This is a genomic window from Endozoicomonas sp. (genome assembly GCF_965196975.1).
Lineage (GTDB): Bacteria > Pseudomonadota > Gammaproteobacteria > Pseudomonadales > Endozoicomonadaceae > Endozoicomonas.
In genome coordinates this window covers 5,895,001-5,952,544 of sequence record NZ_OZ239981.1, presented here as the reverse complement: position 1 = coordinate 5,952,544, position 57,544 = coordinate 5,895,001, and the positions used below count along the sequence as shown (strand labels likewise).

General features: G+C 48.9%; 56 protein-coding genes, 1 tRNA gene and 2 rRNA genes (2 of these 59 running past the window's edge). 20 read left to right on the top strand and 39 right to left on the bottom strand.

What is annotated here, in order from left to right; translation table 11 throughout:
• The 9 genes from ACOCLE_RS26325 to ACOCLE_RS26285 all read right to left on the bottom strand — a co-directional run.
• Positions 1–637, bottom strand: the 5' portion of a protein-coding gene (locus ACOCLE_RS26325; protein ID WP_419532972.1) for an ISKra4 family transposase. 644 nt of this gene lie to the left of the window's left edge; the window shows 637 of its 1,281 coding nt (coding positions 1–637); its start codon is at positions 635–637; the stop codon falls past the left edge of the window.
• A gap of 414 nt (positions 638–1,051) precedes the next feature.
• A complete protein-coding gene (locus ACOCLE_RS26320; RefSeq protein ID WP_419534934.1) occupies positions 1,052–5,650 on the bottom strand; it encodes a hypothetical protein in 4,599 nt (1,532 codons plus the stop codon).
• Between the two features lie 266 nt (positions 5,651–5,916).
• Positions 5,917–7,179, bottom strand: coding sequence for a UDP-N-acetylglucosamine 1-carboxyvinyltransferase (gene murA / locus ACOCLE_RS26315; protein WP_419534933.1), 1,263 nt, complete (start codon positions 7,177–7,179; stop codon positions 5,917–5,919).
• A 157-nt stretch (positions 7,180–7,336) separates the two neighbouring features.
• Complete coding sequence (locus tag ACOCLE_RS26310) at positions 7,337–7,588, bottom strand: BolA family protein (protein WP_066014487.1); 252 nt, start codon at positions 7,586–7,588, stop codon at positions 7,337–7,339.
• A 96-nt stretch (positions 7,589–7,684) separates the two neighbouring features.
• Positions 7,685–8,011, bottom strand: a complete 327-nt coding sequence (locus tag ACOCLE_RS26305; protein WP_419534932.1) for an STAS domain-containing protein — start codon at positions 8,009–8,011, stop codon at positions 7,685–7,687.
• Positions 8,008–8,679 (bottom strand): MlaC/ttg2D family ABC transporter substrate-binding protein, encoded by a 672-nt coding sequence (locus ACOCLE_RS26300; protein ID WP_419534931.1) that lies wholly within the window; start codon positions 8,677–8,679, stop codon positions 8,008–8,010. The genes ACOCLE_RS26305 and ACOCLE_RS26300 overlap by 4 nt, the downstream gene beginning before the upstream one ends.
• 43 nt (positions 8,680–8,722) lie before the next feature.
• Positions 8,723–9,187: an outer membrane lipid asymmetry maintenance protein MlaD gene (mlaD, locus tag ACOCLE_RS26295; RefSeq protein WP_419534930.1), complete on the bottom strand. Its 465-nt coding sequence runs from the start codon at positions 9,185–9,187 to the stop codon at positions 8,723–8,725.
• A 14-nt stretch (positions 9,188–9,201) separates the two neighbouring features.
• The gene (gene mlaE / locus ACOCLE_RS26290) at positions 9,202–9,996 is read right to left on the bottom strand and encodes a lipid asymmetry maintenance ABC transporter permease subunit MlaE (protein WP_419534929.1); all 795 of its coding nucleotides are present in this window, start codon (positions 9,994–9,996) and stop codon (positions 9,202–9,204) included.
• Positions 9,986–10,846 carry an ATP-binding cassette domain-containing protein gene (locus ACOCLE_RS26285; RefSeq protein ID WP_419534928.1) on the bottom strand — a complete coding sequence of 287 codons (861 nt, stop codon included), beginning with the start codon at positions 10,844–10,846 and terminating at the stop codon, positions 9,986–9,988. The genes mlaE and ACOCLE_RS26285 overlap by 11 nt, the downstream gene beginning before the upstream one ends.
• Positions 10,847–11,127: 281 nt before the next feature.
• Between ACOCLE_RS26285 and ACOCLE_RS26280 the strand changes: the two genes are divergently transcribed.
• The 5 genes from ACOCLE_RS26280 (at position 11,128) to lptB (ending at position 15,249) form a co-directional block, all read left to right on the top strand.
• A complete protein-coding gene (locus tag ACOCLE_RS26280) occupies positions 11,128–12,090 on the top strand; it encodes a calcium/sodium antiporter (RefSeq protein ID WP_419534927.1) in 963 nt (320 codons plus the stop codon).
• A gap of 127 nt (positions 12,091–12,217) precedes the next feature.
• A complete protein-coding gene (locus ACOCLE_RS26275; RefSeq protein WP_419534926.1) occupies positions 12,218–13,192 on the top strand; it encodes a KpsF/GutQ family sugar-phosphate isomerase in 975 nt (324 codons plus the stop codon).
• 23 nt (positions 13,193–13,215) lie between these two features.
• A complete protein-coding gene (gene lptC / locus ACOCLE_RS26270) occupies positions 13,216–13,800 on the top strand; it encodes an LPS export ABC transporter periplasmic protein LptC (RefSeq protein WP_419534925.1) in 585 nt (194 codons plus the stop codon).
• On the top strand, positions 13,787–14,404 hold the full coding sequence (gene lptA / locus ACOCLE_RS26265) for a lipopolysaccharide transport periplasmic protein LptA (protein ID WP_419534924.1): 618 nt from the start codon (positions 13,787–13,789) through the stop codon (positions 14,402–14,404). The genes lptC and lptA overlap by 14 nt, the downstream gene beginning before the upstream one ends.
• Before the next feature lie 119 nt (positions 14,405–14,523).
• Positions 14,524–15,249: an LPS export ABC transporter ATP-binding protein gene (lptB, locus tag ACOCLE_RS26260; RefSeq protein WP_419534923.1), complete on the top strand. Its 726-nt coding sequence runs from the start codon at positions 14,524–14,526 to the stop codon at positions 15,247–15,249.
• Positions 15,250–15,300: 51 nt separating this feature from the next.
• Here lptB and ACOCLE_RS26255 read toward each other — a convergent pair whose 3' ends face one another.
• The 17 genes from ACOCLE_RS26255 to dcuC form a co-directional block, all read right to left on the bottom strand.
• Complete coding sequence (locus ACOCLE_RS26255) at positions 15,301–16,254, bottom strand: tetratricopeptide repeat protein (RefSeq protein ID WP_419534922.1); 954 nt, start codon at positions 16,252–16,254, stop codon at positions 15,301–15,303.
• Positions 16,251–17,207, bottom strand: a complete 957-nt coding sequence (locus ACOCLE_RS26250; protein WP_419534921.1) for a type II secretion system F family protein — start codon at positions 17,205–17,207, stop codon at positions 16,251–16,253. The genes ACOCLE_RS26255 and ACOCLE_RS26250 overlap by 4 nt, the downstream gene beginning before the upstream one ends.
• 10 nt (positions 17,208–17,217) lie before the next feature.
• A complete protein-coding gene (locus tag ACOCLE_RS26245) occupies positions 17,218–18,177 on the bottom strand; it encodes a type II secretion system F family protein (RefSeq protein WP_419534920.1) in 960 nt (319 codons plus the stop codon).
• A gap of 40 nt (positions 18,178–18,217) precedes the next feature.
• Positions 18,218–19,567 (bottom strand): CpaF family protein, encoded by a 1,350-nt coding sequence (locus ACOCLE_RS26240; protein ID WP_419534919.1) that lies wholly within the window; start codon positions 19,565–19,567, stop codon positions 18,218–18,220.
• Positions 19,567–20,259 carry an AAA family ATPase gene (locus tag ACOCLE_RS26235; protein WP_419534918.1) on the bottom strand — a complete coding sequence of 231 codons (693 nt, stop codon included), beginning with the start codon at positions 20,257–20,259 and terminating at the stop codon, positions 19,567–19,569. Before ACOCLE_RS26235 ends, ACOCLE_RS26240 begins: the two co-directional genes overlap by 1 nt.
• Positions 20,211–20,804 (bottom strand): hypothetical protein, encoded by a 594-nt coding sequence (locus tag ACOCLE_RS26230; RefSeq protein WP_419534917.1) that lies wholly within the window; start codon positions 20,802–20,804, stop codon positions 20,211–20,213. The genes ACOCLE_RS26235 and ACOCLE_RS26230 overlap by 49 nt, the downstream gene beginning before the upstream one ends.
• A complete protein-coding gene (locus tag ACOCLE_RS26225; RefSeq protein ID WP_419534916.1) occupies positions 20,801–21,283 on the bottom strand; it encodes a TadE family protein in 483 nt (160 codons plus the stop codon). The genes ACOCLE_RS26230 and ACOCLE_RS26225 overlap by 4 nt, the downstream gene beginning before the upstream one ends.
• A complete protein-coding gene (locus ACOCLE_RS26220) occupies positions 21,280–21,762 on the bottom strand; it encodes a TadE/TadG family type IV pilus assembly protein (protein ID WP_419534915.1) in 483 nt (160 codons plus the stop codon). The genes ACOCLE_RS26225 and ACOCLE_RS26220 overlap by 4 nt, the downstream gene beginning before the upstream one ends.
• Before the next feature lie 2 nt (positions 21,763–21,764).
• Positions 21,765–22,958, bottom strand: a complete 1,194-nt coding sequence (locus tag ACOCLE_RS26215; RefSeq protein ID WP_419534914.1) for a pilus assembly protein TadG-related protein — start codon at positions 22,956–22,958, stop codon at positions 21,765–21,767.
• 143 nt (positions 22,959–23,101) lie between these two features.
• Positions 23,102–23,398, bottom strand: a complete 297-nt coding sequence (locus tag ACOCLE_RS26210; RefSeq protein ID WP_419534913.1) for a hypothetical protein — start codon at positions 23,396–23,398, stop codon at positions 23,102–23,104.
• Complete coding sequence (locus ACOCLE_RS26205; protein ID WP_419534912.1) at positions 23,395–24,894, bottom strand: type II and III secretion system protein family protein; 1,500 nt, start codon at positions 24,892–24,894, stop codon at positions 23,395–23,397. The genes ACOCLE_RS26210 and ACOCLE_RS26205 overlap by 4 nt, the downstream gene beginning before the upstream one ends.
• A 56-nt stretch (positions 24,895–24,950) precedes the next feature.
• Positions 24,951–25,697, bottom strand: a complete 747-nt coding sequence (gene cpaB, locus ACOCLE_RS26200; protein ID WP_419534911.1) for a Flp pilus assembly protein CpaB — start codon at positions 25,695–25,697, stop codon at positions 24,951–24,953.
• Between the two features lie 93 nt (positions 25,698–25,790).
• Entirely contained in the window at positions 25,791–26,357 is a 567-nt protein-coding gene (locus ACOCLE_RS26195) for an A24 family peptidase (protein ID WP_419534910.1), read from the bottom strand.
• 212 nt (positions 26,358–26,569) lie between these two features.
• The gene (locus ACOCLE_RS26190; RefSeq protein ID WP_419534909.1) at positions 26,570–26,743 is read right to left on the bottom strand and encodes a Flp family type IVb pilin; all 174 of its coding nucleotides are present in this window, start codon (positions 26,741–26,743) and stop codon (positions 26,570–26,572) included.
• Positions 26,744–27,149: 406 nt separating this feature from the next.
• Positions 27,150–27,956, bottom strand: coding sequence for a response regulator transcription factor (locus ACOCLE_RS26185; RefSeq protein WP_419534908.1), 807 nt, complete (start codon positions 27,954–27,956; stop codon positions 27,150–27,152).
• Between the two features lie 57 nt (positions 27,957–28,013).
• Positions 28,014–28,817, bottom strand: coding sequence for a response regulator transcription factor (locus ACOCLE_RS26180; protein ID WP_419534907.1), 804 nt, complete (start codon positions 28,815–28,817; stop codon positions 28,014–28,016).
• 235 nt (positions 28,818–29,052) lie between these two features.
• On the bottom strand, positions 29,053–30,426 hold the full coding sequence (dcuC, locus tag ACOCLE_RS26175; protein WP_419534906.1) for a C4-dicarboxylate transporter DcuC: 1,374 nt from the start codon (positions 30,424–30,426) through the stop codon (positions 29,053–29,055).
• Positions 30,427–30,800: 374 nt separating this feature from the next.
• Between dcuC and ACOCLE_RS26170 the strand changes: the two genes are divergently transcribed.
• From ACOCLE_RS26170 to ACOCLE_RS26155, 4 genes are all read left to right on the top strand, one after another.
• The gene (locus ACOCLE_RS26170; protein ID WP_419534905.1) at positions 30,801–32,264 is read left to right on the top strand and encodes an RNA polymerase factor sigma-54; all 1,464 of its coding nucleotides are present in this window, start codon (positions 30,801–30,803) and stop codon (positions 32,262–32,264) included.
• A 168-nt stretch (positions 32,265–32,432) separates the two neighbouring features.
• Positions 32,433–32,747, top strand: coding sequence for a ribosome hibernation-promoting factor, HPF/YfiA family (gene hpf, locus ACOCLE_RS26165; protein WP_419534904.1), 315 nt, complete (start codon positions 32,433–32,435; stop codon positions 32,745–32,747).
• 27 nt (positions 32,748–32,774) lie between these two features.
• A complete protein-coding gene (locus ACOCLE_RS26160) occupies positions 32,775–33,221 on the top strand; it encodes a PTS sugar transporter subunit IIA (RefSeq protein ID WP_419534903.1) in 447 nt (148 codons plus the stop codon).
• A 203-nt stretch (positions 33,222–33,424) separates the two neighbouring features.
• Positions 33,425–34,468: a transposase gene (locus tag ACOCLE_RS26155; RefSeq protein WP_419533005.1), complete on the top strand. Its 1,044-nt coding sequence runs from the start codon at positions 33,425–33,427 to the stop codon at positions 34,466–34,468.
• Here ACOCLE_RS26155 and ACOCLE_RS26150 read toward each other — a convergent pair.
• The 3 genes from ACOCLE_RS26150 to ACOCLE_RS26140 all read right to left on the bottom strand — a co-directional run bounded on the left by ACOCLE_RS26150 (position 34,458) and on the right by ACOCLE_RS26140 (position 37,333).
• On the bottom strand, positions 34,458–35,081 hold the full coding sequence (locus tag ACOCLE_RS26150) for a hypothetical protein (protein ID WP_419534902.1): 624 nt from the start codon (positions 35,079–35,081) through the stop codon (positions 34,458–34,460). The genes ACOCLE_RS26155 and ACOCLE_RS26150 overlap by 11 nt on opposite strands.
• 261 nt (positions 35,082–35,342) lie before the next feature.
• Positions 35,343–36,848, bottom strand: coding sequence for an IS66 family transposase (tnpC, locus tag ACOCLE_RS26145; protein WP_419532963.1), 1,506 nt, complete (start codon positions 36,846–36,848; stop codon positions 35,343–35,345).
• Between the two features lie 47 nt (positions 36,849–36,895).
• Entirely contained in the window at positions 36,896–37,333 is a 438-nt protein-coding gene (locus ACOCLE_RS26140; protein ID WP_419534901.1) for a hypothetical protein, read from the bottom strand.
• 554 nt (positions 37,334–37,887) lie between these two features.
• Between ACOCLE_RS26140 and rapZ the strand changes: the two genes are divergently transcribed.
• The 3 genes from rapZ (at position 37,888) to mgtE (ending at position 40,487) form a co-directional block, all read left to right on the top strand.
• A complete protein-coding gene (gene rapZ, locus ACOCLE_RS26135) occupies positions 37,888–38,745 on the top strand; it encodes an RNase adapter RapZ (protein WP_419534900.1) in 858 nt (285 codons plus the stop codon).
• Complete coding sequence (locus ACOCLE_RS26130; protein ID WP_066016746.1) at positions 38,745–39,014, top strand: HPr family phosphocarrier protein; 270 nt, start codon at positions 38,745–38,747, stop codon at positions 39,012–39,014. The genes rapZ and ACOCLE_RS26130 overlap by 1 nt, the downstream gene beginning before the upstream one ends.
• 114 nt (positions 39,015–39,128) lie before the next feature.
• The gene (gene mgtE / locus ACOCLE_RS26125; RefSeq protein WP_419534899.1) at positions 39,129–40,487 is read left to right on the top strand and encodes a magnesium transporter; all 1,359 of its coding nucleotides are present in this window, start codon (positions 39,129–39,131) and stop codon (positions 40,485–40,487) included.
• Between the two features lie 70 nt (positions 40,488–40,557).
• On the opposite strand, the gene pmbA is transcribed toward mgtE, so the two are convergent.
• Entirely contained in the window at positions 40,558–41,919 is a 1,362-nt protein-coding gene (gene pmbA / locus ACOCLE_RS26120; RefSeq protein ID WP_419534898.1) for a metalloprotease PmbA, read from the bottom strand.
• A gap of 228 nt (positions 41,920–42,147) precedes the next feature.
• Between pmbA and yjgA the strand changes: the two genes are divergently transcribed.
• Positions 42,148–42,690: a ribosome biogenesis factor YjgA gene (yjgA, locus tag ACOCLE_RS26115; RefSeq protein ID WP_419534897.1), complete on the top strand. Its 543-nt coding sequence runs from the start codon at positions 42,148–42,150 to the stop codon at positions 42,688–42,690.
• A 38-nt stretch (positions 42,691–42,728) separates the two neighbouring features.
• Here the strand turns inward: yjgA and ACOCLE_RS26110 are convergent, their stop codons facing one another.
• Entirely contained in the window at positions 42,729–43,136 is a 408-nt protein-coding gene (locus tag ACOCLE_RS26110; protein ID WP_419534896.1) for a group III truncated hemoglobin, read from the bottom strand.
• Between the two features lie 160 nt (positions 43,137–43,296).
• Between ACOCLE_RS26110 and ACOCLE_RS26105 the strand changes: the two genes are divergently transcribed.
• The 4 genes from ACOCLE_RS26105 to ACOCLE_RS26090 are packed head-to-tail and all read left to right on the top strand — an operon-like array spanning position 43,297 to position 46,281.
• Positions 43,297–44,286: a hypothetical protein gene (locus ACOCLE_RS26105; protein WP_419534895.1), complete on the top strand. Its 990-nt coding sequence runs from the start codon at positions 43,297–43,299 to the stop codon at positions 44,284–44,286.
• 9 nt (positions 44,287–44,295) lie between these two features.
• Positions 44,296–45,567 carry a cbb3-type cytochrome c oxidase subunit I gene (locus ACOCLE_RS26100; protein WP_419537269.1) on the top strand — a complete coding sequence of 424 codons (1,272 nt, stop codon included), beginning with the start codon at positions 44,296–44,298 and terminating at the stop codon, positions 45,565–45,567.
• Between the two features lie 4 nt (positions 45,568–45,571).
• Positions 45,572–46,012 carry a hypothetical protein gene (locus ACOCLE_RS26095; RefSeq protein WP_419534894.1) on the top strand — a complete coding sequence of 147 codons (441 nt, stop codon included), beginning with the start codon at positions 45,572–45,574 and terminating at the stop codon, positions 46,010–46,012.
• Positions 46,009–46,281 carry a DUF1971 domain-containing protein gene (locus ACOCLE_RS26090; RefSeq protein ID WP_419534893.1) on the top strand — a complete coding sequence of 91 codons (273 nt, stop codon included), beginning with the start codon at positions 46,009–46,011 and terminating at the stop codon, positions 46,279–46,281. Before ACOCLE_RS26095 ends, ACOCLE_RS26090 begins: the two co-directional genes overlap by 4 nt.
• A gap of 17 nt (positions 46,282–46,298) precedes the next feature.
• On the opposite strand, the gene ACOCLE_RS26085 is transcribed toward ACOCLE_RS26090, so the two are convergent.
• The gene (locus ACOCLE_RS26085; RefSeq protein ID WP_419534892.1) at positions 46,299–47,006 is read right to left on the bottom strand and encodes a glycerophosphodiester phosphodiesterase family protein; all 708 of its coding nucleotides are present in this window, start codon (positions 47,004–47,006) and stop codon (positions 46,299–46,301) included.
• 100 nt (positions 47,007–47,106) lie between these two features.
• Here ACOCLE_RS26085 and ACOCLE_RS26080 point away from each other — a divergent pair, with 100 nt between their 5' ends.
• Complete coding sequence (locus ACOCLE_RS26080) at positions 47,107–48,681, top strand: FGGY-family carbohydrate kinase (protein ID WP_419534891.1); 1,575 nt, start codon at positions 47,107–47,109, stop codon at positions 48,679–48,681.
• A gap of 33 nt (positions 48,682–48,714) precedes the next feature.
• Here ACOCLE_RS26080 and ACOCLE_RS26075 read toward each other — a convergent pair.
• Positions 48,715–48,790: transfer RNA gene (locus ACOCLE_RS26075), tRNA-His, on the bottom strand.
• Positions 48,791–49,181: 391 nt separating this feature from the next.
• Here ACOCLE_RS26075 and ACOCLE_RS26070 point away from each other — a divergent pair.
• Complete coding sequence (locus ACOCLE_RS26070; protein ID WP_419534890.1) at positions 49,182–49,985, top strand: caspase family protein; 804 nt, start codon at positions 49,182–49,184, stop codon at positions 49,983–49,985.
• Here ACOCLE_RS26070 and ACOCLE_RS26065 read toward each other — a convergent pair.
• Complete coding sequence (locus tag ACOCLE_RS26065; RefSeq protein WP_419534889.1) at positions 49,971–50,900, bottom strand: DMT family transporter; 930 nt, start codon at positions 50,898–50,900, stop codon at positions 49,971–49,973. The two genes, ACOCLE_RS26070 and ACOCLE_RS26065, sit on opposite strands and share 15 nt — an antisense overlap.
• A gap of 149 nt (positions 50,901–51,049) precedes the next feature.
• Between ACOCLE_RS26065 and ACOCLE_RS26060 the strand changes: the two genes are divergently transcribed.
• Positions 51,050–51,997 (top strand): LysR family transcriptional regulator, encoded by a 948-nt coding sequence (locus ACOCLE_RS26060; RefSeq protein ID WP_419534888.1) that lies wholly within the window; start codon positions 51,050–51,052, stop codon positions 51,995–51,997.
• Between the two features lie 13 nt (positions 51,998–52,010).
• On the opposite strand, the gene ACOCLE_RS26055 is transcribed toward ACOCLE_RS26060, so the two are convergent.
• From ACOCLE_RS26055 to ACOCLE_RS26035, 5 genes are all read right to left on the bottom strand, one after another.
• Positions 52,011–52,751 carry an ABC transporter permease gene (locus ACOCLE_RS26055; protein WP_419534887.1) on the bottom strand — a complete coding sequence of 247 codons (741 nt, stop codon included), beginning with the start codon at positions 52,749–52,751 and terminating at the stop codon, positions 52,011–52,013.
• Between the two features lie 21 nt (positions 52,752–52,772).
• Positions 52,773–53,504 (bottom strand): ABC transporter ATP-binding protein, encoded by a 732-nt coding sequence (locus ACOCLE_RS26050; protein WP_419534886.1) that lies wholly within the window; start codon positions 53,502–53,504, stop codon positions 52,773–52,775.
• Positions 53,505–53,512: 8 nt separating this feature from the next.
• Complete coding sequence (locus tag ACOCLE_RS26045) at positions 53,513–54,481, bottom strand: ABC transporter substrate-binding protein (RefSeq protein ID WP_419534885.1); 969 nt, start codon at positions 54,479–54,481, stop codon at positions 53,513–53,515.
• A 587-nt stretch (positions 54,482–55,068) separates the two neighbouring features.
• A 5S ribosomal RNA gene (rrf, locus tag ACOCLE_RS26040) occupies positions 55,069–55,184 on the bottom strand.
• Positions 55,185–55,304: 120 nt separating this feature from the next.
• Positions 55,305–57,544 (bottom strand): 23S ribosomal RNA (locus ACOCLE_RS26035) (it continues 651 nt past the right edge of the window).

The following is a 57,544-nucleotide window of genomic DNA, read 5'->3' as shown; positions in this document are numbered from 1 at the left end:
CTCCATCTGCAGAATATAGGCTCAATGTCCCACACATGGCTTCCCTCCAGCCTTCTTCACAAAGCAGCATGCAGGTTCCATCCAGACCAATGGCTATTGTTTCAACAGGCTCTTTTAGTGGAGGAAGGTGGTAGTGAGTGTCTTGCTGGTCTTCAATTAATGCACCTACTCTGTCCGATAAATGCTTGATATAAGAATTTGAAAGCGTCCTTTGATGGTTGGTCTCAAAATCTTCTTTTACCGCAGGCGCTGGCATCTGGCTGTATTTCCAGGCGATAGACTTGGCAAATTTGGGGGTAGCTGAACCAATAATACCGGCACGAAGATCAAGTGCTGCCAGAGTACTGCCACCTCTGACACCCTGATATACGGAGCGCTCCAAAGGTATACGACCGTATAAGGTTTCATAGTGCTTAAGAACCTTTCCTTTGTAGTTCCACTTCTGCTGATTAACGACGATAGGTTCTTTATTGGGTGATTCAAATAGCCCCAATAACTCTTTTGTTCCAAGCTGCCCGGCTTCATTGAGTGCACGCTGTAAACTATCTTCAAGATTCAGCATGTTGCCTGAATCTATAGAAACTTCAATTTGCAAAACGATGCTTTTGGTAGAGCTGGAAATAACAGAAGCGGGCATGACAGTTAACTATTATGAGTGGTGTTCCCATAGTAGCTGTGAAAATAGAGCACTATTGTTTCAATCATTCAGAGAGAGCACCCAACAGTATTTCCTCGTATTTAACCTTTTTACTCCCTGTAAGTGAAGATCTTTACAAGGTTAATCGTAAGTAACTATCCACTCACCCAGAAATATTCGATTCCATATGGCCAGCTACTTAGTGGGTGCGAAATATCTATTTCTGAGGAGGGGTAATGGCTGAATCGTTGATTCTGTTGATATAAAGATTCTTTCTCAGCGGTTTTGACCTCGAGTAAGGACGCAGTAATCTGCTAAAAGCAGTAGTGAGTTTAGCCGTTAAAGCTCAAGCAGAAACGGCATAGGAGTGAGTACTCAAACTTGAGGCACCACGAAAATGTTATGTCACTGAGCCTAGGCAGCTGCAGCAGCCTGCTGCTCAAGCCAGCCAACAATTTCTGAAACATCATCCGGAATCTGAACTGATCGACCAGTAGAAGCTTTTTCAAACGAGCCAGACACATCAATTTCCTGGTCATTAATTGCCTCCTGAAGTTCATGACTGGCCTCCAGAGATAAATTCTGGATAGCTTCTTTCTTATCATCACCAGAATAAGGTGTAATCAACCGCAACAGTTGATCCTTGGAGAGACCTTCATCACCAACTGGAAAAGCACTTCGCAGCATGTCAATCATGTCCTGATTGGTCAGGCTCATTTTCAGTGCCTGCTCACTAAATGCCGGGAGCAGTGGAGCCCTATCCAATGGATAATTTTCAAGTTCCTCAGGTATTCCTTTGGTTTCCTGGTAAATCTCTGCAACTGCAGCTTCAAAACTCTCAGGTCCCTGGTCACCAGTGACAAGAGACCATATCCTGTTTTTGCCAGCAGAAAGTACACTGGAAAGCTGGTCAGCCCAGCTGTAACGGCTATCCGACGCATCACGACCAAAGCTTGCAGCATACCCCGCCCCAACAGCTTTCAATAAAAGAGGTCCTCCCAAAGGCAGTGAAGTAATCATGTTTGTGTAGCCAGCCAGAACTCCGACAATCCCTTTCATATAATCTTCAAATGAAACGACTTCACCGGGTTTCATCATTCGGCCGGTCTTATCCAGAATCACGCGACAGAGAAGGTGCGTCTGCAGCAGCTCACGAACCTGCTCATTATCTTTCGCCTGATGCGAAAGATCACAAAGCAGCCTATTCTCATGCTGACGATCCAGCACGCCAGGAACCACTTTCTCAGGAGAGTACTTCGCTACCATTCCATAGGCCTTACAAAGGATATTCTCAAGATCCTCTCTCTGGAAAGGCGCCATGAAATATTTATTGGCGTGTGAATGACTCATGTTATCACCCACGCTCTTGGCTCGTGACAACTGCTCACTCATTCGTTCCAGAGGCAAAATGGAAAGCAGCGCCTGACACTGCTCATCACACCAGGCTGCAATTTCTTTTCTCTCTTCCCCGGTTTTCCCCATTGCAAATGTTTGAGCATCACCCTGAATCTTTTCTACCTGCTTCATGATCTCCCAGCATGTGCGGTTTTCCTGCATCCGGTGACAGGGGCGAATCATATCTCGCAGTAGCCACGAGGTATTATTCTCTACCATTTCACTGATTACCTGCTGTCGCTGTTCTCCCATGGACGCTTTAGCCAGCCGCATGAGATTTCCGTATGCCTCGAATGTTTTAAGATCAGCAAACTGGTGACCGGACTTTTGGGTATAGTAATCCACCATTTCCTGCAGTAATGACTGAGGAGCTTCCATAAAAAAGCTTCGGACCGCTTTATCAAGATCATACCCACCCGCAGTCAGCTCAAGGAGATTGCTGAGGTAAGCCAATCGGCTATGGAATGGCGCGCGCCCCTGCTTCATGACAGCCATTGCGGCTTCATGAGTCGAGCAGTGGCCGGAGTTGCACATTGCTCCAACTACTCGCCAATACCTTGAATCCATCCAGCTATCGCAAGCGCTTCCGGCAATAACTTTTTCCATTTTCATACCAGCCAGAGCCAAATCCTGCTCAAGCATTCTTCGACTGAGCTCATTTTCCAGAGTTCTTGCCTCTAATGGCCTTGGCAGGACAGCTTCGGCAAAGTCAACAGCATACTTCATAGCCTGAGCCGTCCATCCTTTGGCCTCAGCCTGCTCATTTCTACGGCGATCCTGATAAAGCTCTTCAGAATTATTAATACCTTCCGCAAACTTCTCCGAATTTGTTTTTGGTCGCTCAAGCGCCTGAAGCTGCTGAGCGCCAACAGCAGCGATCATGGCTGCAGATATGGGCGCGGGAAGAAGGGGAGCAATAAGTGCCTGCTGGCCTTTAATTTTATCCGCCACGGTTTCAAACAATGCTTTCCCTGCTTCAGGTGTTGTATCCGGTCTGGTCAAATCCTGAGCACTTCCATCACGGCTTTTCTGTGCTGTATTCCAACGATAGAACACATCACGAAGCAACGTTGTCTGACGATGGAACTCTTCAAGCTCTTCGGTTCTTGCATCAACAGGCTCAGGTTTCCTCAATTCAGTCATGATCAAACTGATCAGGAAATACTGCTCTGTCGGTAACGTAAATGCACCATCCTTAAGCTGTTCCAATGACAGGTCGGCAAAAGGAAATTTTTCACTCGCACTGGTGGCTTTAATCAGCTGAAGAGCTTTATTTGGCATCACATCGGTAAGAGTGGCCATCAAGCGAACCAGTCTTTTGCGATTAGCCAGATCTTCTGGTTTTTCTTTGACATGGTTAACATAGGTCATCATGACCGGCAGGGGCATGCGTCGGTACAGGCTTTCTTCGGCGGAAAAGTTATACCTTTTACGCTCATCTTCTGCTTCAGCCATGATCTTTTCTGCTGCAACAAGAACAGGGTCGTCGGTCCCATTCAGTTTCGGAGCCCTCAGAGATTGCTCTGCTTCCGCTAATAAGTCTTCATGCCTCTTACAGTAAAGAGAGCTGGCACACGGCAGTATTCCACGACTCATATCGCCAATCACAACATAGCCGAGCCCCTTCTTACCTTTCTCCATTGGTCTGAGACCACAAAGGGGTATGGGAATTTCAATGGGGTGACTACCAATTAAGCCGTTCACGAACCGGACAAATTTGGGGAAACGACCAAACGTGCCATCTTCATAAAGGAGAGATAGCTGCAGCTTTAATGTATTCTGTCCATCTTTAACCGTTAAACCTGAAAGACGAGACTTTAAGGTATTCTTAAGAACGGTTTTTACCAGAAAGCGCACCAGCCGGTTACCAATCGATACATCAATTTTATTGTGAAAACCATCCAGTGGAGCAACACCATTTTCAATTCTGGATTTAAAACGAACCTTTACTTTGCCAAACGGCTTAAGCAACCAACTGATTTTTGATAAATCAATGGTTGTCTTCGTTTCAACCTCACCTGAACGTTCCTCATCAATACGGATCTTTGCACTAGCTTTAGAAATAAAGCTGTCACTTTTTATACCGCCTTTTATATTCCCCGGCGTAACAGTTACTTCAGGCGTCAGGCCTGGATAAAAATCCTTATTGATATGCAGTTTTAAGGAAGTATTCTCCAGCTGGAATTTAGCTTCATCAGCGGTGCCACCTTCTAACCAGCGTCCACGGGTAGTACCTTCAACCTTACCAATGGAAATGGTTGCCAGTTCAGGGCAGAAAGCTTCACATATGAGACCAGCCGCCGCCTCTGGCTGCATAGTAACCGCCGCAGCCACCGCTTTAGCCTGCTTTTCTCTATCGGAAGGCAGTGGACAAGCGATTTCCACATTTTTCAGTCTCACATCAACACTTTCATAGAGGTCAGGCTCAACAGCAACGCCTTCACCAGTTGACGCTAAAGGCTGATCACCTTTATGTGGAACCAGAAGAAACGACAGATCTGAAATTACAATATGTCCATTTTCAAGGCGTCTGATATGCGCCTGAACGTTCCTGAAAGCAGCATCGCCAACAATGACCTCATCAAGCCTGATGATATCCTCTTCACAGGCCCAGAAGTCTTCCATTGGAAGTGTTCCAGCGCTCATAACATGCCCTAATCTGCCAGCAGCGTCGAGCATGCCTTTCTTTGCAGAAAAGCCAACGGTCAAAACATTCAGTAATCTGGCAGTAGCGTCGAGAGCCTGAGACTTGTTAGGAACTGTAACGATTGGCTGACCTTTGCCCGGATCTGTCCCAGTAATATAAGAAGCCACAACCCGGTAGATGACCTCTCCTGCATGAGTTTTGTTCTCTACCTGCTGGGCCGCTTCTTTGATGGCTTCACGTTTTTCGACAACCTTATTAATAACAGGCTTTACGGCATTATCCTTAACCGCTTCAACCAGTCGCCCAGCCCACTGGGCAACACGTCCCGCACCATGAACAGCCCCAGACCATAGACGACCCAAAAAGCCTGGCTGATCAACTGGCTGCTCTTGGACATCACCGTCCTCAGGCGTACTGGTCTTCGCAGTGACTGGCCCACCAGCTAACGCGTCAGAACGATCACGGGTTTCAACCTCATCGGTCAAGGAAACATCTGACCTAGCGTCAAAAAACTCCAATTCATCCCCATCATCAGAAACATGATCGGGTTGATCTGACACTGGAGAGTAAGAATGCAGATTGTTACTGGCGTATTGCTTTTCAGAATGGTCAGTAATTAACGCATCAGCAGATACCTCATCGGTAAAATCGCGAGGTTTAATATCATCTGCCCAAGGTTGGTATGCTTCAGCATCCAAGAATTCATCTTCATCCTCACCATTAGATACAGAATCCAACTGTTCGGATAAAGAAGGAGTTGCCTGATGAGCTCTATTGAAGCGAGATTCAGCAGAGTCTGGGACAGTAGGAGTTTTTGGCCGAACGTCCTCTGTAACAGCACCCACTGAGAAGCCATTTCTTGTCTTACCGGCCTTCTCGGACTGTTTTGGCTCAGCCAAATTCTCAGGGAGTGGTGTATCGCCTCTTCCCTGGGCTGGAACAACACTGTTATTTACCTTATCCGTGGGCATTTTAGGGCTCCATTCCTACTTTATTTGTTATTTTTAAACTTAGTTACCAGTTTAGTCATTAACAGGCGTGTTAGTATGACTGGCCAATTACAATTAAAACGCAACACATTGAAATCATTAATTTTTAATAAAATAATCAATGCGTGGCGGCAGATTTAAACACACGTTTGTTTAGAATGAAGACAATAAAGAAAGTTCCCCATTTTTTGACTTTCTGATCAAAAAATGGGGAAAAAAAGAAAAAATATAAGGAAATCAGGAAGAAATCAGGCAGGTACGCGACGAATTTTGGCACCGAGTTGCTGAAGCTTTTCTTCGATGCACTCATAGCCACGGTCAATATGGTAGATACGCTCTACAACGGTATCACCCTCAGCAACCAGCCCAGCAATGACTAAGCTGGCCGAAGCCCGGAGATCCGTTGCCATCACAGGAGCAGCCTTCAGCTGGTCAACACCTTTGATGATGACCGTGTTCCCTTCAACATCAACATCGGCCCCCATGCGCTTCATTTCCTGCACATGCATGAAACGGTTTTCAAATACGGTTTCGGTAATCCGCCCTGTACCTTCAGCAATGGTGTTCAGTGCGGTGAACTGCGCCTGAATATCCGTGGGCATCGCTGGATAAGGCGCCGTTTTCAGGTCAATAGCCTTTGGGCGCTTGCCTTTCATATCCAGTTCAATCCAGTCATCACCCCATTCAACAGAAGCACCGGCCTCCCGAAGCTTGAGCAGAATCGCATCCAGAATATCAGGCTGGGTGTCTTTCAAACGAATCCGGCCACCAGTCGCAGCGGCAGCAATCAGGTAGGTGCCGGTTTCAATACGATCTGGCAGTACAGAGTACGTACAGCCATTGAGACGTTCCACACCCTGAACGCGGATCACATCAGTTCCATGACCCTCTATTTTCGCACCCATGGTAATCAGGCACTCAGCGAGATCAACGACTTCGGGCTCACGAGCTGCATTTTCAATGATGGTTTCACCATCAGCCAGTGCAGCAGCCATCAGGATGTTTTCCGTCCCGGTCACCGTTACAGTGTCCATCAGGATATGCGCACCTTTCAGGCGGTCCTTCACGCTGGCTTTGATATAGCCATCTTCAACAACAATATCCGCCCCCATGGCCTGCAAGCCACGGATGTGCAGATCAACTGGACGGCTACCAATAGCACAACCGCCAGGCAGGGAAACTTCAGCATGGCCAAATCTGGCCAGCAGTGGACCAAGCACCAGAATTGAGGCACGCATGGTCTTTACCAGCTCATACGGTGCAATGAGCTGCTTAATTGTGCTGGCATGAACTTCAACGTTCATCTTTTCATCCACCAGCAACTCAACACCCATGCAGCCAAACAGCTCACACATAGTAGTGATGTCATGCAAATGCGGCAGATTGCATACCGTAACCGGAGAGTCAGCCAGCAGAGTCGCAGCCAGGATCGGCAGGGCAGAGTTTTTTGCGCCAGAGACCCGGATCTCTCCATCAAGACGCACACCACCGGTGATAATCAGTTTATCCATGGTTTCTCACTTAATGACCGGAAAGGCAGTCAGACAAGACATTATCATCGGAGGGTACCCGGGGAAGGCGCAATGTACATACAGCAATACAGCTATAAACCAGTATCTACCCCAGGCAGGCATGATCGTTGTCAGATTAAACCTTTCAAGAGTCCTGTTAATCCTGATTATCCAGCTGTCTGGCACGCTCGGCAGTGGTCAGAGCCACCATTGATACAGCGTGAATTGCACCACTGGTAATAAATGGGTTCAGGTGAGAATAGATCATCTGCTGACGCTGAACCGGTCTCTTGGCTTCAAACTGGTCACTGATTACGGTCAGGCGAAAGTCACATCCTTCACCCTCTACAATCACTTGTGAGCCCGCAATCTCTTTCTCCAGCAGCGCCTTGACCTCTTCGGCTTGCATGATCCAACCTCTCAGGGAATAACAATCAGGAATTAAAGGGAACAGTAAAATCGGTCAATCATATCTGAGAGAGGGTTCCATTGATAGTCCCCACGTTTATTCAACAGGGGATTCGCCTGCCAAACAGCTCACACTATCTAACAACCGCTGAATACCGCAAACCTGTGCAAGAGCCTCTAATTCATCAGGCATGCCTGTAAAACAAACAGATTTCTGATGGTCACCTGCAAGCCTTGTCCAGGATAGACAGACGGACAAGGCTGAACTGTCGGCCTGAGTAATACCACTCAAATCAATTTCCCAACGCTCTCCCCCAGTCTCCTGCAACAGAAGGCGTCCCTGTCGTTCAACCACAGGGGAAGTTTCGAAGTTGATCACTCCATTAAGCTTAAACCTTTCCGGCGCGACCACTTCCAGCGTCATGATTTCTTATCCGCTGCAGCACCTTTCATAATCTCTGGCCAGTGATCCACTACGTATTGAATGTCTCCATGTTTATTCATGGCTTCTGCAAACTGGTTGCGAAACTGAATGCCAATATTAATGCCATCAACAATGATATTCCTGAGCTTCCAACGTCCGTCCAGATGCACCATTGAATAAGAAATAGCCACAGTACCTGATGAGGTTCTGACTGTCATACCTACGGGAATCAGCCGTGCTTTACCTGACTGATAGTCTTTAAGAACCGATTCAGGAACGGAGTCAACTTTCTCTATGGTTAACCGGGTATCGTCCAGTTTCAACAACGCCTTGCCATAAAAGCTGATCAGGCTGTCTTTAAACGTCGTTGAAAACTGCTCAACCTGCCCTGGTTTTGCACGGCGGGAGTATTTGCCCATCACCCCCCGGGCAATGGAGTCAAAGGCAACAACGGGTGATAGCTGCCGATCCACTTCCGCAATAAAGGCTGCATCGTTCTTTTTATACTCATCAACATTTTTTTCGAACGTTGCCAGAAGCTCACTGGTAATCCTTTCCACTTCCTTCTGTGGCGACTCAATTGCCTGCTCAGCAGCAAAGATAGTTGAAGACCACTGTAACAAAAGCACTACAAGAGCTGCGACAAACGATTTATTGCGTCTCATCATCCATTCCATCCGCTAACCAGAGAACCTTCCTCTTAACAGAAAGCTACTCACCTTTATTTACCGTACCCAGAAGAAACTTACCAATTAATTCTTCAAGGATCAGGGCTGACTGAGTGTCTTCAAAACGCTCACCATCACGCAGATACGCCTCATCACCACCAATACTGATACTGATGTATTGCTCTCCCAGTAACCCTGCCGTCACAATCGATGCAGTACTGTCGATCGGTATGTTATCGATCCGCTGATCAATATCCATCACCACTTTGGCCATGTAAGTAGTTTTGTCCAGCTCGATTTTTTTGACCTTGCCAACCGTCACACCTGCCATTGATATTTTTGACCGAGGCTTCAGTGCTCCAGTGTTATCAAAATAAGCATGAAGCTCATAAGTTTCACCGCCACTCTTAAGGGAAAGCCCACTGACCTTTACCGCCATAGCGACCAGTGCCAACATTCCCGCCAGCATAAAGGCGCCGACACTGATTTCTACCGTACGCATCCGCATTTTATGCTCTCTCCTTAAAGCTCACCAAACATCACTGCGGTCAAAATGAAATCCAATCCAAGAACAGCAAGGGATGAGTAAACAACCGTTCTTGTTGTCGCACGGCTGATGCCTTCTGATGTCGGAATTGCATCATATCCCTGGAAAACTGCAATCCAGGTGACCACAATACCAAACACCAGACTTTTCACCATGCCATTGCCAACATCGTGCACAAAATCAACCGACTGTTGCATACCTGTCCAGAATGACCCTTCATAAATGCCCAGCCAATCAACACCAACCATGACACCACCAAGAATCCCCACAAGGTTGAAGATGGCTGCCAATAGAGGCATTGAAATAACACCCGCCCAGAAACGTGGAGCAATCACCCGCTTTAAAGGGTCGACACCAATCATTTCCATGCTGGACAACTGTTCTGTAGCCTTCATCAGCCCAATCTCAGCAGTCAGCGCAGAACCAGCGCGGCCGGCAAATAACAGAGCCGTTACCACCGGTCCCAGTTCACGAACCAGGCTTAGCGCTACCAACTGCCCAACAGCACCCTCTGAACCATAGCGAACCAGAATACTATAACCCTGCAAGCCCAGAACCATGCCGATAAAAAGCCCTGAGACCGTTACAATGATTAACGACAGTACACCTACATTATAGAGTTGCTGAATCAGCAGAGAGCCACGCCCGCTGAATCCAGCCCTTGAAAAAATCGACAGAAACAGAAAAATCCCGGAACGCCCGAGCGATTGGATATGACCAAGACCAAACTGACCGAGTTGAGCTAACCGGTCCAGAACATCAAGCTTCATTTAGTTCCCCCGGAGCCAGTAAGTCGTTTTGATAATCATCCGCAGGATAGTGAAAAGGAACCGGTCCATCCGGTAATCCCTGCATAAACTGACGCACTCTGGCATCGCTTGAGTTCAGCATTTCATCAGGTGTTCCTACCCCAATCACTTCACCATCCGCAATGAGATACAGCAAATCGGCAATACTGGCCGTTTCATGAAGGTCATGAGAAACAATGATACTGGTGATTCCCAGAGCCTGATTCAGTTTGCGAATCAACTCCACCAATACCCCCATAGCAATCGGGTCCTGTCCGACAAATGGCTCATCATACATCACCATTTCAGGGTCAAGAGCGATAGCTCTAGCCAGAGCAACCCGACGACTCATACCACCAGACAGTTCACTGGGCATCAGAGATGATGCGCCACGCAGACCCACTGCATGCAGTTTCATCAATACGATGTCACGAATCATCAATTCAGATAGTTGTGTATGAATACGCAGAGGAAAAGCAACATTTTCGAATACGGTCAAATCAGTAAAAAGAGCACCGCTCTGAAAGAGCATGCCCATTTTACGACGCTGGACAAAGAGCTGATCTCTCGACATACCTGCCAGATCCTGACCATCCACCAGAATGGAGCCTTGATCAGGCCGCAGCTGACGACCAATCAGGCGAAGCAGTGTTGTCTTTCCAGTTCCGGAAGGCCCCATGATACCTACCACTTTGCCACGGGGTATATCCATATCGATATTATTGAAGATAACCCGGGAACCTCGGTAGAAGGTCAAACCACGAATCTCTACAAAATTATCTGTGCGGCTTTCGCTACTGTTTTCTTCACCTGAAGATATGGAACTCATCATTGGGCACGCAGATCCCTGCAACAGACAGAATTAAAAAGTCATCCAGACATAGGGACTGTTGAGGTATCGTTGCGAGATTCAGTGATATAGAAAACATCAACAGCCCTACACATTATGACCTGTTTCACACTTTTATTGCACCTTATTGATAGCAACGCTTAAATTCTATCGGACAATTCTTATCTGCATATGGTCAATTCAGACTGCAATGCAGTTGCATTGCCTGCCTGATTTTCCATACACTCCCTTCCTTTGAACCAACCCTTGAGAACCCTCCCTGAATGAGCCCTGCCATTTATGCCATAGCAGCCATTATTGTTGGCTTCATACTCCTCACCTGGAGTGCAGACCGTTTTGTTGGCGGAGCCGCGGCTACTGCGAGAAACTGGGGAATTTCTCCCATGCTTATCGGCTTGACAGTCGTATCTATAGGTACGTCTGCACCAGAAATTCTGGTTTCACTGATGTCGGCTATTCAAGAGCACACGGATATTGCTGTAGGTAATGCCATTGGTTCCAATATTGCCAATATGGGGCTGGTTCTTGGTATAACCGCTCTCATTGCACCGCTGCCGGTAAAAACAGCGCTTGCCAAACGTGAAATACCCTGGCTGTTATTTGTCACGGTAATTGCCGGTGCCTGCCTGGCAAACAACTACCTTGGGCTTACAGAAAGTCTGGTGCTGCTCAGCGGCCTGTTTGTTACGCTCTATCTGATGGTGATCTGGCAGAAAGCTCATCCTGAAGAGCCTCTGGCTGAAGCAGAAGAAATTGAAGACCTGCCTTCAGGCAGAGCATACCTTGAGCTTGTTGGCGGACTGGTGCTGCTACTGATCAGTGCCCAGATTCTGGTTTGGGGTGCCAAAGAGATTGCAACATTGCTGGGCGTTAGCGAGCTGGTTGTTGGCTTGACCGTCGTGGCCATTGGCACCAGCCTTCCTGAACTTGCCGCCTCTGTAGCCAGTGCAATACGAGGCCACCATGATATTGCGCTTGGCAATGTTGTGGGCTCAAACATTTTCAATTTGCTGGCGGTACTTTCCATGCCAGGCCTGGTTGCCCCCGGCCCACTGAACGAATCTGTTTTCTCCAGAGACTATACCGTCATGCTGGCATTCACCGTTCTCGTGGCGGCCATGGCCATGCTCGGTAAAAAACCCAAAACGCTTGGACGTTTTGCAGGTATTATCCTTCTGGCAGGGTATGCCTGTTACGGAACATGGCTGTACTTACAAACTGTATAGGCATTTATACAAACTGAAACGGGAGCTGAATGCTCCCATTCCTATGCACTGAACTATTTTATACCGGAGCCTTAAGCGTTATGCTTCGCCATGACATCCTGACAGCTCCATCAAAGGCTTAACTGAAATGACCTCTGACCAGAATTTTATTGAAATTGGTCGTCGAACCATCCAGATCGAAAAGGATGCTATTGAAGCTCTGCTTCCACGTATTGGTGAAGACTTCAGCAATGCCTGCCGGTTAATGCTGGAATGCCGTGGCCGTATCGTTGTGGTGGGTATGGGTAAGTCAGGACATATTGCCCGTAAAATCAGTGCAACGCTGGCCAGTACAGGTACACCTGCATTTTATGTTCACCCCGGAGAAGCCAGCCATGGCGACATGGGAATGATTACCGCAGACGATGTCGTGCTGGCTATTTCCAACTCAGGTGAAACTGCCGAAGTAGTCACCCTGCTCCCCCTGTTCAAGCGTATGGGCGCTTCGGTTATCAGTATGACCGGCAAGCCAGCCTCTACTCTGGCCCTGGCCGCAGAAGTCAACCTGAATACAGGAGTCGACAAAGAAGCTTGCCCACTGGATCTGGCACCAACATCCAGTACAACCACTCAGCTGGTCATGGGTGATGCACTCGCTATTGCACTGTTGGAAGCTCGCGGGTTTACTGCTGAAGACTTCGCATTCTCACATCCTGGAGGTGCACTGGGTCGCAGGCTGCTGCTCAAAGTGCAAGACATCATGCACGAAGGCAATCGAATCCCGATGGTCAAAAAAGGCACCCGACTGGGAGAAGCGCTGCTGGAAATGACCCGAAAGGGCCTTGGCATGACATCAATTATCGATGAGAACAACGTTGTCGTTGGCATCTTTACTGATGGAGACCTTCGTCGCGCCCTGGATCATGGGGTAGACCCACACAACACGACGATTGATGATGTCATGACCATCAAGTGCACCACAATTACACCTGATATTCTTGCCGCTGAAGCGCTGAGAATAATGGATGATAGAAAGATTAATGCTCTGATCTGCGTTGATCATGACCGGCATGCTGTCGGCGCAATTAACATGCATGACTTGCTGAAAGCGGGTGTGGTTTAAACAGCAACAGTTACGGAACCTGGATGGCCTACCGCAATCATCTGATTATCTCTGCAATTCTCATGCTGATGCTGGTCGCTGGCTATTGGGCCTATGATGGTTCTATAGTAGCGGTCAGCACCAGCCGTTCAGAAATCATTCGCCAGGATGCTGATTACTTTCTGGTCGATGCCCTGATTAAAGAGTACAACGCTTTCGGTGCATTACAGTATCAGTTGAAGTCTGACAGCATTACCCACTATCCCCACAATGACAACACACTGCTCCAACAACCGATATTGACCAACTTCAGTGATAATGGGCAGGTTACGGTATCAAAGTCAGAGAACGGAAAATTACTGCCCGGTGGCAAAGATATCGAACTGTGGGATAATGTCGTGGTTATTCAAAGCAGCTCTCTTTCCAAGCAGCAGGCCAATGTACAAAAGGTCAGAATGGACACCGATTTCATCACAATATCTCCGGATGAGGAAATTGCCGATACCGATCGTCCTGTTCTGATTACCAGCGAAACCGGCGAGACACGAGCAATTGGGATGACAGCCTGGTACCAACAGGGAAAGATTCAATTAAAGTCCAGAGTACGGGGAGTCTATGAGCCTGAATAAGCCGCTTATTTGTAGAATCATTGATCTATCCCTGTCAGGGAAGCGACAACCCATGACAATTCAATTACCACAACCCAAAACACTCCTGAACAGAAAATGGCTTGTCGGACTGTTGTTTGTACCGCTTATGGCCATGGCATTACCTGCAGATCGCCAGCAACCTATCAAAATCAATTCAGACGCTGCTGATATTGATAATAAAACAGGGGTCTCTGTTTATCGTGGTGATGTTGTAATGACCCAGGGAACAACCCGAATTACCGGCGATACCATCACTATCTACACCAAGGGGCGTGAGGTAACCAAAGTCATTGCACAGGGCAACAAGGCCAGGGCTTATTACGAAGAACTTCAACCTGGCGAGCAGGGAACCGTCCAGGCCTGGGGCAATACGATTCGCTACGATGTCAACGGTGACCAGATTGAACTTATTAAAAACGCCCAACTCTCCCAAAAGGGAGATACCTTTAAGGGTGAAAAGATCTACTATAACGTTGCACTGCAGACAGTAAACGCCAAAGGCACCCCCAACCAGGGAGAAAATGGCCGGGTCCAAATGGTTATTCAGCCCCGTCAGGAAAAAGCCACGATCAACACCCCCTGACTCTGGCAGAGACAGCAGGTAGAGCCAATAATCTATCAGGTGTCTTCATTGAATCAACGTCCATGCTATCGACGACATAGGCGTACTTTGTTTTTTTATTCAGGTTAACAGACAACCGGATGACAATCCTCAAGGCAGAACATCTTAGTAAAAGCTATAAAGGCAGAGAGGTGGTTAAAGATGTCTCTCTGCAGGTTAACAGTGGCCAGATCGTTGGCCTTCTGGGTCCCAATGGTGCAGGAAAGACCACCTGTTTTTATATGATTGTCGGACTAGTGAAAGCGGATGGCGGTAAAGTCAGCATTGACCAGCAGGACCTGACCTTTCAGGCGATGCATCACAGGGCTCGTGCCGGTATCGGTTATCTTCCCCAGGAAGCCTCAATCTTTCGCCGTCTCACCGTAAGGGAAAATATCCTGGCCATTCTGGAAACCAGGAAAGATCTCAATAAAAAGCAGCGCGTCGAGAAAATGGAATCGCTGCTGGATGAGTTCAATATTGGCCACATTCGTGACAGTGCCGGCATGGCTCTGTCCGGTGGTGAAAGAAGGCGAGCAGAAATTGCCAGGGCACTGGCCACCGATCCAACCTTTATCCTTCTGGACGAACCCTTTGCCGGTGTTGACCCAATCTCCGTTGGTGATATCAAGTCCATCATCCGTCATCTTCAGAACCGGGGTATCGGGGTCTTGATTACCGACCATAACGTTCGGGAAACGCTGGATATCTGTGAGAAGGCTTATATCGTCAGCGAAGGGCATATCATTGCTGAGGGCGACAGCCATACCGTACTGTCCAACCAGAAGGTCCGTGACGTTTATCTTGGGCACCAGTTCAGCCTGTAAAATCCATTAAATTGCACCTCGTTCCTGTCAGGGAACGAGGTCAGCGGTCCGTCAACCACGCAACTCTTTCAACTGCCCCAGATTCTTCCACGCCTCATCGTAGTAAGAAGGTGACAGCTCGATAGCCTGCCGAAATAATTTTTCAGCCATATCTGGCTGATCATTCAACATCATCATATACCCCACATCATTGCGGGCCGCAGCCTCGCCCATTACCGGCGTCAACACCCTGACGGCATGCTCAGACTGGTTTCGACGGGTTAATACCAGAGCGAGGTTCCGCCGCGCCAGACCATAGTCGCCTTTTATCCGCAGCGCCTTGCGCAAATGCGCTTCTGCATGATCCAGTTTGCCGGCCATCATGCTGGAGTATCCCAGGTTATTTAACAGCATGGACTGGTTTGGAGCCATCTCCAGTGCACGATGATAGTGAGCAACCGCCGACGTATATTTACGATTCAGGTCTTCAATCACTCCAAGCCCATTGGCGGCCAGCCATGGAGTATAAATGGGTTGATCCTTTTCAGAAGATAAAGTCTGAACTTTCCACAAATCCAGAGCCTTCTGTAAATAACCATTGGCCTGTATATAGTCCCTCTGCTCAAGCTTTAGTAATCCCATGGCCTCCAATGCCATCACATGCTCATCATCAATAGCCAGCACGGTTCTCCATGCCTGCTCAGCCAAGATGGCATTACCTCGATGCTGATGCACACCCGCAATTTTTGCTGCGGCATTAAATGATTTTTTATTCAGATCAAGGGCACGAATGTAATAAAGCAGTGCCCGGTCACCATCGCCCCTTGCCCAGTAATTGTCACCTTTGGCTAATGCCTCTTTCTCGGTAGCCGCATCCACCACACCCAGCAGGTCTGCAGTCAGATCCCCTTCATATAATGCTCCCTGATCCGTCTCGGGTTGACCTGACGGCATACCAGAACAAGCGCTCATCAACAGTGCCAGAACAACCACACCAAACCACTTGAGAGTAAAACCACCATTCATCCTGCAAACGCCTCCAACATGCGCAACATTGCCGGACCAACCACCACCACAAAAAATCCCGGCCAGATACAACAGACCATGGGAAACACCAGTCGTGTACTCATTTTTGCGGCCTGCAGATCAGCCCGGTGCAGCCGGATGGCCCGGAAGTCCTGGGTATAGTCCCGCAGAGTGTCAGACAGGTTGGCACCATAACGGTTAGCTTCCACCAGAGTCCCCACCAGGCCACGCACTTCCTGCAATCCGGTGCGCTCGGCAAAATCATGCAATGCCAACTCCAGGGCAACCCCTGCATTCAGTTCGGCACTGACCCGCCCCATCTCCTCGGCCACCAGCGGATGCGCCAGACGCAGCTCTTCCTGTAACCGGCTAATGGACATGGTCAGGTTCAACCCGGCAGAGAGACAGATCAACAGCATATCCAGCATCTGCGGCAGACCGGCAATAAACTGTTGCTGCCTTCTCTGACGCAGGGAGTCCAGTACTTTGGAGGGGAAAATCAGACCAATGGCTGCGCCCATCATCATGACCATGCCGGGATATTCCGGCAAAGCACCTGGCATCCAGGGGTGCAATAGAAAAAACAGTAACCCCAGCACCACCGCCAGTAATGCTTTCAGCCCATGGTAAACCAGTACCGCATTCTCATGACCATAACCCGCCTGAAGCAAACGACGGCTTACGCTTATCTGCTCTTTTTTATCCGCTGGCAGCAGATATTTCTGTGCCGGTGACAACCAGTGAGGGGCAAATGCACCGGACCCCAGCGCTGAGCCTCTGACCTCCAACCCCTCCTGATTCATCTGGCGAAAGACCCTCAAACGGGACATCAACACATAAGACAGTAGGCCAATGGCCAGGGCCACCAGCAGCAACCCGATACCCCGTACCAGCAACAGTTGATCCAGCATCTGATCAAACAGTCCCGGCAGCGCTACATCCTTCACAGCCATGACAGCCTCCTTAGACCTGAATCCGGATCAGGCGAACTACCCAGAAAATACCCAGTACCATCATCACCCCGGCCACCATCAGAATGGTCAGGCCAGTATCAGACTCCAGCAGTGGATTCAGGTAACCCGGCGACACCATGTTGATCACCACCGCCAGAATAAACGGCAGTAAAACCAGTATCCATGCAGACATCCGCCCTTCAGCAGAAAGGGTTTGCAGACGACGGTCGAAGCCAATACGCTCCCGGATCTGGCCCCGGAGACCAGAAAGCAACTCCAGCAGGCTGCCGCCGGTCTCATGTTGCAGCAGGATGGCAGAGACCACCATCAGCAGCGGTTCGCTGGGCACCCGTTCCACCATGGCCAGAAATGCGTGCTTCATATCCTTGGAGAACTCAATATCCTGCACTGTTTCACTTAACTCCGCCGCCATTGGGTCGCCCAGTTCCCGGGCGCTGAGATTCATGGCTTCCACCAGCGGCAGACCGGCCTTCAAGCCTTTCACCATCATATCCAGCCAGTCAGGCATCTGCTGGTCAAACTCGGTAATCCGCCGCTCTTTCACCCGTTGCAGGTAGCCAACAGGCAACAATGCCAGCAACACCGAAGACACCAGGGCCAATACCCAGTAAACATCCAGACTGATCAACACCACACCGGAAATCAGCAACATTGCCAGACAACTGACCAGCAGTTCCAGTGCCCGGTTACCCTTGCCAGCCTGCAGAGTCAGCAGATCCAGCTCCGCCACAAAATGAAAATGCTCAATTCTCTGCAGCCAGGGATGCAGCTGATCCACATAGCGCTTGCGCAGTGCCTGATGCACCGGCTGGTCTCCCCCGACCATTTCCAGGTAGTGGTGCAGGCGCCTCTGGATTCTGTGCCGGGGCCCCAGCAGCAGTATCCCGATACTGACCATAAAGACGGCCATAAAGGTCATGGCCAGCAATAGACTTAATGAGTCAGACATAGCCTGCCCCTCCTTTTTTCATGACCTTTCATGACAGCTCTCATGATAAGCACCCTTCAGAAAATACCCCATCGTCACAGTCCAGCCCCCTGGCTTCCAGTTTATTCATAAAGAGGGGCCGGTAGCCGGTACTGACAAAATCACCGGCAACACCTTTTCGCCCTGCCTCAACAACAAGATCCTTCCCCGATCGTGAACGCTCAAACCGGCTAATTTCCCGCAGGGCAATATCGCCATGCTCAATGCCCACCAGCTCCTGAATACTGACAACACGACGAACACCGTCTTCCATGCGCTCCAGCTGGATAATGGCATCCACCGCTGAAGCGATCAGCTCGACAACCACATCACCATCCAAACCCATACCACTCATGGCCGCCATACTCTTCAGGCGTCGAACAGCATCTCTGGGTGAGTTCGCGTGCAGTGTGGTCATGGAACCGTCATGACCGGTATTCATGGCGGTCAGCATGTCGATAAACTCAGCCCCCCGCACCTCACCCACCACAATACGGTCCGGTCGCATCCGCAGGCTGTTGCGTACCAGATCCCGCAGGGTCACTTCCCCCTCCCCTTCAATATTGGGTGGACGACTTTCCAGCCGAACCACATGGGGCTGTTGCAACTGCAGCTCGGCGGCGTCTTCCACAGTAATAATCCGTTCACTGTGCTCAATGGCCGCCGAAAGTGCATTGAGCATGGTGGTCTTACCACTGCCGGTACCGCCAGAGATCAGGATATTCAGGCGGCTCCGCACCATATTCTGCAGCAGCTTTTGCAGGCACTTCGGAAACGCCCCCAACCGCGCCAGTGCGGATAACGTCAGATGCTCTTCAGGAAAACGACGGATACTCAATATCGGGCCGTCCAGTGCCAGGGGCGAGATCACCGCATTCACCCGGGAACCATCCGCAAGACGGGTATCCACCATGGGACTGGATTCATCCAGGCGACGCCCGGCCCTGCTCACCAGACGATCGATGGTCTGCTGCAGGTGAGCTTCATCACGAAAGCGGATTGCCACCGGCTCCAGATGACCGCGCCGTTCTACATAGATATGAACAGGGCCATTGACCAGGATATCCGACACCATCGAGTCCGCCAGCAGTGCTTCCAGTGGGCCAAGACCCAACATATCATCACTGATGGCGGTCAATAGCTCTTCCCGTTCAGTATCCGAGAGGGGGGCTTTCAACTGATCAAGCTGATAACGCCCTTCCCGCATCACCTCGGCCCGGGCCTGCTCCGTCGGCAGTGTGCTCAGCACCTGCAAATTCATCCGCGAGACCACCTGCCGGTGAATCTCCCGCTCCCAGTAATTGCGGATTTCCTGCTGACTGTCATGGGGCTGAAAACCGGGCATCAGCCGTGAATTAATGGTTAGTGCCATCAGTGCACACTCCGGAAAACATGAGACCACTCTCTGAGCCTGAACAGCGAACCGGGCTCAACGGCAGGCGCAGGCTGCAGCCTGGCCATCAGTGGTTTCAAAGAACGGCTGAAAGGCGACCGTGGATCACTGTCCATCGGTAACCGACCTTCCTCAAGGGCAGGAATCACGGCCCTCTGGTCTTCCGGTATCATTACCGGTTCCAGACCCAGCGACTGCTTGATAACAGCCTGGCTAATCGTGGTGTAGCGGCTGGAACCATTCACAACCACCGTAACCTGCTCTAGCCCCAGCACGGTCATAGCCTCGTCCAGCAGCAGTCTCGCACGTCGAATACCATCTATTTCCGGCTTCAATACCAGCACCAGGTGATCGGCATCGGCAATCATCGATGTCAGGTAGTCGTCATTACGTGACGGAATATCCGCCAGGGTAATACCTGGCTTTTGCCGGATATGTCTCAGTAACTGCACCAGTATTCGGTCGGTGGACTTACCGGAGCTGGAAGTCCCCAGGTGTTCTGGTGACATTCCCAATAAAGCCAGATAAGGCCCCACTTCCGTGCGATAGCTGCTCAATGCGGTTTGATCCATATCCAGCCGGGCCAGCAGGTTGCGCAGATCGTGTTCCGGCCGACAGTCATTCAGGGTGGCCTGGGAGCCATAACGCCAGTCACCGTCCAGCAGCAGCACCGGCCGGGTTTCAGCGTTTTTTCCCGGGAGAGCAGCCGGGCGATACAGGCAGTAATCAGGGAGGCCCCGGCACCGCTGCCAGCCCCGGTAAATACCACCAGCCTGCTGTCCGGGTGACGCTCTGCGCTCGCCTTGACCGGCGCGCTTTTTAAAAGAATATCGTCGTGTAGCTGGTCGAGAATGTTGAGCAATTCGTGCTCATTAAACGGTGGATCAACCACAAAGCTGTTGCCCCGTTTCCGGATCTGCGCCAACTGCTGCCCGGTTAATGGCTGGGTACCGGTGGTAATCAATACCAGTGGCCGTTCCGGAATCTGCAGTAGCGCATCCAGCTCTTCCATCGGCAGCGATGACAGAACATGCACCATCAGGTCATCGTCGTTATTGCCAATGGCAGACAGCTGTTTCGGATCATCGATCAGAACATCACGATGCACCACTTCATTGATGGCATCGAGAAACTTGCCTACCCGCTCCAAAAAAACTTCATCTGTGCCTGTCAGTACTATTTTCAGCCCAATATTGCTGTTTATGCTGCTGTTCATGAAGAGCCCCCGGCATTGGGTTCCCAGGGTTTGATGCCAAGGCTCTCAGCAACCTGTGTTGTGGTAAATGCAGGTGCTTCAATGCCCTCTGTAAAACCGGGTATGGATAGTTGAATTTTTAAACCTTTAATGCTGACCGTAACATAGCGAACTTCATTATATTCGGTGGTTGATATTCCATATTTATCCCTGTAAACGCAGGTCATATCCGTTTTTTTCAAATCCGACAAAAGAGACGTATCTACGGCACTGAAAATAGTATCAGTGCACTGGCCATTTATACTGGATGGCAAATCACTGACAACAGCAACCCGTGCAGCGCTGCGGGTTGCCTCCTGCAACAGGTTAAAGGTATACACCACCCGGCCAAATTCCATCAGACCAAACAGAACCATGAAGAAAACGGAAGCGACGATGCTGAACTCAACAATGGTTGTTCCCTTTTGCCCATGCTTTAAGAACGCTGAATCAGAGATCATGAGTTTCTCCCCGTACCTTCTTTCATAATCATTGAACGCTGAATGGCATGAACGTTTATCGTTAATTTCTCTTGCAACGTTTCTGGAAGCAGCTCCTTCAATATAAAATCGGCCTGGTACCTGGCAGAGACTTTCCAGTGATCTTCACCCTCGCTAACCATCGAGGATGTTTCCACTTGAAAACGCGGGTGAGCCGCTTCATCGTCAAGAGCATTTAACACAAGGTTTCTGGCGGTCTCACAGTGCTCAACGACGTCACCGTCACTGGTGTTAAAATTGCAATTACCGGCTGGCGCATTGATTGTCAGATAGCGAACCGCAGCATTCACCCGCCCCTGCAGCAAAGAGGTTTCATAAAATATACGACCAAAATCTACAGTTAACGCCAGCATCAATAACAGGAATGGCAGGATAATGGTCATTTCGATGATGGCAATGCCCCGTTGTCTGGGTGCACTAAAAGCTGTATGACATCCCATGGCTATTTTTGCTCCATCAAGACCAGTTTGATCGGGCCACTTGTTTCACCATAGTTGCAATAGTCATCGGCATATTGCGAACCTTTAGGAATATACTGGAGGCGGATTTCGTCAATGCGATTATTTATTCCATACCAATCATTCTCGTCATCGAAAATGGCAAAGCAGCCTGTTGTATAAACTCTGGCCTTAGGTTTAAAAAGATACTTACTGCCAATACCAGCCATAAACACACGACGGTATGGCTGGGGATGTTTATCTGCAGGTGGTTTTTGTTCAGATCCCCAACACCCCTCATCATGATTTACATTACAACTCGCAGTCTTTTCGAAATAATCGACATATGCCCACCATGAATAGAGAGGTTTCGAATAACTATCCATGGGGTAAGTATCAAATGGGTAGCGGTATGTGTTGCTTTTGCTATTACATTCCCCTGTCTTGACATCGAAGTTTTGGCATTCAAAACGGGTATTCAACCCTTTTCTAATAGGTTCCCTATAGCTATTTCTTTGATCCCATAATAAATAGAAGTAAGGGTCGTAAACGTCATACATTTGATAAAATTCAACTTCCCAACTGTCCTCTGAGCCACCTGACTTGTTCACATCACGAGCCAGCCATTCAAATAACTGGCGTTTTTCGGGAAGGTTTTCTCCAGCAGGGTTCAAGAGCACTTTCGCCCGTACCGATGTAGGAATGTAATCCGTGGGATACTGACCGAACCAGCCAAACCACCAGCCCCAGAACTGGGAGGTGAACAGATCCCAGGTATCGACAACCAGCGGCAACATCTTGTTGGGAGAGCCGGTCACACCTGCACAAGCTGAAACGGTTACAGAGAACATATCCAGATGCTCACCCAGTACACCTGCAAAAAAGGTATTCATATCTGCTGATGTGACAGTGACATCCAGATAATCACGCTCAATATTTTTCAGGTCATAGGAGCGCTCTGCACTTTCATCCAGCCCCATGGCTTTCAGGTTGTAACGGAGGGTGTCATTACCACAGGCGCTGATACGTTTATTCTGCTCCTGTTCCGAGTCTTCCTCCTGCCCCTGGTCCGGATCCATAAAGGCACAATAAGCCGCACTTAACGCCGCAGCATCCACCGCCGTCTGAAACTGCGACTTCCGCCACATCATCAGCCCCACATCCAGGGCCAGAGCCAGAAAGCCAAACAGGACGACCATGGCTATGGCCACCAGTGGCAGTATGGCGCCGGTCATGCGCTGTTGGTTATTCATTGCCGGCCTCTCAGCATTTTCTTTTTCATTCAGGTGACCCGGACACCCTGTTCCCGGTTCTGCGAAAGAACAAGGTGTCAACCCACAGGTTACTCGCCAGACTCAATCTCAAACTCGATGTCCTCATTCAGGGCATCTTCATCCGGCTCCCGCTCACGCCAGGTTTCCAGGATCAGGCGACCGCGCTCGCCATCCATCCCGGTGACAGCCTTACCGCTGTTCTCTTCAGAGGCTCCGGGGTTGTAGCGCTGGGCGACAAAAAGATCCCGCACACTGTCCTGGCTGTATTGCACCCTCTCCGGTTCGTGATGAGGCTGCTGGTAAAAGCTGGCACAGCCGGAAAGCATCAGCAGGCTCACCACGGTAGTGATATAGCGAGTCATCATATTCCCTCCTGCTGTTCAGGGCGCAGGTCATGGCCATAGATACCAGTGGTGGTGGCCTGCTCTTCTGCCAGGGGCAGACGGCGGCCGGTGTTGCCGCTGAGGTAGAAATCCACATCCGATGGCGGAACAAAGGTATCTGTAGGCAACTGTCGTTTTTCTGCACTCAACGGTGCAGCCAGTCGTGGTGTTACCAGAATCACCAGCTCGGTCTGACCACTCTGGTACTCCTGGCTGCGGAACAGATGCCCCAGCACCGGCACATCACCCAGACCGGGAAACTTCTGTACAGCGTCACGCATGTTCTCACTGATCAGCCCGGCCACCCCGATGGTCTGACCATCCATCAATTCCACGGTGGAACGGGCGCTGCGTTTGCTCAGGTAAGGAATCACAAAGGTGCTTTGCCCCTCCTCACCGCCACCGATAACCACACTCTGGGCACTGTTCATCTCGCTGACATTGAGGTTCAGCCGCAGGTTGATACGACCGGAGTCCATAACCACGGGCAGGAAGTTCAGGCCGATGCCGTACTCCTTGAACTCTACGGTCACCGAGTTACCTTCCTGTGGCACGGGCACCGGGAACTCTCCACCGGAGATAAAGCTGGCATCCTCACCGCTAAGCGTGGTCAACGTTGGTTCGGCAAGAATCCGCGCTGTTCCGGTGTCTTTGCTCGCATCGATGTAGAGATTGAACAGGCTGTCACCACTGATAAAGTTGGCGAACAGGCCACTGGATGAAAAGTTGGCAGGGTTGGGGGTGAAGTCGCCACCGGGCCACCCTCCCACCGGGGGGACAGCCGGCAGGGTTCCGGGCACATGGGTGCCGCCGCCAGGCCCAACACCGCCAAAACTCCACTTGCCACCGTTGGTAATGCCATTGAAGTTCATATCCAGCCGTTTCATCAGGCTGCGCTGCATTTCCGCCACCTTCACTTCCAGCATCACCTGCTGGGCACCGCCCACGGTGAGCATATTGACCACCTGTTCCGGGTCGGCCACAACCCCTTCGGCAATCTTCAGGGCGGTATGCAGCCGGGCCAGGTTATCCACCTCGCCGGAGAGGATCAGTTTCTGGCCACTCATACGAACGGCAATGGATTCTTTGGGCATCACTTCGTAGAGCCTCTTTTTCAACAGGTTCAAGTCCGGTGTCACTTCAATATGCAGACGGGCCAGCAGCCGTTCCTGCTTGTCCAGTGCCATCACCGCGGTAGAACCGGTCCGTTTGCCCAGCAGAAATATACGACCACTACCCAGTACTGAAACATCCACCACCTCTGGATTGGCCACGGTGATTCTGCCCGGCGCTGACGCCAGGGAGACAATGCCAGAACCATTGACCATCAGGGTCAAATCCCGACTCCCGCCCCTGGAGACACTGCTTTCACCGGTCTGCTCAAGGGCAGACACCGTCGTGCCGGTCAGTAACAGACAGACACTGAGTAACCACTGCCAGGCAGAACGCCCGGCCACACATTTCAGGCTGCTTTTCATTGCGCCCCCCGGATAGCCACGGTCTTAAACAGACGTTAATAAACAGTTAACCGATATTACTGATTCACCCGAATCCACTGACCTTCGACACCCCGCTGAAGAATCAGCCCGGCAGGTACCGGTTTGGGTTCGGGTTTCGGGTCCACCTCGTCCGGGTTGCGCAGAGCCAGAAACAGTGCCGCACCATTAATGGCACCCGCCAGCTGCGTGGCCTCTGAGGGGGTCACGGAGAGGGTGGCGGTACTGGCCACCACCGGCTTATCGTCTTCAATGGTGGTGGCCTGATCGATGGCCAGTACTTCCCGGTTGGCCAGCAACAGGCGACTGCTGTTGCGCTCATTGGCGATTACATCCACCCGACTGCCGGGCTGCACAAAACCCGCAACCCCGCTGACATCGTTGATTCGCACGGTCATGGCGCGCATACCGGTTTGCAGGCGGTTGGCCAGCAGTGCGGAAGGCACCTGGGCACTGACCCGATCGGTGAGCAGAATCTCACCGGCAAACAGATCCACCTGGGCATACTGTCCCGCCAGGGGAGCCACTTCGATGGCGGCTTTTTGGGGCAGCAGGCTGGCCGGCACGGGCACCTGCTTCAGCAGGGTTGCGGTGATCGCTTCCCAGGCCTCAATATCTTCAGTCACGACAATGGCCATCACTTCGGTCTCTTCGGCCTCCCGTTCAACGGGTTGGGCGCTGCCCAGCCACTGCCCCAGCAGCCAGGCGCCGCCAAGGCCCATGACGGCCGACAGGGCAATCATCATCGGGGTTCGTTGCAGCATGGTTATGCTCCTGCCAGCCATGAACGACTGGTGACTTTTAAAACACCGTTTTTAAAACCAATGCCGGGATCGTCAGGCGTTGGCAGTTATTCAGTAATTCGCTATTCCGGGTGGTCAGCCCATGGGCACATTCAATGAAAACAGTGCCGGAATAAATGCCAGGTCGCCGGCGCCATAGAGCGTTATCAGCAGGCCGGAGGCGATGGCCAGACCGTAAGGGAAGTGCAGGCTGGCGGCTTCGTTTTCTGCCGGCAGCAACCAGGTGCGAGCCATCAGACAGAGCCAGTAACGGCGCAGGGAAACCACCAGCCCCCCTTTGTAGATGAGATACAGCAGCCCCAGCACGGCACCGGCGATCAGGATCGCGGCCGTGCACAGCGCGCCATCCCTGACACCCAGTACCGCACCGATGGCGGCCACCATTTTTACATCGCCAGCGCCCATGCCTTTTTTCATCAGGTAAAAAGGCAGCAGCATGGCCAGACAAAGGAACCCGCCACCCAGGGCATCCAGCAGTCCGCTGAAACCACTCAGCCAGCTATTGATCATCAGGCCGATGATAAACAGACTGAAGGTCAGCCAGTTGGGCAGTCTGCGGTAACGCAGGTCATACCAGAGGGCGGGAATAAGCGCCGCCAGAAGCAACAGGATGGGGAGCTGGTCGCTGTTGGGGGTATTCATGGCGGAGGGCTCTTGTTGTTTTGTTGTTATCGATTCGGTTGGTTTCACATCAGCTGAAGTGTTAACAGCAGAACTGTCAGGTAAGTTCGGATTCCCAGGTTTGCAGGCATAGGGGGCCTGTCTGGGAAGAGAACCCATCTCGTTATGCTGCAACACTTCAGCCTATGCATTCCCATGCAGAGCGTGGGAACGAGGTCTGGTTAGGATCCTGACTAGGGTGCAATACTTGCTTTAATAGTCTCAAGAACAGTTTTCACTTGCCCGCCTAAATCAGTGAAAGCGGTTACGACAGCTGCCGCCACCACCCCACCAGCCACTGCATACTCAACCGTGGTCAAACCATCTTCTTCCTTCAGGAAGTCGTTAACCCATTGCTTAACATTCATGAGTCTTTCTCCGTTGTTACATAACGCGAACTGCGCTCTGTGAGGCCATAGTAGAAGAGCCGCCTTGGAAAATTAACTGGCAAAAATGCCAGACAGGGTGGGGGTAATATTGACCTGGGTCAGTTTTATGGTCTGCATCGTTGCGATGGTGCTGGAAGTCTTCCGGCGGGAATAAAAACTAAGCAGGGCCGTATCAAGAAGCTGCGGCTAAAGGCAAGTCTAGCGTTTTTTGGTAACCACAAAGGACACGAAAAGCACGAAGGCTTTGAAAGATTACTTTGTGATCTTTGTGTACTTCGCGGTTCCAATGCTTGTAGGACTTTTGCAACAGCCTCTCAGTTCAATTAAAAGCAGGAAAGTTCAATTAAAAGCAGGAAGCCAGGCTGAATACCTCAGATAAAAAGCATCAGATAATGCGCAATTCCTTGGCCATGGCCACCAGATGCACCCGGTTCTCCGCCCCCAGCAGCTCCCGCAAATGGTTCAGGTGGTAGTTCACCCCTTTTTCACTGAGGTTAATCTTGCCGGCAATCTCCTTACTGCCCAGTCCGTTTGCTGTGAGCTTCAGCACATCCAGCGCCCGGTCACTGATCACCTGATGATGCAGCCAGGGATTAAACAGATAGTGAAAGTCACGCATCAGCAGGGTATGAAAATAAAAACAGGTCATCAGCAGTGCCTGCTTATGATCCTGAAGCCATAGAGCCAGTGCCTGCGGCGACAGAGGGCTGTTCAATAAGAACTGACAGTGCCAGCCGTTGCCGGTATAACCGTACACAGGCACAAATAGTTGAGAGCGTATCTGCCGGGCCATCATAAAATCCAGCACACGCCGTTCCTGAGGACTACCGCTGTCCGCCAAACTGCGCTGAAACGGCTGCCGTTCATAACAGATGCTGTGCCACATACGTGCATCGCCGTCTGTCTCCCTGAAGAACCGCTGCACAACATCAATGCCCTCTGAACTGAGGCATTGGGGGGTTCGACGAAACAGTTCCAGATTGAAATGATCGGTAGCCTGGCATTCAGTACCCGGTACCGCGTCAAATAACCCATAGTAGTGAAAATCACTGAACCCCAGCTGTTGCATACTCAGCAGAATCCGCCGGGTCAAAACCGCCAGTGTTTCTGCATCAAGAGGACTGTGCTCTGAAAGGTCAGACCATTCAGTGGGTGCACGATGGCGGTGAGAAGAATGAATAGCGCTGTCCATAAACGGCTTTTTATTGATTCACGTAAAGTATGGATGACACAAACCGCCGGATCACGCTCAAATGATCCTCATATCTTTGGCAACAGCCACCAGATGCACCCGATTCTCCGCCCCCAGCAGCTCCCGCAAATGGTTCAGGTGGTAGTTCACCCCTTTTTCACTGAGGTTAATCTTGCCGGCAATCTCCTTACTGCCCAGTCCATTTGCCGTCAGTGTCAGCACATCCAGCGCCCGGTCACTGATCATCTCGTTTATCAGCCAGGGATTGAACAGGTAGCTGTAGTCACGCATTAATAAGGAATGAAAATAGAAGCAGGCGTTAAGCAGTGATACCTGGTGATCCTTCAGCCAGCTGGCCAACTCCAGATCGGAGAGCCCGCTGTTCAGCATAAACTGACAGTGCCAACCTCTGCCCGTTAGGCCATGAACCGGCACAAACAATTGAGAATGAACATCCAGTGCGGTAAAAAAATCCTGTACCTTCCGTTGCTGCGGGATGCGGTGGTCTAGAGGTTCCCGCTGAAACAGCTGTTGAGCAGAAAAAATGCGCTCCCGAATACGGCGGTCACCACCGGTTTCCCGATGATACTGGATCAGAGTATTCACCCCCATGGTACCAATAAAACGATGCTCATGTTTCCACTGAGGCTGGTATAGGGTCTCCTGGGCTGACTCTGGCATTTCATCCAAAACCCCGTAATACAGGAATCCATTAAATCCCATCTGCTCGAAAGTCAGCCGCATCTGCCGGGTTAATATCGCTATAGGTATGGACTCAAGAGGGTTAATTTCTGACGTATCAAAGCCGGTTACTGAATTGACCAGCCAGGGGAATGAACTGTGAACCATCTGTGCGTCCATAGCGCCCCCAGAACGTTATTCTTAAAATAATGTGAGGTAGATCACAACAAAGGTGAATTACGGGGACGATATACCAGACAAACGACGATGACTCAATATTATTTATAACTGGGAGGATTACATCGTCTACGATACGCTTCCAGTGGTTCGAAAAAGCACCAATGGATACATTTTTACGGGCAACGGGAGGTATTTAGTAAAGCAGAATCCCCCGCAATGCGGGGGAGGATAACAATCAGACGAACAGAATCAGGTGCAGAGCCATACCGACAATAAACGCCCCAATCATCGGTACCGATGTTCTTTTCACCACTTCAAACGGTGAGATTTTAGCAATACCGGCACAGGCAATGACTACCGCTGCGATGGGAGACATGGAACGTCCCATGGAAGCCGCAAAGTTCATCGGCAGAAGCATGGCCACGGCAGGAACGCCGAAGCTCTTGGCTACGTCTGGAGCCAGAGTCGCAAATGACAGGAATGCCGCATTTCCAGACCCCATCATAATGGCAGCAATGGCAATCAGCGTGGCCATAAACAGCGTCATGGCGGAAGCCCCGATACCCAGTCCCTGGGCAGAACCCAACAGGGAGTCGATGGCACCGATATGCTTCAGACCCGTGGCAAAAATTTCAGCACCGATAATCAGACCAACCACCGGACCAAATACCGCCCCCATACCATTCAGGAAGTGATCAAAGCCCTCAAGAGACTCTTTCATTTTCCGTGAACGGATCACTTCACAGAGCATGCCGGCAAATACGCTGATCAACATGGCCATGACGAGATTCATTTTGATGGACGACACCATCATTTTAGAAAAGATCAACAGCAGGAAGAAAGGAATCATGGGCAGCAGTGCATAGAATGCAGGGGCTGGTTCTTTCTTCTCATCGTCAGAACGTTCGATGCCTTCACCGACATGCTCTGCAGCAATATAGCCCTCTTTCAGGTCACAGCGACGCTGCCATACGAAATGAAGGGCTGCAGCCACCAGGGCCATAGGCACAGTAATCCAGGCCTGATAGCCCAGGAAGTATTCGGTAATCTCCAGTCCGGACTGGCTGGCAGCAAAGTTGGCATTAACCTGAGTCACACCGATTTCAAACGCCGCAGGAGAAGCAATAACGGCAACCGCCGAGGCCGGGCTCAAACCGATATTTCTCAGCACTGGATACAGTGTCACCATCAGCAGCAGACCAAGTCCAGTTGCAGAGGTTACAAACATCTGAAGTACTACACTCAGCAGATAGCACAGCGCAAGAACCATATAGGGAGAACGGAAACGGCTGATCGGCTTAACGGCCAGTCGAACCAGGGCTTCTGAAGCACCGATGTGTGACATGTAGCTGGCAAAACCACCACAGGCCATAATGGTCAGACCCAGGCTGGCCATACGGTAGCTGAACACCGAGTTCATCAGTTCAAACAGGTCAAAAGGCATAAAGCCAGTGGCCTTGGCCGCAGGCAGGATATCTTTTACCCCCATCAACGCTGCGGCACTCAGCAAGACAATGCCGGCAATGGCCAGCGAGGCCGACGCGCTGTAGTTCTTCACGATGGCGTATATAACCAGTGCAACCACTGGTATGACGATGAGTATATCCACACGAAACCCTGAAAATGCTTAAATTTCGTGCAGATTATTTCTTGTACTAATGTTTGTAATTGACCAGTGTCAAACAATGATCTAGTACTTTTTTTAAACAATTCCGACAGTCGTTATGACCGAACTCTCAAAGCGGAAAGCACTGATAGCCAACAAAAAAACACAGGTAAACTCATTATTTTCAAACTCTGCACATTTTTTGCTAAAGCTATGGTTTCAGAAACGACTATGGGTTTATAATCAGCCGCACATGGAGAGTAGTCGTAACAACATCCGTGCCAACACTGAGCCGCCTGCGGTTGATCCTTCTGTAGAAACTCATAAGTTTCACCTGCAGCCTCCACGGACAACGAAGTAAAGGTATACGGTTGCCTATGAAGCCTTCCTTACAGCTCAAGATGGGCCAGCAGTTGACCATGACGCCTCAACTGCAACAGGCCATCCGACTGCTACAGCTATCGACACTGGATCTTCAGCAGGAGATTCAGGAAGCTCTGGAATCCAACCCCATGCTGGAGTCCGAAGATAGCCAGACAGAGGACACATCCACCAGCAGTGAAGGAAAGGAAGAACTCGTTGATCTGAGTGAAGCAGCCTCAGAACCTGAGCCGCAGGAGATGGCGGAATGGTCAGAAAGCATTCCAAACGAGCTGCCCGTCGACTCAGCATGGGACGACGTATACTCCAGCCTGCCCGCCAGCAGTGGCGACGATGATTATGACCCCCTGGCGAAATCATCTTCTGTAGAGTCTCTTCAGGATCATCTGGAGTGGCAACTGGATATGGTACCCATGAGTGACCGGGACCGGCTGATTGGCCTTGCCATCATTGAAGCCATTAATCCGGATGGCTATTTAACCTGCTCACTGGATGACCTGTTTGTGTCACTTCAATCCCAGCTGGAAGAGCTGGAGATCGAAGAGGTAAACGTGCTGCAACATCGGGTTCAACAATTCGATCCTGTGGGTTGTGGCAGTTCAGACCTTAAAGAATGCCTGCTGGTCCAGCTCCGTCAGCTTCCCCCATCAACACCTCATTTCAAAAATGCCGAAAAACTGATCACACTTCACCTTGAGTCGCTTGGCACCCGTGACTATGCACGAATCATGCGCAGGGCCAAACTGAAGGAAGACCAGCTGCGTGAAGCCCTCAGCCTGATTCAAAGCTTCAACCCAAAACCTGGCAGCACGATTGATCAGACAGAAGCAGAGTACGTGGTTCCGGATATATCCGTCCGTAAAATCAAGGAACGATGGACTGTCGAACTGAATTCGGATGCACTCCCCAAACTGCGCATTAATAATAATTACGCTTCCATGGTTCAAAGAGCCAATAACAGCCGCGACAATGTGTTCATGAAGAACCACCTGCAGGAAGCCCGCTGGTTTTTGAAAAACCTGCAAAGCCGCAATGAAACGCTGATGAAAGTCGCCAGTCAGATTATCGCCTATCAGCAGGAGTTTCTTGAAAAGGGTGATGAAGCCATGAAGCCCCTGGTGCTGGCGGATATCGCCGAGGCAGTCGGTATGCATGAATCCACCATTTCCCGGGTCACCACCCAGAAGTACATGCATACCCCTCGGGGCGTCTACGAACTCAAGTACTTTTTCTCCAGCCATGTCAGCACAACGGAAGGTGGTGAATGTTCGTCCACAGCGATTCGAGCCCATATCCGCAAGCTCATTGCTGAGGAAACACCACGCAAACCGCTCAGTGATAATAAAATTGCGGCCATACTGGGAGAACAGGGAATCAAGGTAGCCAGGCGAACCATTGCCAAATACCGTGAGTCCATGAATATCCCTCCATCCAATGAGCGAAAGCAGTTAGTCCCCTGAGAATCATAAAGGTCTTGTAAAAGATAAGGTGATGTACAGGACAAAAAGCAGTTTTTTTTGTCTCAGGGCATTCCAAGCTGCATTGACAGTGTTAGAATCGAAGTTAACCAGTTTGAAAAATCCCGCGGACTGGTGATTATCTGGATAATGGGATCAGGAGAGCGTTACATGCAAGTCAACATCAGTGGACATCATGTCGAGGTAACAGAAGCTCTGCACGACTATGTGATCAAGAAACTGGAACGTCTTGCTTCGCATTTTGACCATATCACCAATGTACAGGTGACCCTGAGTGTAGAAAAGCTGGCGCAGAAAGCAGAAGCCATTCTGCATACCCGCGGAGCCGAGATTAATGCGACCGCCGAGCACGAAGACATGTACGCAGCCATTGACCTGCTCTCGGACAAATTGGATCGGCAGCTGGTTAAACAGAAAGAGAAAGCCTTAAACAGGCAACAGGGCGCCAGTGGCCATGCCCTTTGATTTTTCAGGTTGCCATTCTTATTTAGCATGATGATTCATCGCATCCTAACCCCCGAGCGCACCCTTGACGGTGTGCACGGGGCCAGCAAAAAGAAAATTCTGGAATATATCGCTGACCGCATCAGCAGTGAAGTCCCCGAAATCAATGCCAAAGAACTGTTTGAAGCCCTGGTTTCACGGGAGCGTCTTGGCACCACGGGACTGGGATCAGGTGTGGCTATCCCGCACTGCCGCTGTAAAGCCTGTCCGGAGCCGGTTGGCCTATTTATACGACTTGCGGAACCCGTTGACTTTGACTCAGTGGATCGTAAGCCAGTTGATCTGGTTTTCGCATTGATCGTACCAGAGGGGGAAAATCAGGAACATCTGGAGATTTTGAAAGCACTGGCAGAAAAGTTTCATTCCGAAGCTCTTCTTCACACCATTCGTCAAGCAGCTGATGCACAGACATTATACAAAAATTTGTGCTCCTGACCCCTGTTCTTCTTAACTATGAATACATCCCCCTAGAAGCCAGCATTTTCAGTCAGGATTAATCGAGCTACAGACTCCATAAAAAAGCCGCTTACTGGAAGCGGCTTTTTTTTATGATGCTCTCCTATTAACTTCTGTAGGACTTTCGCATTGACAGGCAGCTGTAAAAATTGCTAGATCAGCAAAAAATAGCGGATGTCGTCGTGCGTAGAAAGATAACAAGACCTACAACAGCTGGGTGTGATTTGCCGAAATATACAGGGTTTCTATTGTGTGAGCCGAAATCAGCAACCTGTACTCGCCTTAGTGAGATCGGAGATATGTCACACCACAGCGTTAACCGTTTTCTACAACGTGAAGACTTTGCTCCCAATGACCTTTTCATGGAAGTAGCCGCAAGGCTGATTCTTGATGGGGGCACGCTATCGGTTGATGATACGGTGCTGGATAAGCCGTACAGTAACTACACGGCATTCATCGGCTATCATTACTCGGGCAAGCATCATAAAGCCGTCAAGGGCATTAATCTCATAACGCTCTATTACACCGATATCAAAGGCTATAGCCTTCCTGTCAATTTCCGCATCTATGACTCTGCGGACGGAAAGTCCAAAAATGATTATTTTCTCGAGATGCTGAAAGAAGTACTTGTATGGGGCTTACGACCTGCATTTGTTACGGGGGATTCCTGGTATAGCAGTGCCGCAAACCTGAAGACTGTGAAAAACAACGGTCTGGGTTTTATGTTTGCCGTTAAAAGCAACCGTACTGTTTCTATCCAAAAGGGTGACTACCAACAAGTGCAGAGCCTGGAGATTCCTGAAGAGGGAATAACCGTTTGGCTACGTAATTTTGGTTCTGTGCGTTTGTACCGGACGCGGCTAAAAAACGAGCTGCGCCATTACGTCGTCTACACACCCCATGCTGGATCAGAGGTATCACCACAGGTAGGCTTTAATGAACTTCACCTGCACCATTGGGCGATCGAAGAGTATCACCGGGCGCTGAAACAACTCTGCAGTATTGAGCGCTTTCAGGTGAGAGGAAAGCAGCAGGTCAGGAACCATATTTTTGCCTCTATCTTTGGGTATGCCTGCCTTCAGGCCAAGAAAGTATCTGAATCTCTCAGTAGCATCTATCGCGTTAAGAATGATGCGCTCAAGGATGCTATTTGGGACTTCATTAAGAGCTTCTCTGATGGTAAAGACTGGCTGAGACCATCTTTTATCAGAGCTGTCAATGCGTAAGTTCTATTCTGGTCTCAATTGGACGCAGGTGAGGGAATTGAGTCAGTATATCTTCACTCAGGCTTAACTTTTCAGAATGCCTTCGCATAGTTGGTAAAGTATAAGAGTAACTGTTCATACTCGTCTGGCTAATTACATCATCATCATCCAATGAATGCGGGACTTCATCACCAACATAGAACGTGGAAGGTTGATAGCGCTTTAGGACAGCCTCATGCTTTGCAACTTGCTTTTCAGCAATATCAGCGAATTTCATTTTTTCAGTGACTTCCGCTTCTAATTGCCCCTTTTGAGTTAAAGCCTCTGCCAGTTCATTGGCAAAACGAGTTCGAGTGCCTGATTTACTGGTTACTTCTGCTTCTGCTCTAACTATCTCTGCTTCCAGACCATCTCCCTTACTAACCTCGTCTTGAAGCATCTTTGTAACTTTAGTCTTAGTATCGGTTTTAGCCTGTACTCGAAGCTCCTCATTAAAAAGCTTGAGAGCTTCAGACGTAGGCTTGCCTGCCATGTTTGTACCAAAGTCTGGATTGTTGATCTCCACAATCATGCCTTGATACTTTTCCAACTTTGCCTTGTGCTCACTAAAATCAGCCTCTGCTTTATGCAGCATCTGAATGGCTGCACTTTCCTTAGCTTTCGCGTCTTCGAGTGATTCAGCAATTTGACTAATCCTTGTTGATAGAAGCTCTATCTCTTCTTGTTTATGCTCAGCAACTCGTTTGCATTCAGCCTCCTCAAGTTGATAAGTTCGAATTTCAGTCTGGATCGCTTCTACTAGTTCACTTTCAGTAGTTTCTGCAGCAACCTTCAGTGTTTGTTTACTTGCTCCAGTAGAATTTTTACTTGACTCACGATCAGCTTTTATTCGTAACTATTCAGCACCCAGCAAAGGCGTATTGTTGTAATTTCGAACCGCTTTAAGAAGCGCCTGAAATATGTTCAACCCCTGCTTTTTAGCAGATGATAAATAGCTTCGGATTCGGGTAAACATGGTACCTCCGTCTTCACTTCTGAAGCAGCCTGAGATCTTCTGCTTAAGTTTGGCCATCCTGGCATCACGTTCACTGCCATTGTTATCGAAGGGAATTGAAAAGTCCGACATGAAGCGCAACGTTTCAACCTTAAACTCAATAAGCCTTTTGAACAGGTTGTAGGCCTTGGTATTCCTGACCTTCTTACGTCCAAGCACCTGTCGTTGTTTTTCCATATAAGCGGTTTCCTTCGTGAGAGCCCTTTGAAGGATTTGGTCGTATATCGTCTCAATGCGAAGCTGTATTGCACCAGGCATTTGAGTCAGACCGGCTGCTTTGTATTTCTTGCAGAAGTGCCAGGAGAGCGTAAGCAATTTCATCAGCCGCAGAGCCAGCTTATTCGCATCCCTATCGACAACTCCCTGAAGCTCTCTCAGATGATGGGCATTACAAAGCACATGCACTGCCGCATAGGCAAAGTAGGACTTCCAATGATCGTGAACCAGAATGCCTGCAAAAGTCAGCAGGATGCCCATTGCATCCATTGCTTCACAACCTCGCCTTTCTGAGAGGTAGTAAAGCGTCCATTGGTCATCTCGCATAATGTGTAACCACCACAGTGAACCGTCAACCCGCATGCCAGTTTCATCCGCTCCTGCAACCGGACTTTCTTGTAAAGCATCGCGGATACTCTGCTCAGTAGAGGCCAGGTTCTCATGGGTATAGGCAACAAAATTGGCAACAGAGCCTGCGCTGACACTCATGCAATAAATAGTATTGAAATACTCAGACACCCGGTGATATGGGATGAAGTGATACTGGTTTAAATGAACAGCCATTGCCTGAGTCACTTCTCCGTATTGAGCAGCGGCTTTCACTCCTTGGGGAAACTCAGCGGTGTTCCGTTTACCACAAGGACATACTTTAACGTCTGCCCAGTACGCGGTAACTTCAAATTCTCCGGGTCTACCTGGATCAAAAACCTGTCGCTCAATGTATTTGGTGGGTTTAATATCGATAAGCGAAGACTGGCAACAGCAACATTTTTCAACCTTCAGATGCCTGACATAATCGGGTAAGGCGACACGTCTCAAACAAGAGCCTTGATGACCTTTCTGGCCACCTGGTTTATTGCCTGAAGATGGTCTAAGGCTTTTGGGGTTCGGTGTTTCCTGTGAGGAGCAGGGGGCTTCTTTGGAAGATGTATCACCTTTATCACTCCCTTTTTTACTGGGCTTTTGATAACCATCTGACGATGGTGGCTTACTACTGTTTTGACTGTTTTTATTAACCCTTTCTTCCAGTTCGCTGCAACGTTCCCGTAAAAGCGCATTCTCGGTCCGAAGCTCTTCATTCTCTTTAAGGAGAGCTTCGGTAAACGGAGTAGCTGGGAAGTCTGGTTCCATACTGGAGATTTGTTAGAAAAATTGAGTATAAGATGATGGTCGAAAAATCAGAAAATTCCAGATTTATATGAAGGGTGCTGAATAGTTACTTTTATTCTTTTCTCTTTCTCAAGTTTAGCTTCTAGCATCTCAACTTTTTGCTTTTGACGCTCATAAGCTGCAACAGCTTTCTTTTCTTTGGCCTCAGCCTTAGAAAGATCTTTCATTTTTGCAGTGTGGTCAGTCATTAAAGTCTGAACCGATTCAGAAACCTCAATTTTTCTCGAAAACAGGCTCTTAAAGTTTTTGAATGCAGATGGAATAGTCTCCGTAAAAAATGGTTTTACACGATCAGAAAAGAATTTTCTAATCGTCCATCTCCACCCTTTTCCAGACTCACTGCTCATGACCTCCTGATCCTGTGCATCAGATAATTCAGGCATAGATTGAGTTGATTGAAGGGGTGTGTAAAAAGTTGAGTTTGAGACATCATTTCCTGTAGACATATCACTACTCCTTGTTGACATGTTAAGTCGTTCAATATACTGAATACTCTTCAATAGTTTTGAACTTATAAAGTTATCATTATTTTTTTATCACCCAGAATAATCAGACTTAAACAACCGTTTAATCCCCCCTGAATAAACCGAGCAGGAGTACAATAACGCCATCAACAGGAAAAGTTCAAAACAACGCTGTTAGAATTACTAACAAATAAATCTCACTTATTAAATAGAATTAAACATTTCTTCAAACTTCAAATAGACGCACCTCAACAGTTCTACACTAGCGATCTATCATTTTCTTTCTCACATAACTATTGGTGATGGTGATCTTCCCTACCTGAATAGACTCCATTTTCTGGAGGACTGAGAACTTTCTTAGCTACAAGCTAAGAATTCGGAATATACTCTGGACCTTCAAAACACACTAAATAAACCTTACCTACCCTCCCAAGATGGATGCTATCTTTTGCTTATAAAGCTAACATCATAAAATGCAGATAACCTATTACAACCAGCACAGATAACAGAGACACGTAAAATAGAAGGGAACCACCATGAAACTCGTCATCATCAGTGGTCGATCCGGCTCAGGAAAAAGCTCAGTCCTCCACACATTGGAGGATGAAGGCTTCTATTGTGTCGACAATCTTCCAGCCAGCATGTTGAGTCAACTGCCAGATACCCTGAAAGGCCATCATTCAGAGCCACCCAAAATGGCGGTTAGCATTGATGTCAGGAACTTACCCGGAGCCCTTGATAATTTTTCAGAGTTACTTGCCACTCTGAGAACCAAAGGTATCGACTGTCAGGTGCTGTATCTTGATACCGGCAGCGAAAAGCTGGTTAGCCGTTATAGCTCCACTCGACGGAAACACCCTCTCAGCAACGACCAGATCTCTCTCAGAGAAGCCATTGAGATCGAGAAAAAACTGCTAAAGCCCGTTCTTATCGAAGCAGACCTCAAAATTGACACCACTCCGCTATCAGTTCACCAAATTCGTGATCTGATCAAACAGGAGTATTGTGGTGATGAAAAGAGTGGCATGACCGTTCTCTTTCAATCCTTTGGATTTAAGAATGGCATACCTTCCGATGCAGACTTTATCTTTGATGTTCGTTGCCTCCCCAACCCGTTTTGGGATGAATCCCTAAGAGATTACACGGGCCTTGAGGAACCGGTGATCGACTTTCTTAAGGATGAGTCCATTGTCATTGAGATGGTTGATGATATCAGTGTCTTTGTCGAAAAATGGCTCCCCCGCTTTGAGTCTGCCCAACGCAGTTATATGACCATTGCCATTGGTTGCACTGGAGGCCAGCATCGCTCGGTCTATATTTGTAAAACATTGGGTGAACTGTTCGCCAGTAAACTGGAACGGGTTCAGGTCAGACACAGAGAGCTTCACGAATAATGATTACATATCGAAAAAAAATTATTAACAAATTGGGGCTGCATGCACGAGCAGCATCCAAGTTTGTCTCAACATCGTCCGCTTTTGCCAGTCAGATCGAAATTGGATTTAATGGCCGTAAAGTCGATGGTAAGAGTATTATGGCGGTCATGATGCTGGCAGCAGGGCAAGGTTCGGAGCTCGAGCTTCATTGCGACGGTCATGATGAAGAGGCGGCGTGCCTTGCACTGTGTGAGCTCATTGATGACCGCTTTGGTGAAGAAGAGTAACTGGCGCCCCTTATCAAGTGGTAGCCGCTGTACATACAATAAGAGACCACTCTCCATTTTCTCTGGCCATCCGCTTTTGCACCGGATAACCAGAATCCAGTCAGGCAGATTATAATGGCCCAGCAGCTGCAATTGAGCATCGGTGAAGCCGAGCTGAAAAAACTGAATGATGCTCTTGAGCACGGTGTTTCTGCAGATTTGCGCACCATGCTTAATACATTGCCCCCTGCTGACACAGCACATCTACTGGAATCATCTCCGCCAAAACTGCGCAGTCTGTTATGGCGACTGGTTGATCGTGACCAGGAAGGTGACGTACTTCAGGAACTGAGTGAAGAAGTACGTCAGTTCTTTCTTGATCAGATGAACATTGCCGAACTGAAGGCAATCACCGAAGGTCAGGATGTTGATGACATAGCAGACCTTCTGCAGCAGCTGCCTGACACCATCACCCGACAGGTTCTGGACTCCATGAACAGCCAGGACCGGCAGCGAGTTGAAGTGGTTCTGGCCTATCCGGAAGACTCCGCCGGCGGGTTGATGAACACCGACACCATCACGGTGCGCCCCAATAACACCGTTGATGTTGTACTTCGCTACCTCCGTCGCCACGAGGGCATTCCCGATACCACTGACAGCCTGCTGGTCGTTAACCGCCGTGATGAATACATTGGCCGCCTGCCCCTTACCTTGCTGCTGACAACTGAACCAAGTGCTACTGTCAGGGAGGTGATGTTAACCGACCTGGACCCTATTCCTGCAGACATGGAGGATACTCAGGTAGCCCAGCTGTTTGAGCGACAGGATCTGATTTCCGCACCTGTGGTTAACGAAAACGGCAAACTGCTTGGGCGGATCACCATTGATGATGTCGTTGATGTTATCCGGGAAGAGGCTGAACACTCCATGATGAGTATGGCCGGTCTGGATGACGATGAAGATACGTTCGCTCCGGCACTGAGAACAGCAAGGCGCCGGGCTGTCTGGCTGGGTTTCAACCTGATTACCGCATTTATTGCCGCATCGGTTATAGGTCTTTTTCAGGAAACCATTGATAAAGTGGTGGCTCTGGCGGTACTGATGCCAATTGTTGCAGGGATGGGGGGAAATGCTGGCAGCCAAGCTCTGACTCTGGTGATACGAGGGATGGCACTGGGACAAATCAGTAAGACAAACCTGAAGTGGCTGCTAAGCCGGGAGCTGGTTGCCGGTTTTTTAAATGGATTGTTGTGGGCAACACTGGTCGCCACCATCGCCTGGTTCTGGTTTGATGATCCGATTATCTCGCTGGTGATCGCCTGCGCCATGGTGATTAATTTAAGTGTTGCCGTTATCACCGGTGCTATGCTGCCGGTCCTACTGAAATCGTTGAATATTGATCCGGCCCTGGCTGGCAGTATTATCCTCACTACTATTTCCGATGTGGTGGGATTTTTCTCATTCCTTGGACTGGCAACCGTTTTCTATGGGTAGACTTGAACCAATCCCACCTTCTAAACATGAACTGCTCGATATCATATTTAGAAGGCGACATTGGTATTAATTACTCACCTGCCAGTTTCATACTGCTGATCAGAATTGAACCGGTTTGGATATTCCCACGCCTATCCACATCATTGCCCACGGCAACAATGTTCCGGTAAATATCCTTCAGGTTACCTGCAATGGTTACTTCTGAAACTGGGAACTGAATTTCACCATTCTCTACCCAGAAACCGCCAGCGCCACGGGAGTAATCACCGGTTACTGTATTGACGCCCTGCCCCATCAGCTCGGTGACCAGAAGCCCGGTTCCCATCTGTTTCAGCAGCGCATCTAGGTCACCTGCATTGCTTTCAACAAACAGGTTATTCACGCCACCTGCATTGGCAGTGCTGTCCATTCCCAGTTTCCGGGCTGAGTAGGTGCTCAAAATATAATGTTGCAGAACGCCGTCAGTAATGAAGTCCTTGGCATAAGTCGCCAGGCCATCATTATCAAAACTGGCGGAGCCCAGCATGCTTTTCAGTAATGGCTGCTCATGAATACGCATCCATTCGGGGAACACCTGTTTGCCGAGGTGATCCAGCAGGAAGGAAGCCTGACGATACAGACTACCGCCACTGATCGCCCCCAGAAAATGAGAGATAAGGCCTGACGCCACCTCCGGTGCAAACAGCACGGGTACTTCAGCAGTGCCGACTTTTCGGGCTCCCAGTCTGCGAACCGTGCGCTCTGCGGCTTTTTTGCCCACCGCGATCGCCTTCTCCAATTCGTTGGCATTTCGGTTTACTGTGTACCAGTAGTCCCGCTGCATCTCGTCACCCTGCATACCAATCAACACGGCGCTCAGACTGTGACGACTGGAAACATAGCTCCCAATAAATCCATTGCTGTTGCCATAGACACGACAACCCTGATGGCTGGACACACTGGCACCATCAGAATTCACAATTTTATTACTGAAAGAGCGGCCGGCATCTTCACATTGCATGGCCAGCTCAATCGCCTGCTGGGCATCAATTCCCCATGGATGGCACAGATCAAGATCAGGCAGCAAATCACCGTCGGCCATTAACGCTTTATCGGCAAGCCCCGCATAAGGGTCTTCGGAAGCGTAACGGGCAATATCACAGGCAGCTTTTACCGTGTCACGGATCGCCTCTGGGCTGCTGTCAGAGGTACTGGCAGAGCCTTTTCGTTTGCCAAGATAAACAGTGATACCCAACCCCTGGTCTCGGTTAAACTCAACCGTTTCAACGTCCCCCATACGAACGCTGGCCGACAGGCCTGCATCCATACTGATGCCAACCTCACAGGCATCCGCACCCTGTCTGGTGGCTTCAGCCAGAATATCGCTGGCCAGTGTTTTCAGCCTGGTCTCTTCACTTCGTGGATCCAGTACTGCATTGGAAGATTCGCCCATGATTCCACCTGATCTGTTTTGTTTATCTCTATTGTGCCGCTGTGAAGTTAAGAATGCATCAGTTAGATACTCAATTAAATGCACTCTAATTTGAAGGGGAAAAACATCCCAATTGAGAAGCATTCTGAAGTAAAATAGTAAGAATTGTATCTATTTTTCCATCCATGGAACTGCTTTCTCATACACAACGTTATGTAATCTGCAGATTCCCATCAATGGCAATTCTCTATGAGTAAAAAGAGCCGTCGCATCCAGGAAGCCTGGGACGATGAAGAAACAGAAGAAATCATCTATGTCAGCAAATCTGAACTGAAGCGGGACATGGAGGAACTGAAGAGCATTGGTGCCCGGCTGATGGAACTTAAACCGGCATTGCTTGATAAGTTGCCTCTGAATGATCGCCTTCGTGAAGCATTGGATGAAAGCAAGCGCATCAAAAGCAACAATGCAAGAAAGCGCCATCTGGGTTTTATTGGCAAGCTGATGGCAGATCAGGACATTGAGCCCATCATGGAGCTTCTGAACCAGCTGGACTCCTCCAGTGACGAGTACAATCGTCGATTTCACCAGTTGGAGCGGTGGCGCGACCAGCTTGTCCATGATGATGACAGTCATAAGGCATTGACTGAATATCTGGAACATTACCCGGAAGCTGACCACCAGCATATCCGTCAACTGGTTCGCAATGCCCAGAAAGAAGCGTCTCAGGACAAGCCCCCTGCAGCGGCAAGAAAGCTGTTCAAATACCTGAGGGAAGTGGACGAACTTTAGGCAGAACCATGAGCAGGCTGAAACTAGCCTGTTCTCCCCTACTCCCTCTCCTGAATTTGCAGCCCAACAATATTTCCCTGCATCACAATATGCTTTTGCAAATTGTGAGCAATGCCTCTTGCCCAGCCTTTTGCCTTTTCAGCATTACTACCCTCAAAGCAGTCATCCAGTGTCTGATCAAACAGTTTCAGCCATCGCGCCATCTGCTCAGGATGAAAATCGACCTTCTGAAACACCTCAAGATGAGGCTGCAGCGCATTTCTCCGATAACCGCGGGACTTCAACAGTAATGATTCCCAGAATGTAATCATGATTGGCAGATGGTGTTCCCAATCAACCTGAGCAATATCGTTAAAAATAGGCCCTAGCACTTCATCCTTATGGACTCTGCCATAGAAGGTCTCCACCAGCAGCCTGATATCGTCTGAAGTAGTGATATCCTTCATAAGCACCTCTTGATTTCTCTATATCGCACCATCAGTACGCCTTGTAGCCAAGCCTGAAACAACAGCCACTCTGACATTATTTTCATACTCAAACTATAACATGCATTTTAAATACTACAATTAAATCGAAATAATAGCTGTAACAGCGCAGAGGTCAGGTATGTCGCAGGTTGATCGAAGAGCTTGGCAAGTACTGGGGATCGTCTTTATTGTCTCATTTGCAATTCTGTTATGGCAGGGCCAGGCGATCTACCGTCATGCTCCCCCTATTCCGGATAAAGTGGTCAGCAGCAATGGTAATACCCTATTTACCAAAGAAGATATTTTGCAGGGACAGCTGGTCTGGCGTTCCATTGGAGGCCATGAAACCGGTTCTATCTGGGGGCATGGAAGTTATGTCGCCCCTGACTGGAATGCAGACTGGCTACACCGTGAAGCATCACAGTTGCTGGATGTTTTCGCCTTCAAGGATTTTAACCAGACTTATCAGTCGCTGCCTGAGCATCTTCAAGCCTCTGTAAAAGCAAGAACCCGGGAGTCCATCATAACCAATACACTGAACCCGGAAAACGGGGTGGTCACATTATCCGCTGAACGTACTGAAACCACCGAAGCTCTGTCTCACTATTACCAACAGCTCTTTGGAAACAACCCCGAGTTTCAGACACTCAGGGAACAGTATGCCATTCGTGAAAACCCCATAGAAAATGCCAGTTACAGAAGACAACTGACAGCGTTTCTATTCTGGACAACCTGGGCCACATCCACCAATCGACCCGGCAGTGACATCACCTATACCAGCAACTGGCCTCATGAACCCCTGATTGATAACACTCCAGCTGGAGCCCTGCTTGGCTGGTCCATTTTCAGTATTGTATTGCTGATAGCCGGTATTGGCGCCATGGCGTGGCATCATGCCGCTACGGTCAGAAACGAAAGCTTACCAGCCCCCCCTGCCAGTGACCCTCTGGCTCAGTCCACGGTGACACCTTCAATGATGGCTACACGGAAGTTTTTCGGTACCGCCATTGCCCTGTTTGTACTTCAGATCATCCTTGGTGGAGTCACCGCCCATTATGCCGTAGAAGGTCAGGAGTTTTACGGCATCAATCTCAGTGAGATTCTTCCTTACGCCATTACCCGAACCTAGCACACCCAGCTGGGACTTTTCTGGATTGCAACAACGTGGCTGGGTACCGGGCTCTATTTTGCGCCTTTACTGTCAGGCGCTGAAGCACGGTTTCAAAAGTTTGGGGTTAATCTGCTGTATGGTGCACTGCTTCTCGTGGTCACTGGCTCCATGGCCGGAGAGTGGCTGGGGGTACAGCAATACTTCAATCTGGATATGAATTTCTGGTTTGGCCATCAAGGGTATGAATACGTTGACCTTGGCCGGTTCTGGCAGATAGCGCTGTTTACCGGGCTTCTACTGTGGCTGGCACTGGTTACCCGGGCAATAATCCCTGCGCTTCATCGCAACGCCGGTGACAAACAGGTACTCTGGGTATTTTTTCTCTCATCCATTGCCATTGGCCTGTTTTATGGAGCCGGTCTGTTTATGGGAAAACACACCCATCTGGCTCTGGCAGAGTATTGGCGCTGGTGGGTAGTTCACCTCTGGGTGGAGGCCTTTTTTGAAGTCTTTGCCACTGCCGTTATTGCCATTCTTTTTGTCCGGCTTGGGTTAATACGAACACAATCAGCCAACAGCGCTGTTGTTTTTGCCACTACCATATTTCTGGTGGGCGGTATTATTGGCACTCTTCATCACCTCTATTTCGCGGGTGTGCCTACCTCTGTCATTGCCTGGGGTGCCAGCTTCTCAGCTTTGGAAGTCGTTCCTTTGTGTCTGATTGGACTGGAGGCTTATGAAAACTACCGGCTCCGAAAAGCCGCTACGTGGGTAAAAGCCTACCAATGGCCCATTCTTTTCTTTGTTGCCACCGCTTTCTGGAACCTGGTCGGTGCCGGTGTATTCGGTTTCCTGATCAACCCCCCCATTTCGCTTTATTACATCCAGGGCTTGAACACCACACCACTTCACGGCCATACCGCACTGTTTGGTGTCTATGGCATGCTCGGCATTGGTCTTCTATTAACCTGTATGAAAAGACTTGCCAACCCTGCCTGCTGGGATGATCGACTATTAAAATGGGCATTCTGCAGCCTTAATGGCGGGTTGGCGGCAATGGCATTAACCACCCTCTTGCCCATTGGGGTTTTACAGGGTATCGCCAGTGCAAGTGAAGGTTACTGGTATGCACGCTCACCAGAGTTTATTCATCAACCCATTATCCATACGCTTGTCTGGTTAAGGATGGTGGGAGATATCATTTTTGGTATGGGAGCACTGGCTCTGGCCGGGTTTATGGCCAAACTCGCCCTTGGACAGAGAAAGTTCAATGCTAACAATATGGCAATGGATGAGTAACTCGATGAAGAGCAATTCTACACAGATGGCAATGCTGTTACTGCTGATATGGGCAGGCATGATACTGGGTATCTCTTTTCTGGCTACCCCGGTGAAATTTACAGCGCCCAGTCTGACCCTGTCTGCCGGTGTTGATGTTGGACGTCATGTCTTTGCCATTTTTGACAACGTTCAATGGCTCATTATTGCGCTGCTGGTCCTGGTGTCGCTCAGATATTCATCCAGCGGTATGATTCGGTGGCTACCACTCATCGTCTTTATGCAGATCATTCAGTCTGCGTGGCTGCTTCCCATACTGAATCAGCAGGCACTTGACATTATTGCCGGACAAAAACCGCAAGTGGGTCATTTTCACGCCATTTATGGCGTCATTGAATTGTGCAAGCTGTTAACAGTACTAGCGCTTGCCTGGTTTCTGCTATCTCTTGAGGAGGGTAACTCGTGAACACATTACCTGAGCACGTATCCGCTTATAAAAAAACCAAACTCTTCACTTCAGAGTGCTGCCCTGCAGCATTTCTCAAAGAACACTCGACAGCAGAAGGGGTTTGGGGCGTTTTGCATATTACCAAAGGTGGCCTGGTATTTTGTGATGATGTAACCGGTGAAGACACACCACTTACCGAAGGGAAGCAGACTGTGATTGCTCCAGCCATGCGACATCATTTGAAACTGGAAGGCTATGCCGAATTCTTTGTTGAGTTTTATCGGTAAAAGTTGTCTCAAAGCCTTCAGTTATCCTGCAACGGGAAATCCGAGAAAATACCATCAACACCTTGAGCAATAAGTTGTCTGGCAACCGCCTGAGAGTTAACCGTGTAGCAGTAAAGCTCATGGCCTTCGGACTTCACTTGTGAAACCAGTCTCTTTGATATTCGCTTAGCGTTCAGATGAATCGACACTGCATTGACACGCAATGCTTTCTTGCGCCAGTTCACTGGTAGCCGTTCAAACAAACAGCCAACCTGAATATCGGAACGATCTGAAAAACTGACCAGTGCCTGATAATTAAAGCTGGAAACCAGAAGCCGGTCTTTTGGAAATTCAACCTCACTAATGATCTTTAAAACAGTGTCTACTAACCTGGATTCTGAACAACCATTGGTTTTCAACTCAAGGTTCAGACCGAGCCCTAGCGCTTTAATCAGTTTAAGCGCCTCTCGAAGTTGAGGAATCTTCTCACCTGAAAATTGATCAGAGAACCAGCTGCCCGCATCGACGGTTTCCAGTTCGGAGCAGTTGAGCGAAAACAGTCGTCCTTTTTTATTGGTTGTACGGTTCAGTCGACGGTCATGAAAAAGTACAGGTGTACCATCAACAAGCAGAGTAACGTCCACCTCTACCCATTTCATCCCTTGCTCAGCAGCCAATCTAATACCTACCAGCGTATTTTCCGGAGCCTCTCCCGCCAGACCACGATGCCCGATTATTCTGCTCATGCGCATGAATTATCTCACCTTACAAATGAACCAGAACCTAACCAAATGCAGGAACAGGGCTATTCTTATCCGAGACCCTGTTGTAAGGACATTAACACAGATGCGGCCAGTTTTACTCAGCATTGATGTCGGCACCCACAGTTTGCGCAGCGCTTTTGTTTCATTGGAAGGGCATATCCTTGCCTGTGATGAAGAACCGCTTCTGATCTGGAAAACGGCGAGTACCATGGAGTTCTGTTCAGATAATATCTGGGAAGCCCTGGTAACCAGCGTAAATCGATTAACCGCTGAACACCCACTGAATCAAGAGGATATTAAAGGGATAGGTATTGATACAACCTACTCTCTGGTTCTGCTGGATGAACAGATGCAACCTGTCCACCTGCCCGGGAGCCATCGCGCTAATACTTTTGGCTGGATGGACAGTCGGGCCAGCCAACAGGCAGCCATTATTGCCAGCGAGTACCCGGGACTATTTGCTCATGCTGGCTCAAGAATCAGCGCCAAGAGTAACTCAAGTAAATTACTCTGGCTCTTCCAAAGTGCCCCGGAAACCTGGCAAGCCGCAACCTGCATTCTCGATCTCTATGATTACGTCACCTGGAAACTAACGGGTTGTGTGACCAGAACGCCCACGTCAACCAGTCATATCTTTACCAGAGATGCGGCAGCCAAACTGAATATTGATATTGAGGAGCGATTTAATGGTGAATCACTTGAGATTGGGGCTGCGGTTGGGGGGGGGCTGTGCAAAAGTGCGGCTGACCAGCTAAATCTCAAACAGGGAACCCCTGTTGCCACAGGCATTATTGATGCTTACGGAGGAACCCTCGCCACCATACTTGCCGATAATCATCAGAAAAGCCTGCAACCACTGGATTGTATTACCAGAAGAGTCAGTTTTATCGGTGGAACCTCATCCAACTACGTCACCTTCAGCAAGGATACGTTAACCTGCAATGGTGCAGATGGCCCCTACCCTTCAGTCCTGGAAGGCTACTCGTTGATATATGCCAGACAAACCGCGGCTGGAGCCTTCATTGATCACATCATCACATCACACCCGGCTTACAGCTCGATCTATGATATTGCTGTCAGCCTGGGTATTGGGGTTCATGAGTACCTTAACCAGATTCTCTATGAGCTGGCTGGTAACAATAGATCGGAATACGCTAAAGATGTAAGCAAACTGACAGCGAACCTTCATATGCTCCCTTACTTTGACTCACCTGAAGTTGATCAACCACAGCGGGGCATGATTACCGGCCTCTCTCTGGATAAAAGTCATCAGTCGCTTTCTGTCTTATACCTCGCCAGTATTCAGGCCCTGGCTCTGGATGCTCGCTATCAGTTAGAGAAGTTAAAGAAATCCGGGTATGACTTTGAACTCTTAATACCCACCGGGGGATTGGCAAAAAACCAACTACTGCTGACTGAACATATCAATATACTCAATATGCCAGCAGCCATTCCAGAAGAGAGAGAAAGTATGCTGCTTTCCGGAGCCATCACTGGGTCCGTGGCCGCGGGTATATACAGCAGTATTGAGGGTGCCATGAGAGCCATGAGTCGCTACCACGACATAATAAAACCTAACCAGCAATTGTTTGATTTTTACGAAGCAAAATACGACACATTTATGAAAATGCAGAAGTGTCAACAATCGTGGGAGTGAAATTTTAATGATTTGAAAAAAAGGAAGGGAAGATGGGGTGGGCGAAGGGGCTCGAACCCTCGACCGCCGGAATCACAATCCGGAGCTCTGCCAACTGAGCTACGCCCACCATCTAGATCTGAATCAGGAAGAAGAACTTCATCCCTCACCAGACGCGGCTGATTATAAGGAAAGCTGTTCAGCTTGCAAGCATGAACCGATGTTTTTTTCTGCGATTTACCACTATATTTCAATGCGCGTCTGCTAACCTGAGTACCTTTCCCCATCACTAATCACCTCTAAAGCTGTTAAGCATGAGGCATACCATGCTCACTCCCTGTATAGCTCGAATTCATCAATCTGCATTCAGCACAATCACCCTGCTCACCTGTCTGCTAATAACACTGTTACCCCCGCTACAAGCCTACAGTTCTTATAATTCAAGCACTGTTGTTAATACGACGGTTTGTTATGACAACCAGTGTCCGCTGGATACCGACTTCTATTTTGAATTTGAAAACATGCACCTGATTAAGGGACTGTTTACCGGGCAAAACTATGATCAGATCCCTGAGGTATCAACACTGAATGGTTGCCGTAATGATGCGTGGAACTTTTTTAACTGGGCTGCAGTCAGCAAGGGCATTCCAGCCACATCCCTGAAGGTGAGAACCGACCGACTTGGCCCTCTCAGCAAATCCATCGTCCTCGCAGAAATTGAACGTCTGGCAGAGCAAACCCATAATGAAGCCGGACCTCATCGAATTATGATCAGCTTCAGTGGGCATGGAACCCGTAGAGCTGATGCCAGCGGTGATGAGTTAGATCATATGGATGAACTTATGGTTTGCGGTCGTGATATCGTTTCAGATGATGAACTTCACCATGCTTTCAAACGCTTCCATAAAAGCACCAGACTTTTGGTATTTGTTGACACCTGCCACTCTGGCACTATGTTTGACCTGCCCTATCGGTATGTATATAACACGCTGCATCCAGATATTGTCGAAGAGATTAATATGGGAAGGGACAGGGATATTCCTGCCTATATGATCGTGATATCCGCCAGCCGCGACAGAGAAACTGCAGCTGATGCTTTTTTGCCAAGCCCAGACACTATCTCCTGGAGCAGTCAGGGTGACTTTAGCAACCGGATGATCAAGACATTGAAAGAGGTGTATTACCATAACCTCTATGTAAGAAATATTCCGGCCCTGCTTCGTGACCAGAAACTGCATGCCGAGATCAAATATAACCTGAATCAGCATGCAGTGCTTTCAACCAATTTTCGCCTGGACAAAGACCTGAAATTATTTGGCTGGTAGAAGCCCCTCAGCAGAGGCTTCTTCTGGTTCACCTGGCTCACTGACTTTGGAAGACTTGCCGGTAAATATCTGGTTAAAGGCCACTGCCATCATAATGGTGGCAAGGGCTGCCCAGGTATGAACTGACAGGGCTTCACCATTGATGGTCGCTCCCAGTAAAACACCAATCATGGGTACCAGATAGTTATTCAGTGAGGCAAATACCGGCCCTGCATCACGAATCAGCATCATATACAGGAAGTACACGAGGCCAGCACACAGAGTGCCCAGGTATGTCACTGCCATCAGGCTGGACGCTGTTGGTGTAATTTCTGTTACCGGAGCCACAATCATTGCAAAGAGAATGATTTGGACTGAAGCGCTGCCAAGAACATTTCTGGCAATGATCAGTGGATGCTCATTCTCCACCCCCTTCAGTAATAAAAGGGCAACGGCAAAGCAGGCGGAAGCAACGATAATAGCGCCCGCAGCCATCAGGTTAGTGCTGCTACCTGACATCAGCTCCGGGTAAAACAGCATCACCAGACCTGAGAAGCCTAATATTACGCTGCCAATACCTGCAAAGGTGATACGTGCGCCTTTGATAACCAGAGGAGCCAGAATCACCGTAAAGAAAGGGATGGTTCCCATCAAAATGGCAGCAATTGCTGTATCAAGGAATTGCTGCCCCCAGGCTACCAAAATAAAAGGTATCGTCGCTTCCAGCAACCCAATCAGGCTGAACTTAAACCACTGACCACCGTTACTTTTAATCCTCATCACCTGGCAGATGATCACCAGAGTCAGAAAACCAATCAGTGAACGGCCAGCTCCCACCCACACAGGAGAAATATCAGCAACTGCCATTTGCTGAAAAATGAACTGGGATCCCCAGATAACCCCAATACCGAAGAGAAAGAGATAATTTCTTAACATGTAAATATCTCGCACAAATGCCTGAAGCCAAAATTGCGCGAATTTTATGCAACAGAGATCTATTGATACAATGAAACCTCATCATCCAGCCATGTATCGTATCGATACTTCACATTAAATGAGATAACTGCAGTAAGTTTGTCCATACCATGAGCGACCTGAACCGTATTGATCTGAATTTATTGCGAGTTTTCGACCTGTTGATGCTAGAAGGTAGCGTCAGCCGGGTTGCGCAGAAACTGCACCTCTCACAGTCGACAATAAGTCATGCACTTTCCCGACTTAGACGACAGTTTAATGATGATCTTTTCATACCGGTATATGGTGGCATGGCTCCAACCGAGCAAGCCAAACTGATCTCGCCACTGGTTCGACAGGCAATGCTCCTGCTGGAACAGAGTATTAACAGCACTCCGATTTTCGAACCTGCCCAGAGCAAAGCCAAATTTCGCCTTGCCGGTGGAGACTATGTCGAGCTCGTCTTATTGCCAGTTCTCATGGAACAAATAGCTCAGCTGGCCCCTGATATAAAGATTGAGATAGAAGGACTTAAAGCAACGGATTACTCAAGAGAGCTGGAATCTGGAGCGATTGATCTCGTGATTGGTTTTGAAGCACTCGGGCGACTGGCCAAATCATTAAAAACCGCCAGTATTATTACCGAGCAGTTAGTGGTGATTGCGCCTAACCCAATAGATAGTACTCAGGGAGTAATCACTGTTGACTCAATGCGATCCTTAAAATTTATCTATCCATCCAATTGGGGGCATTCGCAGGCACTTATGGATGAGTGGTGTCAGCAGCACGGAGTTGAACGACATATTGCCATTAAAACATCCGGCTTTGTCGCTGTTCCTGTACTTATGGAAAAGCTTGGGCTGGTAACCGCCTTGCCTTCTGCCATTGCCCGATATTATGAACAGCAGTTTGGCTTTATTTACTACCCGATCGCCAGCAGTGAACTGACTTATCGCCACCTGTTGGCCTGGCATCCACTGAGAGATAAAGACCCCAGCCTGTTATGGTTAAGGCAGCAGATCATTAAAGCAGCTGAGACTATTGAGTCTCATGATGCAGCCCTACCGAGAAGGTCATAAGATCTGTTGACGTTTACTCCTGCCAATAGAGCACTTTCTTTTCAAGAGCAGTCCATAGACCAAACAGCATTAAACCAAACAACGATAGAACCAGGACACCTGCCAGCATTTGATCCATCAATGCCATTGCCCCTGCCCCGAGAATAAAGGCACCAATACCATAATTGGCACCAATCATTTCCGCAGAAACCAGTAATATCAATGCAATGGCCGTTGTCAATCGGCAAGCAAGAAACAGAGAGGGCACAGTGCTGGGTATCACTATTTTGTATAATTGTTGTACTCTTGTAAGCCCAAACACCGTTCCCATCTCAATCAGTTTGGGCGATACAGATCGTACCCCTTGGAGTATACAAAACGCCGCAGGAAAAAATACACCAGAAGCAATGGTAGCTATACGTGCACCTTCTCCAACCCCCAGCAAAATAATAAATACAGGTAACAGCGCAATTTTGGGTATGGGAAACAGTAGTGCAATCCATGGCACCCCCAATCGATAGGCGTACTCAAAAAAGCCCAGAAATATTCCTGTGATTACTCCACAAAAAATACCAATAAACCAGCCAGAAAAGAAAATAATAAGTGAACAGCAAACATGTCGGGAAAAGTCTGCAGAAACCAAAAGCTCAACAAGCGCTTTTATAACAGCACATGGGCCAGGTAAGAGGTTGCCGCTTGATATATAAATCGCCAGTTCCCATACCACACAGCCAGCCATGATACTTAATAATGAAAAAAGCGCATTTTTAACCATGAAAATCAAACTCTGAATCAACTACGTTGTGACATGCTTAAATGTCGAGTCAACATGACTCTTCAGGGTTTTCCACATCTCATCGCAAAGGGCCCTCTCTCCTGAGTGTTCTATATATGACTGAACATTGATGACTTTAAGGCAGGTTGATGGGCTAGAGCTCAAAAGCACAACCTGATCCGCCAGATCAATCACATCCTGAAATTGATGAGTGGCTATCAGAGTGGTCATCGATAGCTCATCTTTTAACTGTTTGAACTCTTCAACCAGTAGCTGGCGAGTTTGCCCGTCGACAGCAGAAAATGGCTCATCCATCAACAGCAACTCAGGCTTTGAAACCAGCGCCCTTGCCAGGCCTACTCTTTGCTGCATTCCACCGGATAGCTGAAAGGGATACATTGCGGAGCAAGAGCTCATATTGACTAGACAAAGGGCAGAATTAATAAGCCCATCTTTATCTGAACGACTACCTCCAGATCTGGCTAACCCTACTGCTATATTTTCATAAACATTGAACCATGGGAGAAGTCGGTAATCCTGGAAAACATAGCTGATAGCATCTCTATAAAAATCAGTCTTGATACCCCCTGAGGATGGTTTAATCAATCCTGAGATCAGTTTAAAAATCGTACTTTTCCCACAACCAGAAGGACCGACGATGGCCGTTACTCTATTATTCACAAAGTTCAGGCTCAGTTTTTTTATAATATCAGCATCAGAATAGCTGAAGGTAACATCACGAAATTCCAACACAACAACGACTAGCCTTTCTGAAGGGGCTTTATTAATTCATCATCGACTACGTTCATAAGATTAATCCCTTTTTTAACCATATTATTATCCTGATACCATTTTATCTGCTTTCTTATACTCTCTGTATCCAACTCACCATTTGCATCAATATACACAGGGTATCGTATCACTTCTTCTGCATTTAAAGCCGGCTTGATAAACTTGCCAATTGTAATAGCACTCTTAACTTTCTCATTTTCAAAATCACTAGAACCATCGTGATTCTCATCAATAAAATACTTTCGATAAAGCTTTGCAGAGTCCAATGATGCAGCCAGAAACTTTTTCACAATTACTCTTTGGCTTTTCAATATTCTACTGGAAGCAAATATACCAGCTATCTGCCAAGGAGTTTCATCGCCAACATAACCAATGATATGCCCCTGACCTGAGCCTTCTAATTGATGAGCAATATATTCCGGTAGAACAACACTGTCGATTCTGCCACTGGCAAGAGCCGATTTCATAGCAACAATTGAACCAAGGGGTACCAGCCTTTTCTCTTTTAATAAGCCCAGATTATATTTCTCAGAAAGCATAGCCATCATGTAATGGGGAGTCGAGCCAACATCCGTAACTCCAAAACTGACGTTTTTCAACTCTGAGGGATGGCGAACACCACTATGCCAAAGCTTATTGGAAATCAAATATGCGTTAGCAGGCCAGCCTTCTCTCTCACGAATACTCCCAGCAATGACCTTCAATTTATTCTGCCCGGCAAGATTGTATAGCCCGGCAGTTATACCTGCCACACCAATATCCACCTGACCGGAGGCTACAGCAATCGCAACTTGCTGAGCTGTTTCAAAAGTGATCACCTCAAGGCTTATCCCATGTCCCTGAAAAATACCATGATCATGACCAAGATGGAGGACAGAAGCTGACCCTAAATTAAGAACACCTAAACGCACAACCGGTTCTTCTGTAGCCGCTGTCATTGGCAAGAATCTAATGACTAAATTGGTCGTTGCCAATAGCATCAGCGGAAACAGAATCAGAGCAATAAAACTAACAGAGTTTACCGTCCTAAAGAACATCATTCATAGTGACTGCGTAATAGGTTAAGAAATAGGGCTAATTGATTTCCAAGTAACTTTCTTTAAGCACTTTAATCCCAATCAGAAATAATTATAAGGTTTGAATACAGACAACTATGATAGTTTAACCGATAAGTTCAGGCTATTTATCCACCAATATATTCAAACAAGATCTATTAATTTTTTTATGAATCCCATAAAAATATTTCCGATTTCCCATCCGTTTTTCTCCTGAAAGAAAAAACTTCATTTAGATCCACAACATACCCTGCACGCACTCATCCAGGATAACTAAAATGCGCTGCCTCTACCCCCTTCCTGTAATTTTGTTGCCAACTTTGAGATCAAGAATTCCAATTGAGTAATATTTGTTAACCTGGCTATGGATATCTTCAAAATGTTTGCCGTGATCTCATTTCCCTTCCTGTAATTTTTTACCACACAGCAAAAACCCCGACAAATTGCTCTGTCGGGGTTCTCTAATTGGTGCCTGGCGATGACCTACTCTCACATGGGGATGCCCCACACTACCATCGGCGATCGGTCATTTCACTGCTGAGTTCGGGATGGGATCAGGTGGTTCTAACCTTCTATGGTCGCCAGGCTTAACTGGTTTGAGTCAATGGTTTGCTAACCACTCACTCTGGAATCCGGTAATTAAGCTGTTTCTTGCTAAACACTCTTGCGTATGGCTCTGCATATCTGCAGATCGCTTTGGCGTTATATGGTCAAGCCGCACGAGTCATTAGTATTGGTTAGCTCAACGCCTCACAGCGCTTACACACCCAACCTATCAACGTCATAGTCTTTAACGGCTCTTCAGGGGTATCTAGTACCCAGGGAAGTCTCATCTTGAAGGGGGCTTCCCGCTTAGATGCTTTCAGCGGTTATCCCGTCCGAACATAGCTACCGGGCAATGCGTCTGGCGACACAACCCGAACACCAGTGGTCCGTCTACTCCGGTCCTCTCGTACTAGGAGCAGCTCTTCTCAAACTTCCAACGTCCACGGCAGATAGGGACCGAACTGTCTCACGACGTTCTAAACCCAGCTCGCGTACCACTTTAAATGGCGAACAGCCATACCCTTGGGACCGGCTTCAGCCCCAGGATGTGATGAGCCGACATCGAGGTGCCAAACACCGCCGTCGATGTGAACTCTTGGGCGGTATCAGCCTGTTATCCCCGGAGTACCTTTTATCCGTTGAGCGATGGCCCTTCCATTCAGAACCACCGGATCACTATGACCTACTTTCGTACCTGCTCGAGATGTACCTCTCGCAGTCAAGCTGGCTTGTGCCATTACACTAACCGTACGATGTCCGACCGTACTTAGCCAACCTTCGTGCTCCTCCGTTACTCTTTGGGAGGAGACCGCCCCAGTCAAACTACCCACCACACAATGTCCCCGATCCCGTTTCAGGACCTGGGTTAGAACCTCAATATTGCCAGGGTGGTATTTCAAGGATGGCTCCACGCAAACTGGCGTTCACGCTTCAAAGCCTCCCACCTATCCTACACAAGCAACATCAAGATCCACTGTGAAGCTGTAGTAAAGGTTCACGGGGTCTTTCCGTCTAGCCGCGGATACGCTGCATCTTAACAGCGATTTCAATTTCACTGAGTCTCGGGTGGAGACAGCGTGGCCATCGTTACGCCATTCGTGCAGGTCGGAACTTACCCGACAAGGAATTTCGCTACCTTAGGACCGTTATAGTTACGGCCGCCGTTTACCGGGGCTTCGATCAAGAGCTTCTCCGAAGATAACCCCATCAATTAACCTTCCGGCACCGGGCAGGCGTCACACCGTATACGTCCACTTTCGTGTTTGCACAGTGCTGTGTTTTTAATAAACAGTCGCAGCCACCTGGTATCTTCGACCAGCCTCAGCTTACGGAGCAAGTCCGATCACCAAAGCCGGCGCACCTTCTCCCGAAGTTACGGTGCCATTTTGCCTAGTTCCTTCACCCGAGTTCTCTCAAGCGCCTTGGTATTCTCTACCTGACCACCTGTGTCGGTTTGGGGTACGGTCCCTTCTGACCTGAAGCTTAGAAGTTTTTCCTGGAAGCATGGCATCAATCACTTCGGCTCCGTAGAGCCTCGTCATCAATTCTCGGCCTTGAGGATCCGGATTTGCCTGGATCCCCAGCCTACGATCTTAAACGCAGACAACCAACGCTGCGCTGACCTAGCCTTCTCCGTCACTCCATCGCAGTCAAAAGGGGTACAGGAATATTGACCTGTTTCCCATCGATTACGTCTTTCGACCTCACCTTAGGGGCCGACTCACCCTGCGCCGATTAACGTTGCGCAGGAACCCTTGGTCTTCCGGCGGGGGAGCTTCTCACTCCCCTTGTCGTTACTCATGTCAGCATTCGCACTTCTGATACCTCCAGCATACCTCCCGATACACCTTCAACGGCTTACAGAACGCTCCTCTACCGCACTTAACAAAGTTAAGTACCCGTAGCTTCGGTGAACAGTTTGAGCCCCGTTAAATCTTCCGCGCGAGCCGACTCGACCAGTGAGCTATTACGCTTTCTTTAAAGGGTGGCTGCTTCTAAGCCAACCTCCTGGCTGTCTGGGCCTTCTCACATCGTTTCCCACTTAACTGTTACTTTGGGACCTTAGCTGACGGTCTGGGTTGTTTCCCTTTCCACGACGGACGTTAGCACCCGCCGTGTGTCTCCCGTGATTGAACTCATCGGTATTCGGAGTTTGCATGGGGTTGGTAAGTCGGGATGACCCCCTAGCCCAAACAGTGCTCTACCCCCGATGGTTAGACACGAGGCGCTACCTAAATAGCTTTCGAGGAGAACCAGCTATCTCCGGGCTTGATTAGCCTTTCACTCCTATCCACAGGTCATCCGCTAGCTTTTCAACGATAGTCGGTTCGGTCCTCCAATTGATGTTACTCAATCTTCAACCTGCCCATGGATAGATCGCCCGGTTTCGGGTCTACTCCC

Bases quoted from the DNA above. Each gene is read 5' to 3' on its own strand.
- ACOCLE_RS26250 (WP_419534921.1), bottom strand. From the start codon at position 17,207: ATGGCTGTGAAGGATGTAGCGCTGCCGGGACTGTTTGATCAGATGCTG.
- ACOCLE_RS26275 (WP_419534926.1), top strand. From the start codon at position 12,218: ATGACCTCTGACCAGAATTTTATTGAAATTGGTCGTCGAACCATCCAG.
- murA (WP_419534933.1), bottom strand. From the start codon at position 7,179: ATGGATAAACTGATTATCACCGGTGGTGTGCGTCTTGATGGAGAGATC.
- ACOCLE_RS26095 (WP_419534894.1), top strand. From the start codon at position 45,572: ATGAAGAGCAATTCTACACAGATGGCAATGCTGTTACTGCTGATATGG.
- ACOCLE_RS26105 (WP_419534895.1), top strand. From the start codon at position 43,297: ATGTCGCAGGTTGATCGAAGAGCTTGGCAAGTACTGGGGATCGTCTTT.
- pmbA (WP_419534898.1), bottom strand. From the start codon at position 41,919: ATGGGCGAATCTTCCAATGCAGTACTGGATCCACGAAGTGAAGAGACC.
- ACOCLE_RS26195 (WP_419534910.1), bottom strand. From the start codon at position 26,357: ATGAATACCCCCAACAGCGACCAGCTCCCCATCCTGTTGCTTCTGGCG.
- ACOCLE_RS26300 (WP_419534931.1), bottom strand. From the start codon at position 8,679: ATGATGAGACGCAATAAATCGTTTGTCGCAGCTCTTGTAGTGCTTTTG.
- ACOCLE_RS26060 (WP_419534888.1), top strand. From the start codon at position 51,050: ATGAGCGACCTGAACCGTATTGATCTGAATTTATTGCGAGTTTTCGAC.
- tnpC (WP_419532963.1), bottom strand. From the start codon at position 36,848: ATGGAACCAGACTTCCCAGCTACTCCGTTTACCGAAGCTCTCCTTAAA.
- lptB (WP_419534923.1), top strand. From the start codon at position 14,524: ATGACAATCCTCAAGGCAGAACATCTTAGTAAAAGCTATAAAGGCAGA.
- ACOCLE_RS26220 (WP_419534915.1), bottom strand. From the start codon at position 21,762: ATGGGATGTCATACAGCTTTTAGTGCACCCAGACAACGGGGCATTGCC.
- ACOCLE_RS26205 (WP_419534912.1), bottom strand. From the start codon at position 24,894: ATGAAAAGCAGCCTGAAATGTGTGGCCGGGCGTTCTGCCTGGCAGTGG.
- ACOCLE_RS26185 (WP_419534908.1), bottom strand. From the start codon at position 27,956: ATGGACAGCGCTATTCATTCTTCTCACCGCCATCGTGCACCCACTGAA.
- ACOCLE_RS26085 (WP_419534892.1), bottom strand. From the start codon at position 47,006: ATGAGCAGAATAATCGGGCATCGTGGTCTGGCGGGAGAGGCTCCGGAA.
- cpaB (WP_419534911.1), bottom strand. From the start codon at position 25,697: ATGGCTGGCAGGAGCATAACCATGCTGCAACGAACCCCGATGATGATT.
- ACOCLE_RS26320 (WP_419534934.1), bottom strand. From the start codon at position 5,650: ATGCCCACGGATAAGGTAAATAACAGTGTTGTTCCAGCCCAGGGAAGA.
- ACOCLE_RS26150 (WP_419534902.1), bottom strand. From the start codon at position 35,081: ATGCTGCATAAAGCAGAGGCTGATTTTAGTGAGCACAAGGCAAAGTTG.
- mgtE (WP_419534899.1), top strand. From the start codon at position 39,129: ATGGCCCAGCAGCTGCAATTGAGCATCGGTGAAGCCGAGCTGAAAAAA.
- rapZ (WP_419534900.1), top strand. From the start codon at position 37,888: ATGAAACTCGTCATCATCAGTGGTCGATCCGGCTCAGGAAAAAGCTCA.
- lptC (WP_419534925.1), top strand. From the start codon at position 13,216: ATGGCCTACCGCAATCATCTGATTATCTCTGCAATTCTCATGCTGATG.
- ACOCLE_RS26070 (WP_419534890.1), top strand. From the start codon at position 49,182: ATGCACCTGATTAAGGGACTGTTTACCGGGCAAAACTATGATCAGATC.
- ACOCLE_RS26045 (WP_419534885.1), bottom strand. From the start codon at position 54,481: ATGACAGCGGCTACAGAAGAACCGGTTGTGCGTTTAGGTGTTCTTAAT.
- ACOCLE_RS26190 (WP_419534909.1), bottom strand. From the start codon at position 26,743: ATGAATGTTAAGCAATGGGTTAACGACTTCCTGAAGGAAGAAGATGGT.
- hpf (WP_419534904.1), top strand. From the start codon at position 32,433: ATGCAAGTCAACATCAGTGGACATCATGTCGAGGTAACAGAAGCTCTG.
- ACOCLE_RS26285 (WP_419534928.1), bottom strand. From the start codon at position 10,846: ATGATGAGTTCCATATCTTCAGGTGAAGAAAACAGTAGCGAAAGCCGC.
- ACOCLE_RS26160 (WP_419534903.1), top strand. From the start codon at position 32,775: ATGATGATTCATCGCATCCTAACCCCCGAGCGCACCCTTGACGGTGTG.
- ACOCLE_RS26280 (WP_419534927.1), top strand. From the start codon at position 11,128: ATGAGCCCTGCCATTTATGCCATAGCAGCCATTATTGTTGGCTTCATA.
- ACOCLE_RS26245 (WP_419534920.1), bottom strand. From the start codon at position 18,177: ATGTCTGACTCATTAAGTCTATTGCTGGCCATGACCTTTATGGCCGTC.
- ACOCLE_RS26180 (WP_419534907.1), bottom strand. From the start codon at position 28,817: ATGGACGCACAGATGGTTCACAGTTCATTCCCCTGGCTGGTCAATTCA.
- yjgA (WP_419534897.1), top strand. From the start codon at position 42,148: ATGAGTAAAAAGAGCCGTCGCATCCAGGAAGCCTGGGACGATGAAGAA.
- ACOCLE_RS26140 (WP_419534901.1), bottom strand. From the start codon at position 37,333: ATGTCTACAGGAAATGATGTCTCAAACTCAACTTTTTACACACCCCTT.
- ACOCLE_RS26210 (WP_419534913.1), bottom strand. From the start codon at position 23,398: ATGATGACTCGCTATATCACTACCGTGGTGAGCCTGCTGATGCTTTCC.
- ACOCLE_RS26310 (WP_066014487.1), bottom strand. From the start codon at position 7,588: ATGCAAGCCGAAGAGGTCAAGGCGCTGCTGGAGAAAGAGATTGCGGGC.
- ACOCLE_RS26065 (WP_419534889.1), bottom strand. From the start codon at position 50,900: ATGTTAAGAAATTATCTCTTTCTCTTCGGTATTGGGGTTATCTGGGGA.
- ACOCLE_RS26230 (WP_419534917.1), bottom strand. From the start codon at position 20,804: ATGAACAGCAGCATAAACAGCAATATTGGGCTGAAAATAGTACTGACA.
- mlaE (WP_419534929.1), bottom strand. From the start codon at position 9,996: ATGAAGCTTGATGTTCTGGACCGGTTAGCTCAACTCGGTCAGTTTGGT.
- ACOCLE_RS26110 (WP_419534896.1), bottom strand. From the start codon at position 43,136: ATGAAGGATATCACTACTTCAGACGATATCAGGCTGCTGGTGGAGACC.
- lptA (WP_419534924.1), top strand. From the start codon at position 13,787: ATGAGCCTGAATAAGCCGCTTATTTGTAGAATCATTGATCTATCCCTG.
- ACOCLE_RS26170 (WP_419534905.1), top strand. From the start codon at position 30,801: ATGAAGCCTTCCTTACAGCTCAAGATGGGCCAGCAGTTGACCATGACG.
- ACOCLE_RS26080 (WP_419534891.1), top strand. From the start codon at position 47,107: ATGCGGCCAGTTTTACTCAGCATTGATGTCGGCACCCACAGTTTGCGC.
- ACOCLE_RS26130 (WP_066016746.1), top strand. From the start codon at position 38,745: ATGATTACATATCGAAAAAAAATTATTAACAAATTGGGGCTGCATGCA.
- ACOCLE_RS26255 (WP_419534922.1), bottom strand. From the start codon at position 16,254: ATGAATGGTGGTTTTACTCTCAAGTGGTTTGGTGTGGTTGTTCTGGCA.
- ACOCLE_RS26225 (WP_419534916.1), bottom strand. From the start codon at position 21,283: ATGATCTCTGATTCAGCGTTCTTAAAGCATGGGCAAAAGGGAACAACC.
- mlaD (WP_419534930.1), bottom strand. From the start codon at position 9,187: ATGCGGATGCGTACGGTAGAAATCAGTGTCGGCGCCTTTATGCTGGCG.
- ACOCLE_RS26305 (WP_419534932.1), bottom strand. From the start codon at position 8,011: ATGACGCTGGAAGTGGTCGCGCCGGAAAGGTTTAAGCTTAATGGAGTG.
- ACOCLE_RS26240 (WP_419534919.1), bottom strand. From the start codon at position 19,567: ATGGCACTAACCATTAATTCACGGCTGATGCCCGGTTTTCAGCCCCAT.
- ACOCLE_RS26215 (WP_419534914.1), bottom strand. From the start codon at position 22,958: ATGGTCGTCCTGTTTGGCTTTCTGGCTCTGGCCCTGGATGTGGGGCTG.
- ACOCLE_RS26055 (WP_419534887.1), bottom strand. From the start codon at position 52,751: ATGGTTAAAAATGCGCTTTTTTCATTATTAAGTATCATGGCTGGCTGT.